The sequence below is a fragment of the Leptospira weilii serovar Ranarum str. ICFT genome (genome assembly GCF_000332415.1).
GTDB lineage: Bacteria > Spirochaetota > Leptospiria > Leptospirales > Leptospiraceae > Leptospira > Leptospira weilii_A.
Map to the genome: position 1 here is coordinate 1 of NZ_AOHC02000042.1, position 57,283 is coordinate 57,283.

The 57,283-nt window shown below is 43.5% G+C and carries 52 protein-coding genes, 1 tRNA gene and 2 pseudogenes; 36 read left to right on the forward strand and 19 right to left on the reverse strand.

The features are described 5' to 3' along the window. Window positions 1-244: 244 nt before the first annotated feature. Complete coding sequence (locus tag LEP1GSC060_RS15040; protein WP_080634590.1) at window positions 245-2,359, reverse strand: sodium-translocating pyrophosphatase; 2,115 nt, start codon at window positions 2,357-2,359, stop codon at window positions 245-247. A 13-nt stretch (window positions 2,360-2,372) separates the two neighbouring features. Here LEP1GSC060_RS15040 and LEP1GSC060_RS15045 point away from each other — a divergent pair, with 13 nt between their 5' ends. From LEP1GSC060_RS15045 to LEP1GSC060_RS15055, 3 genes are all read left to right on the forward strand, one after another. Then, on the forward strand, window positions 2,373-3,590 hold the full coding sequence (locus LEP1GSC060_RS15045) for a tetratricopeptide repeat protein (protein ID WP_080634591.1): 1,218 nt from the start codon (window positions 2,373-2,375) through the stop codon (window positions 3,588-3,590). A 258-nt stretch (window positions 3,591-3,848) separates the two neighbouring features. Then, window positions 3,849-4,514, forward strand: a complete 666-nt coding sequence (locus LEP1GSC060_RS15050; RefSeq protein WP_003007036.1) for a leucine-rich repeat domain-containing protein — start codon at window positions 3,849-3,851, stop codon at window positions 4,512-4,514. Window positions 4,515-4,535: 21 nt separating this feature from the next. Further along, complete coding sequence (locus LEP1GSC060_RS15055; protein ID WP_003007081.1) at window positions 4,536-4,826, forward strand: YciI family protein; 291 nt, start codon at window positions 4,536-4,538, stop codon at window positions 4,824-4,826. On the opposite strand, the gene LEP1GSC060_RS15060 is transcribed toward LEP1GSC060_RS15055, so the two are convergent. The 3 genes from LEP1GSC060_RS15060 to LEP1GSC060_RS15070 all read right to left on the reverse strand — a co-directional run bounded on the left by LEP1GSC060_RS15060 (window position 4,823) and on the right by LEP1GSC060_RS15070 (window position 9,586). Beyond that, window positions 4,823-6,148 (reverse strand): adenylate/guanylate cyclase domain-containing protein, encoded by a 1,326-nt coding sequence (locus LEP1GSC060_RS15060; RefSeq protein WP_003006947.1) that lies wholly within the window; start codon window positions 6,146-6,148, stop codon window positions 4,823-4,825. The two genes, LEP1GSC060_RS15055 and LEP1GSC060_RS15060, sit on opposite strands and share 4 nt — an antisense overlap. Window positions 6,149-6,533: 385 nt before the next feature. Beyond that, on the reverse strand, window positions 6,534-7,436 hold the full coding sequence (locus LEP1GSC060_RS15065; RefSeq protein ID WP_003006981.1) for a glycosyltransferase family 2 protein: 903 nt from the start codon (window positions 7,434-7,436) through the stop codon (window positions 6,534-6,536). Further along, window positions 7,433-9,586, reverse strand: a complete 2,154-nt coding sequence (locus LEP1GSC060_RS15070; protein ID WP_003007088.1) for an O-antigen ligase family protein — start codon at window positions 9,584-9,586, stop codon at window positions 7,433-7,435. The genes LEP1GSC060_RS15065 and LEP1GSC060_RS15070 overlap by 4 nt, the downstream gene beginning before the upstream one ends. Window positions 9,587-9,729: 143 nt before the next feature. On the opposite strand from LEP1GSC060_RS15070, the gene LEP1GSC060_RS15075 reads away from it, so the two are divergent. From LEP1GSC060_RS15075 to rlmD, 7 genes are all read left to right on the forward strand, one after another. Further along, window positions 9,730-10,032: an STAS domain-containing protein gene (locus tag LEP1GSC060_RS15075; RefSeq protein ID WP_003007069.1), complete on the forward strand. Its 303-nt coding sequence runs from the start codon at window positions 9,730-9,732 to the stop codon at window positions 10,030-10,032. After that, complete coding sequence (locus LEP1GSC060_RS15080; RefSeq protein ID WP_003007045.1) at window positions 10,029-10,466, forward strand: LIC_11090 family protein; 438 nt, start codon at window positions 10,029-10,031, stop codon at window positions 10,464-10,466. The genes LEP1GSC060_RS15075 and LEP1GSC060_RS15080 overlap by 4 nt, the downstream gene beginning before the upstream one ends. 270 nt (window positions 10,467-10,736) lie before the next feature. Next, a complete protein-coding gene (locus tag LEP1GSC060_RS15085) occupies window positions 10,737-11,687 on the forward strand; it encodes an MbnP family copper-binding protein (RefSeq protein WP_003006987.1) in 951 nt (316 codons plus the stop codon). A 53-nt stretch (window positions 11,688-11,740) separates the two neighbouring features. Continuing rightward, complete coding sequence (locus tag LEP1GSC060_RS15090; RefSeq protein WP_003007086.1) at window positions 11,741-12,940, forward strand: MbnH family di-heme enzyme; 1,200 nt, start codon at window positions 11,741-11,743, stop codon at window positions 12,938-12,940. Then, the gene (gene lsa30, locus LEP1GSC060_RS15095) at window positions 12,912-13,790 is read left to right on the forward strand and encodes a laminin/fibronectin-binding adhesin Lsa30 (protein ID WP_003007031.1); all 879 of its coding nucleotides are present in this window, start codon (window positions 12,912-12,914) and stop codon (window positions 13,788-13,790) included. The genes LEP1GSC060_RS15090 and lsa30 overlap by 29 nt, the downstream gene beginning before the upstream one ends. Further along, on the forward strand, window positions 13,790-14,803 hold the full coding sequence (locus LEP1GSC060_RS15100) for an LIC11086 family outer membrane transporter (protein ID WP_003006961.1): 1,014 nt from the start codon (window positions 13,790-13,792) through the stop codon (window positions 14,801-14,803). The genes lsa30 and LEP1GSC060_RS15100 overlap by 1 nt, the downstream gene beginning before the upstream one ends. 118 nt (window positions 14,804-14,921) lie before the next feature. Beyond that, window positions 14,922-16,280: a 23S rRNA (uracil(1939)-C(5))-methyltransferase RlmD gene (gene rlmD / locus LEP1GSC060_RS15105; RefSeq protein ID WP_003007072.1), complete on the forward strand. Its 1,359-nt coding sequence runs from the start codon at window positions 14,922-14,924 to the stop codon at window positions 16,278-16,280. Window positions 16,281-16,365: 85 nt separating this feature from the next. On the opposite strand, the gene LEP1GSC060_RS15110 is transcribed toward rlmD, so the two are convergent. Then, entirely contained in the window at window positions 16,366-17,544 is a 1,179-nt protein-coding gene (locus LEP1GSC060_RS15110) for a hypothetical protein (protein ID WP_036096724.1), read from the reverse strand. A gap of 269 nt (window positions 17,545-17,813) precedes the next feature. Between LEP1GSC060_RS15110 and LEP1GSC060_RS15115 the strand changes: the two genes are divergently transcribed. Further along, window positions 17,814-18,938, forward strand: a complete 1,125-nt coding sequence (locus tag LEP1GSC060_RS15115; RefSeq protein WP_003006990.1) for a SpoIID/LytB domain-containing protein — start codon at window positions 17,814-17,816, stop codon at window positions 18,936-18,938. Window positions 18,939-19,080: 142 nt separating this feature from the next. Here LEP1GSC060_RS15115 and LEP1GSC060_RS15120 read toward each other — a convergent pair whose 3' ends face one another. Further along, window positions 19,081-19,479: a hypothetical protein gene (locus LEP1GSC060_RS15120; RefSeq protein ID WP_036096706.1), complete on the reverse strand. Its 399-nt coding sequence runs from the start codon at window positions 19,477-19,479 to the stop codon at window positions 19,081-19,083. Between the two features lie 465 nt (window positions 19,480-19,944). On the opposite strand from LEP1GSC060_RS15120, the gene LEP1GSC060_RS15130 reads away from it, so the two are divergent. The 3 genes from LEP1GSC060_RS15130 (at window position 19,945) to LEP1GSC060_RS15140 (ending at window position 24,143) form a co-directional block, all read left to right on the forward strand. Beyond that, window positions 19,945-20,646, forward strand: a complete 702-nt coding sequence (locus LEP1GSC060_RS15130) for an ABC transporter ATP-binding protein (RefSeq protein ID WP_003007042.1) — start codon at window positions 19,945-19,947, stop codon at window positions 20,644-20,646. Window positions 20,647-20,653: 7 nt separating this feature from the next. After that, on the forward strand, window positions 20,654-23,134 hold the full coding sequence (locus LEP1GSC060_RS15135) for an ABC transporter permease (RefSeq protein ID WP_003007048.1): 2,481 nt from the start codon (window positions 20,654-20,656) through the stop codon (window positions 23,132-23,134). Window positions 23,135-23,210: 76 nt separating this feature from the next. Continuing rightward, window positions 23,211-24,143, forward strand: coding sequence for a hypothetical protein (locus LEP1GSC060_RS15140; RefSeq protein ID WP_003007091.1), 933 nt, complete (start codon window positions 23,211-23,213; stop codon window positions 24,141-24,143). Between the two features lie 216 nt (window positions 24,144-24,359). Here LEP1GSC060_RS15140 and LEP1GSC060_RS15145 read toward each other — a convergent pair whose 3' ends face one another. Both LEP1GSC060_RS15145 and pyrE read right to left on the reverse strand, forming a co-directional pair. Next, window positions 24,360-25,067 carry a hypothetical protein gene (locus LEP1GSC060_RS15145; protein ID WP_003006975.1) on the reverse strand — a complete coding sequence of 236 codons (708 nt, stop codon included), beginning with the start codon at window positions 25,065-25,067 and terminating at the stop codon, window positions 24,360-24,362. Further along, window positions 25,060-25,623, reverse strand: coding sequence for an orotate phosphoribosyltransferase (gene pyrE, locus LEP1GSC060_RS15150; protein ID WP_003006944.1), 564 nt, complete (start codon window positions 25,621-25,623; stop codon window positions 25,060-25,062). The genes LEP1GSC060_RS15145 and pyrE overlap by 8 nt, the downstream gene beginning before the upstream one ends. 185 nt (window positions 25,624-25,808) lie before the next feature. On the opposite strand from pyrE, the gene nadE reads away from it, so the two are divergent. Beyond that, window positions 25,809-27,737 carry an NAD(+) synthase gene (gene nadE / locus LEP1GSC060_RS15155; protein WP_003007075.1) on the forward strand — a complete coding sequence of 643 codons (1,929 nt, stop codon included), beginning with the start codon at window positions 25,809-25,811 and terminating at the stop codon, window positions 27,735-27,737. A gap of 18 nt (window positions 27,738-27,755) precedes the next feature. On the opposite strand, the gene LEP1GSC060_RS15160 is transcribed toward nadE, so the two are convergent. Beyond that, on the reverse strand, window positions 27,756-28,457 hold the full coding sequence (locus LEP1GSC060_RS15160) for an LIC_20245 family lipoprotein (protein WP_003007039.1): 702 nt from the start codon (window positions 28,455-28,457) through the stop codon (window positions 27,756-27,758). A gap of 122 nt (window positions 28,458-28,579) precedes the next feature. On the opposite strand from LEP1GSC060_RS15160, the gene LEP1GSC060_RS15165 reads away from it, so the two are divergent. From LEP1GSC060_RS15165 to recJ, 7 genes are all read left to right on the forward strand, one after another. Further along, a complete protein-coding gene (locus LEP1GSC060_RS15165) occupies window positions 28,580-29,320 on the forward strand; it encodes an LIC11073 family putative lipoprotein (protein ID WP_003007017.1) in 741 nt (246 codons plus the stop codon). Beyond that, window positions 29,317-30,078 carry a 16S rRNA (cytidine(1402)-2'-O)-methyltransferase gene (gene rsmI / locus LEP1GSC060_RS15170; protein ID WP_003006993.1) on the forward strand — a complete coding sequence of 254 codons (762 nt, stop codon included), beginning with the start codon at window positions 29,317-29,319 and terminating at the stop codon, window positions 30,076-30,078. Before LEP1GSC060_RS15165 ends, rsmI begins: the two co-directional genes overlap by 4 nt. A 12-nt stretch (window positions 30,079-30,090) precedes the next feature. Beyond that, on the forward strand, window positions 30,091-30,414 hold the full coding sequence (locus tag LEP1GSC060_RS15175) for a flagellar biosynthesis anti-sigma factor FlgM (protein ID WP_003006968.1): 324 nt from the start codon (window positions 30,091-30,093) through the stop codon (window positions 30,412-30,414). Window positions 30,415-30,490: 76 nt separating this feature from the next. Beyond that, window positions 30,491-31,657: an iron-containing alcohol dehydrogenase gene (locus tag LEP1GSC060_RS15180; RefSeq protein ID WP_003007061.1), complete on the forward strand. Its 1,167-nt coding sequence runs from the start codon at window positions 30,491-30,493 to the stop codon at window positions 31,655-31,657. A 242-nt stretch (window positions 31,658-31,899) separates the two neighbouring features. Continuing rightward, window positions 31,900-32,619: a glycoside hydrolase family 25 protein gene (locus LEP1GSC060_RS15190; RefSeq protein ID WP_003006954.1), complete on the forward strand. Its 720-nt coding sequence runs from the start codon at window positions 31,900-31,902 to the stop codon at window positions 32,617-32,619. Window positions 32,620-32,762: 143 nt separating this feature from the next. After that, window positions 32,763-33,083 (forward strand): bactofilin family protein, encoded by a 321-nt coding sequence (locus LEP1GSC060_RS15195; RefSeq protein WP_003007053.1) that lies wholly within the window; start codon window positions 32,763-32,765, stop codon window positions 33,081-33,083. Next, window positions 33,084-35,006 carry a single-stranded-DNA-specific exonuclease RecJ gene (recJ, locus tag LEP1GSC060_RS15200; RefSeq protein ID WP_003007063.1) on the forward strand — a complete coding sequence of 641 codons (1,923 nt, stop codon included), beginning with the start codon at window positions 33,084-33,086 and terminating at the stop codon, window positions 35,004-35,006. Between the two features lie 155 nt (window positions 35,007-35,161). Here the strand turns inward: recJ and pcnB are convergent, their stop codons facing one another. Beyond that, the gene (pcnB, locus tag LEP1GSC060_RS15205) at window positions 35,162-36,658 is read right to left on the reverse strand and encodes a polynucleotide adenylyltransferase PcnB (RefSeq protein ID WP_003007026.1); all 1,497 of its coding nucleotides are present in this window, start codon (window positions 36,656-36,658) and stop codon (window positions 35,162-35,164) included. Between the two features lie 53 nt (window positions 36,659-36,711). Between pcnB and LEP1GSC060_RS15210 the strand changes: the two genes are divergently transcribed. Continuing rightward, window positions 36,712-37,728 (forward strand): M23 family metallopeptidase, encoded by a 1,017-nt coding sequence (locus LEP1GSC060_RS15210; RefSeq protein WP_003007007.1) that lies wholly within the window; start codon window positions 36,712-36,714, stop codon window positions 37,726-37,728. Window positions 37,729-37,799: 71 nt separating this feature from the next. Beyond that, entirely contained in the window at window positions 37,800-38,729 is a 930-nt protein-coding gene (locus LEP1GSC060_RS15215; protein WP_003007064.1) for a prolipoprotein diacylglyceryl transferase, read from the forward strand. 119 nt (window positions 38,730-38,848) lie between these two features. On the opposite strand, the gene LEP1GSC060_RS15220 is transcribed toward LEP1GSC060_RS15215, so the two are convergent. Then, entirely contained in the window at window positions 38,849-40,225 is a 1,377-nt protein-coding gene (locus LEP1GSC060_RS15220) for a protein-disulfide reductase DsbD family protein (protein ID WP_003006984.1), read from the reverse strand. A 490-nt stretch (window positions 40,226-40,715) separates the two neighbouring features. On the opposite strand from LEP1GSC060_RS15220, the gene LEP1GSC060_RS15230 reads away from it, so the two are divergent. Next, window positions 40,716-41,435 (forward strand): hypothetical protein, encoded by a 720-nt coding sequence (locus tag LEP1GSC060_RS15230; RefSeq protein WP_003007067.1) that lies wholly within the window; start codon window positions 40,716-40,718, stop codon window positions 41,433-41,435. A 196-nt stretch (window positions 41,436-41,631) separates the two neighbouring features. Here LEP1GSC060_RS15230 and glnA read toward each other — a convergent pair whose 3' ends face one another. After that, window positions 41,632-43,053 (reverse strand): type I glutamate--ammonia ligase, encoded by a 1,422-nt coding sequence (glnA, locus tag LEP1GSC060_RS15235; protein WP_003007014.1) that lies wholly within the window; start codon window positions 43,051-43,053, stop codon window positions 41,632-41,634. Window positions 43,054-43,079: 26 nt separating this feature from the next. Continuing rightward, on the reverse strand, window positions 43,080-43,352 hold the full coding sequence (locus LEP1GSC060_RS20370; protein WP_036096710.1) for a hypothetical protein: 273 nt from the start codon (window positions 43,350-43,352) through the stop codon (window positions 43,080-43,082). Between the two features lie 27 nt (window positions 43,353-43,379). Between LEP1GSC060_RS20370 and LEP1GSC060_RS15245 the strand changes: the two genes are divergently transcribed. From LEP1GSC060_RS15245 to LEP1GSC060_RS15255, 3 genes are all read left to right on the forward strand, one after another. Continuing rightward, window positions 43,380-44,660, forward strand: a complete 1,281-nt coding sequence (locus tag LEP1GSC060_RS15245; protein WP_003007002.1) for a hypothetical protein — start codon at window positions 43,380-43,382, stop codon at window positions 44,658-44,660. 60 nt (window positions 44,661-44,720) lie between these two features. Next, window positions 44,721-44,794, forward strand: a tRNA-Met gene (locus LEP1GSC060_RS15250). A gap of 21 nt (window positions 44,795-44,815) precedes the next feature. Then, entirely contained in the window at window positions 44,816-45,100 is a 285-nt protein-coding gene (locus LEP1GSC060_RS15255; RefSeq protein WP_003006941.1) for a Cys-rich protein, read from the forward strand. 15 nt (window positions 45,101-45,115) lie between these two features. Here the strand turns inward: LEP1GSC060_RS15255 and LEP1GSC060_RS15260 are convergent, their stop codons facing one another. After that, a complete protein-coding gene (locus tag LEP1GSC060_RS15260) occupies window positions 45,116-47,890 on the reverse strand; it encodes a chromosome segregation SMC family protein (RefSeq protein WP_036096726.1) in 2,775 nt (924 codons plus the stop codon). Window positions 47,891-47,981: 91 nt separating this feature from the next. On the opposite strand from LEP1GSC060_RS15260, the gene LEP1GSC060_RS15265 reads away from it, so the two are divergent. Then, window positions 47,982-49,811, forward strand: a complete 1,830-nt coding sequence (locus LEP1GSC060_RS15265) for a motility associated factor glycosyltransferase family protein (RefSeq protein WP_036096712.1) — start codon at window positions 47,982-47,984, stop codon at window positions 49,809-49,811. Between the two features lie 232 nt (window positions 49,812-50,043). On the opposite strand, the gene LEP1GSC060_RS15270 is transcribed toward LEP1GSC060_RS15265, so the two are convergent. From LEP1GSC060_RS15270 to smpB, 5 genes are all read right to left on the reverse strand, one after another. Then, a complete protein-coding gene (locus LEP1GSC060_RS15270) occupies window positions 50,044-50,256 on the reverse strand; it encodes a hypothetical protein (protein ID WP_003007078.1) in 213 nt (70 codons plus the stop codon). A gap of 152 nt (window positions 50,257-50,408) precedes the next feature. Continuing rightward, window positions 50,409-51,209 carry a hypothetical protein gene (locus tag LEP1GSC060_RS15275; protein WP_003006963.1) on the reverse strand — a complete coding sequence of 267 codons (801 nt, stop codon included), beginning with the start codon at window positions 51,207-51,209 and terminating at the stop codon, window positions 50,409-50,411. Further along, on the reverse strand, window positions 51,184-51,834 hold the full coding sequence (gene plsY, locus LEP1GSC060_RS15280; RefSeq protein WP_003007028.1) for a glycerol-3-phosphate 1-O-acyltransferase PlsY: 651 nt from the start codon (window positions 51,832-51,834) through the stop codon (window positions 51,184-51,186). Before plsY ends, LEP1GSC060_RS15275 begins: the two co-directional genes overlap by 26 nt. Continuing rightward, window positions 51,831-53,294 (reverse strand): ribosome biogenesis GTPase Der, encoded by a 1,464-nt coding sequence (gene der / locus LEP1GSC060_RS15285; RefSeq protein ID WP_003006996.1) that lies wholly within the window; start codon window positions 53,292-53,294, stop codon window positions 51,831-51,833. The genes plsY and der overlap by 4 nt, the downstream gene beginning before the upstream one ends. Before the next feature lie 24 nt (window positions 53,295-53,318). Beyond that, the gene (gene smpB, locus LEP1GSC060_RS15290) at window positions 53,319-53,801 is read right to left on the reverse strand and encodes an SsrA-binding protein (protein WP_003006971.1); all 483 of its coding nucleotides are present in this window, start codon (window positions 53,799-53,801) and stop codon (window positions 53,319-53,321) included. 1,033 nt (window positions 53,802-54,834) lie between these two features. Between smpB and LEP1GSC060_RS20375 the strand changes: the two genes are divergently transcribed. The 7 genes and pseudogenes from LEP1GSC060_RS20375 to LEP1GSC060_RS19635 all read left to right on the forward strand — a co-directional run. Beyond that, the gene (locus LEP1GSC060_RS20375; protein ID WP_036096715.1) at window positions 54,835-55,104 is read left to right on the forward strand and encodes a DUF6364 family protein; all 270 of its coding nucleotides are present in this window, start codon (window positions 54,835-54,837) and stop codon (window positions 55,102-55,104) included. Further along, window positions 55,094-55,516, forward strand: coding sequence for a type II toxin-antitoxin system VapC family toxin (locus LEP1GSC060_RS15305; RefSeq protein WP_036096718.1), 423 nt, complete (start codon window positions 55,094-55,096; stop codon window positions 55,514-55,516). The genes LEP1GSC060_RS20375 and LEP1GSC060_RS15305 overlap by 11 nt, the downstream gene beginning before the upstream one ends. Before the next feature lie 191 nt (window positions 55,517-55,707). Further along, entirely contained in the window at window positions 55,708-55,923 is a 216-nt protein-coding gene (locus LEP1GSC060_RS15310; protein ID WP_230458344.1) for a BrnT family toxin, read from the forward strand. A 4-nt stretch (window positions 55,924-55,927) separates the two neighbouring features. Next, complete coding sequence (locus tag LEP1GSC060_RS15315) at window positions 55,928-56,128, forward strand: hypothetical protein (protein WP_003007010.1); 201 nt, start codon at window positions 55,928-55,930, stop codon at window positions 56,126-56,128. 313 nt (window positions 56,129-56,441) lie between these two features. Further along, window positions 56,442-56,657 carry a hypothetical protein gene (locus LEP1GSC060_RS15320; RefSeq protein WP_036096728.1) on the forward strand — a complete coding sequence of 72 codons (216 nt, stop codon included), beginning with the start codon at window positions 56,442-56,444 and terminating at the stop codon, window positions 56,655-56,657. Beyond that, window positions 56,657-57,039: pseudogene (locus tag LEP1GSC060_RS15325) on the forward strand (PIN domain-containing protein). Before LEP1GSC060_RS15320 ends, LEP1GSC060_RS15325 begins: the two are co-directional and overlap by 1 nt. Before the next feature lie 107 nt (window positions 57,040-57,146). Beyond that, window positions 57,147-57,283 (forward strand): annotated as a pseudogene (locus LEP1GSC060_RS19635) (antitoxin); the annotation flags it as partial.

Here is a 57,283-nt window from a genome sequence, read left to right on the forward strand (position 1 = left end):
GAACCCGATCACGAGCGAACATTTATACATCTTACCAAAACCAGACCTCTAAAAAAACCGTCTCACACGCGTTAGACGACAAAATCCGCGTCCTCGAAACGTGTGAGCAATCGATGCGAACCTTAACCGCTAACATCTCGAAGTAGATATTAGGAGATTTAATGAACACAATCAAAACGAAAAAGGCCCTACTCGTTTTATGCGAGAAGGGCCTTAATTTAAGAGAATTCTAATTTAGAATTTTCTAATGAAAAAATCTGAAAATCAGCCCGCCTTGTTGAACGAAAAATTCAGCAAACACAAGACTCGTGATCGCCATCAACTTGATCAAAATGTTGATCGAAGGTCCGGACGTATCCTTAAACGGATCCCCTACCGTATCTCCAACGACGGCCGCCTTGTGTTGGTCGGAACCTTTCCCACCCGCTTTTTTCTCGATGTATTTCTTCGCGTTGTCCCAGCCGCCACCGGAGTTGGCGGAGGAAATCGCAAGAACCACTCCCGCGACCAAAGCCCCCGCCAGAACACCGGCGAGAGTTTTGATTCCGAATAGATATCCTACAAGGATCGGCGTCATAAGAACGAGTAATCCCGGAAGAATCATCTCTCTCAGAGCCGCCGTTGTGGAAATGTCCACACAACGTTTGTAGTCCGGTTTATTCTTTCCTTCCATAATTCCGGGAATTTCGCGGAACTGTTTCCGAACCTCTTCCACCATGTCCACCGCCGCCTTACCGACGGATTTCATCGTCATCGCGGTAAACAAGAAAGGAAGCATCGCCCCGAACATCAAACCGCCGAACACTTCCGCGTTCAGAACTTCCAAACTCGTAGTATGAGTTCTCGTGATAAACGCGGCAAATAGAGCGAGAGAAGTCAGCGCGGCGGAACCGATCGCAAAACCCTTTCCGATCGCCGCGGTCGTATTTCCCGCCGCATCGAGCGTGTCGGTTCTATCACGAACTTCTTTTCCGAGTCCCGCCATCTCCGCGATCCCGCCCGCGTTATCCGACACCGGACCGTAAGCGTCGATCGTCAAACCGATCGCAATCGTGGAAATCATCCCGAGAGCCGCGATCGCAATTCCATACATTCCCGCGAGAAGGTTTGCGGTTACGATGGTAATTACGAGTAAAATGACCGGGATCACTGAAGAATGATATCCGAGAGACAATCCGTAGATGATGTTTGTCGCGGCGCCCGTGTTAGACGCTTCCGCGACCTCTCTTACTGGTTTGTAAGAATGAGAAGTATAGTATTCGGTTACGATCCCGATGAACATTCCGGAAAAAAGCCCGACGAGCATGGAAATATAAACATCCCACTTCGTGATCGTCTTTCCTGCGATTTCAAAAGAATTCACCATAAACGTATTCGTAACGAAATACATGATTCCCGCGACAAGAAGTGTGGAAACCCAGAGTTGAACTTTCAGAGCGGATTCTACGTTTCCACCTTCCTTGACTCTCGCAAGAAAGCTGGTCAAAAGGGAAGCTGGAATTCCAAAAGCAGAAATGAGAAGAGGATACAAAAGTGCGTCTACGGATCCGGAGAGAGCCGACGCGGTCGCACCGATCACAAGAGCCGCGCAAGTCGCTTCCGCACAAGAACCGAACAAGTCGGCCCCCATTCCGGCTACGTCCCCCACGTTATCCCCCACGTTATCCGCAATCGTAGCGGGATTTCTCGGATCGTCTTCCGGAATTCCTTTTTCCACCTTACCGACCAAGTCCGCTCCAACGTCCGCGGCCTTTGTATAAATTCCGCCGCCCACTCGCGCAAATAATGCCACCGCGGAACCTCCCAAACCGAAACCGGCCAAGGATTCCATGAGGAAGTGTTTTTCGATCGCAGGATACATTCCCGTAAAAACGAGAAAAAGGACGATCATCCCAAGAATCGCAAGTCCCACGAGTCCGAATCCCATCACCGCTCCGGAGTCAAAAGCGACTCGAAACGCTTTGGAGAGGGAAGTTTTGGCCGCTTCTGCGGTTCTTACGTTTCCTGCGGTTGCGATTTTCATTCCGATAAAACCCGAAAGACAGGAAATTACGGCTCCGCTCACGAACGCGATCGCCGTGTAAACTCCGTCGTTGAACCCTTCCGTGATAGGATTGTCCAAAAGAAGAACGATTAAGACGGCCATAAAGGCGATGAATACGGAAATGACTTTGTATTCCCGGACGAGGAAGGCCATAGCTCCTTCGGAGATGGCGGAAGATATTTCTAAAAGTTTTTTCGTTTCTTTTTCGTTACCGCCCGCGGCGCCCACCTTAATGGTGATAACCTTCAGGGTATAAACAACCGCAGTGACGATCGCCAAAATAGACATGGCGATAATAATCGTAACTGAATTCATTCAGTGAAACCTCTTGTTTTTTTTCAATGTTCCGATGTTTAAAAAGATGGGAAGAATTCTACCGAACAAACTGGCTGGGAGACTGCTATCCACTTGGATCTTTTTTGTACTTTGCACAGGTTATTCAACGCTCTATGGGAATTCAACCTTTTCTTATTCGGAGCTGCTGCGTCAGGCCCGAGCAGAGTTGAATCGGCTTCGTTACGACGAGGCCCTTCAGAAACTGGAAATTGCAGACTCACTCGGAACTCCCAAAACGAGCGTTTATTTTGAGATCGAAGGAAGGGCCTGGATCGGGAAGGGAGACCTTATAACCGGGCTGGAAAGTTTCGAGAAAAGCATCACACTCGATCCGGATCATCCTTCCTTGATGAACGAAATTTTTGAGGGTTACGAAGAACTGAGGAAACCGACAAAAGCCTATCAGTTTGCAAGGCTCAGTCTTTCTAAAAATCCGGAGAACCCGTCGCTTCGATACAAGGTCCTTGTACTCAGTTCCAGGCTCGGAAATTTAGAATATTACAAGGAAACCCTGAACTGGATTCGAAAAAACAATCCTTACCGCGAGGACTTATCCGCAATCGAGTCGGAAGTAAACGCCTCTCACGAATCGGGTAAAATCGACGAGACGATTTCCAAATGCAGAAAGTTCCTCCCTTACTTTCCGGACAACATATTCCTACATAGAATTCTTCTTTTATCCTTGAAGAAAAAAAAAGTTTCGAACTTGGAACGGTCGCTTTTGGATCGGGCCGCGATCTTTCGTAACGAACCGATCTTTGCCTACGAGTCGGCGCTTGAGTTCCTACAAAACCGAAGATTCAACGACTCCCTCGCGATGTCTCGAAGAGCCTTTTATCTCGGACTCAAGAAAAACGGAAGCACCGAAAAGGAAATTCTGTATCCCCTTCATAGGATTTACCGTCAGCAAGGATCGGTCACGGATATCCAGGCGATCGAAATTCTTCAGGAAATCGTGGAGAGCGGACGGAATATCGACGTGGAATTTTTGGACGCAAAACTCAAACAAACCGGTTTCAACCGGGAACTTTTGCTTTTTGCTCTTTTTTATCTTCAAAAACATCCGGAGCAGAAATCCGATCTCAAAGCCGAAGAATGGAAATCCACCTTTGCCAAAATCCGAAAACGACAAGAGGAAGAAGACCTCGCCGGAATCGTTTCCCCCTTCTCTTACGATCCGGAAGAATCCTCTTTTTTGTCGGAAAAATAATATTTTAACGCGAATTCGATCTAAGAAAGTTTGGGTGAATCCAGTCCTGGCGTTACGATCCTTGGAGAGCAGTGCCATTTTAGTTTTTTGGGATGGACCTATTTCGCGTAGCGAGATTGAGTTTCTTAATTTCGCTCCAATCCACAAATTGATGGGTCGATCGAAAAACGGTTTTCTTTCGTGATTCCAATTTGTCGATCTCGCTTCAATCGCTTTCGCATTGGTTATACCGAACTCAGGATAAATAAGAGAATTTTAATGAAACTGAATTTAATACGATCTTGTTTTCAAAAAGTGGGAATTCTTTTTTTGATATTTGTATGGTCCCTAACGCAATTCCATGCAGAAGAACGTTACATAGGGAAGGAAGGCCTTTATGTAGATTTAACCGAAGCTCTCAAAAATCCGAGGGATGTTCAAATTCTGGATTTGAACCATAACCAACTCGCCACTCTTCCAAAAGAAATCGAGCAACTACAAAATTTACGGTGGTTGGAATTAAAAGGCAATCAACTCACAACCCTTCCTAAAGAAATCGGACAACTACAGAATCTACAACTGTTGTATTTGGCTGAGAACCAACTCACCACTCTTCCGAAAGAGATCGGAAAACTACAGAATTTACAAGAATTGAATTTGGATCATAATCAATTCGCGACTCTTCCGAAAGAGATTGAACAACTTAAGAATTTACGAATATTGAATTTAGAAGGCAATCGGCTCGCGACTTTTCCAAAAGAAATTGAACAACTTAAAAATTTACAGATATTGAATTTGGCTGAGAACCAACTCACCACTCTTCCAAAAGAAATCGAGCAGTTAAAGAAACTGCAACATTTACATTTGAATGAGAATCCAATTGTATCCAAAGAAAGAAACAGAATCCGAAAATTACTTCCCAAATGTGATATTAATTTTAAATAAAAACCAGATAAGGAATTCAAAATGAAACAGTTTATCGTAGTACTTCGTTATCTCGTCCCGATCGAAACGGTGGACCAGTACGTAATGGCACATCGAGAATATTTATCCAAAGGATACGAGCAGAAAATACTACTCGCATCCGGACCTCAGGAACCGAGAACCGGGGGAATTTTTATTGCGAGAGCGAAGTCCCGCAAGGAACTCGAATCCTTTTGCCATCAAGATCCTTTTTACAACAACGGAGTCGCCGAATATCAGATCTTGGAATGGAACCCGGTTAAGTATCAAAAAGAATTCGAATTCTGGATTTAGATCTTACCCAATTCGTAGACGTCGACGGGTTGTTCCCTTCCCTTAACTTGGATGGAGGAAAGATGTCTTCCGGGAATCTTATCCTTGATCTCGTCGTAAACGGCCTGAGTGACTAAAAGCCTGGTTCCGAATTCCTTGTTTAAGGATTCCACTCGAGATGCGAGATTGACCACGTCTCCGATGATCGTATATTCTTTTCTCGCTTCCGAACCTACGTTACCCGTCATCGCATCGCCCGCGTGTAAACCGATTCCGATTTGAGTCTCGGGAATTTTACCTTCCTGATTCAAGAATTCGATTTTCTTAAGAAGTTCCAAGGAAGCTTCCACCGCATTTTTCACGTCGTTGGCACCGTCCGAGATCGGAGCCCCGAAAACCGCCATAAAACCGTCTCCGAGGAATTTATTGATCATACCGTTGTGCATATTCACGATGTCGATCAAGTGACTGAAGATATAGTTTAGATAATCGATCACTTCTCCCGGAGGTCTTTTTTCGGAGAATCTCGTAAAGTTACGGATATCCAAAAACATAACGCAGACCCGTTTGAACTCGGAAAAACTTTCGTTTTTTTGTTCGAGAAGACGATCTACCACGTCCGGTGAAACGTATTGTCCGAACATACCGACCACTTTATTTTTCTCTTGAACCGCAGACATCGCGGAAACCAAAGAACGTTTCAGTTGAATGCCCACGAGACCCGCCGCAACCCCGCTGAATAAAAACAGGAACGCTTTGGAAAAGAAAGGAGCGAGAGAATTGAAAAAGTTAATCGGCATCGGAATCGGAATGAGAGGAATATAATAAACCGCTAATGCTAAAAACTCGGCGCCGGCCACCAATCCGGTGAACGCACTCAGCCAAAACTCAAGTCGGAGAACCGAAAGAATGATGAATATGAAGAACGTCAGAACCGCCGGAGAATACAAAGGAATCAAAGGCGACTCGAAAGTTCCTATGTTGAACCAAAGTAGCAAAGCCACCGAGGAAATTTCGATAAACACGTTTAAATATCTCGCGATCGGATAGACGTTTCTTCTTTTCTCTAGAAAACGGGTAAACACGCGGTTTACAAGCAGCTCGTAGATCGCGGTTCCCACGTTCACACCCAGAACGGCGTAAAAAGGAAAATGACCGCCCGTTTCCTGGCCGATCCATTCGTGAAAGATCGCAAAAATCACCGCCATCAGCGTAGAGACGGAAGCGAAAAATATAAAAAGAATTTTCGTTCGAATGATCTCGCTTTTAAGGATTTCATAAGAAAGAGGGTCCATCGTCGGTTTTTTGAATTTCTTGGTCAATTCTTGAATTGGATTCACCATTTTTTAGCTCCGATTATTCTTTAGCCGGTTGAGTATAAACGATCCGATCAAAGTTGGAAATCACTTTTGAAACGATTGTAAAAAAGAAAACTATAATCCTAAAAAACGGTTAAAAAAGATTTTTCAAGAACCGATCCGACGTAATGAAAAACCCTAACGTAAATCCAAAAAATCGAATTCATCCGAACTTTCCGAAGGACTTAAAGTGAATTTTAAGGATTTTTTAAGTTAGCGCGGCTTGCTGCAATGCGTAATGCAGTATTACAAATACAAAGTCGATTCCGGAATGTCCCAAAACTTGCACGTTAACGTGATTGCACTCGAGTTTCTTTCCGAAAGAATCTTATGTTCCGATCCGAAATGAGATCTTAAATTCAAGTTACGCTCAAACCCAATTCTGATTTCCAAGTAAGAATTCCTTCATACGAATTCCAAAAGAAGAATTCAGTCCTTCTTTCAGTACGCCGTCCAAAAGAAGATCCAATTCTTCGTTCCAAGAGTTCCTTTTGACTCTTCCCTGCCTCAAAACCCCCCATTTTATAAAAAGAATCCGCTCCGTAAGGCTTCTTTGCGTTTCATTCGGTAAATTAGAAGTTAATAATTTTAAAATAGAGTAAATTCTAAAACGATCCATGGCGGGATATCGAAACGAAAGTTGGTCCTCGTGTCCTCCGTATCGAACGAGTAAAGGTTCATCCAAAAGAACAACCGGAGTTTGAGACGTAATTCTCAACCAAAGGTCGTAATCTTCGCAGGCGGGAAGTTCCTCGTCCATTCCACCTTGGCTTTCGTAGAGTTCCTTTTTCAAAAGGACCGAAGATGGGGTAACTCCGCAAAATTCCAGACTTGGTTCGAAAATCCATCCGCTTTTTTTGGCGAGACGAAGGGGCGGATGGACCCGCTTCCCATTTCGAATCCAAATTTCCTGAGATTGAAGAATTTTCGTTTCCGGATTTTTTTCACAAACCTTCCATTGACGTTCCAATTTTTCGGGCAACCATTCGTCGTCCGAATCCAAAAATGCGATCCAATCTCCGGCGGCCCTTTCCACTCCCCGGTTTCTCGCGTGACTGACTCCCTTGTGTTCCAAAGTAAGAATTTGAATGTCGTCGAAAGAGTCGAAAAACGTTTCTCGAATTTTGGAAATCGTCGCATCGGTCGACCCGTCGTCGACTACGATGATTTCCTGCGGCGGGAGAGTTTGTTTCAAAACGGAAGATATCGCCTTGAGGACCTTGTTTTCCCGATTGAAAGTCGGAATGACCACCGAAATCGGAACCGAATTCATGCGTTTTTTTGAATACGTTTCTTTACGGCTTTTGTTACGGGTGGACGTTCTTTTTTACGAATTCGTATCTGAGAGCAGATTTTTCGAGGTTCGGGATCGAGCGGCTTCCGACTCCAAAAGTTCAAGGTCGCAAACGGATCCTCCTTTCGATCCAAAAAACATTCTGTTTTTAGAATATTATATCCTTTTAACGTTCGAAAGGTCCAAAATTTGCCCTTCGAATTTTCGATTTCTATAGGACGAATTTCCTTTTCGGACGATTTTTTTTCTCGGTTTCGGTTAAAAACGGCGATCGACACTTCCTGCGTTCCCCGATTCCGCCTAACGAAATAAAGTTCCGGCGTAGGCGCCAAGGTCAGAGTTCCGCTTCCTTCCAAAACCCGAGCCGTGTATCGGCTCTCTCCCGGAGGAAAATAAACACCGGATCGAAATTTTCTAGTCGGGAAAAAAAACCAAGAACCAAACAACAAAATCAAAATGAAACATAAAGAAATCATAATGTTTTTGCCGTTAAAACTCGAAATCGTTTTCGAAACGAACCCGCGTAAAACTTTCGATTCCGTAAAAAAAGGAAACAAGGCGATCCACTGAAAATAAACCGCTCTGAGATAAAACCATTCCTGAAAAAAAGAATACACGAATACCGCGGCTACGGAGGAAAAAAAAACGCAAGAAGCCAAAACGGACCGTTTTTCTTTTTGGGACTTCAGAAGTTCGTAAAAAAGAAAACCCCAAAGAAAGGAATAAAGAACGACCCCCACGATTCCAAGACCGGAAAATATCTGCAAAAACTGATTGTGAGTCGTATGATACAAGGACGGTTTTCCGTCCGGATTCAAACAACATTCGTTGTACCATCCGTAACTTTCAAAACCTCCGCCTAACAATAACTTTTCGATCCCGAGCGCAAGCCCCGCCGAAAAATGAGAAAATCTTTCCGGATCCACGGGTCCGACCCGCGTCCAAATCACGGAAAGCGGAAATAAAATTCCTCCGACGACAAAATGAGATACAAAAACGGCTACAAATAAACGGGACGTATTCCTATTCTTAATAAAAAAAAACGGTATGGCAAAAATCGAAAACGTACAGAAGGTCAAAAACGATAACATCCCTCCCCTGGCTCCGATCCCGAAAAAGGTGATTATGAGAACGAAAAAAATCGCCGCCAACAAAATCCATTCCCTCGATCGAGTCGATGATTTTTCATCGGACGAAGTTTCGTCCATAACTTGCCGACTTTTGAATATTCCAGTTTTATCATCCTTTGGTCTCGTAAAAATCAGATAAAACAAAAAAGGAAGACTTGAAATCAGATGGATGGAAAACCAACTTCGGTTCCAATACAAGGATTGTATTCCGTATTTCGGCAAAAATCGTTTTAAGGAAGAAATCCTGAAATGAGTCGCGGCGATGTGTTTGTATCCGTCCAACCATCGATGATAAGAATTTAACGTCGATTTTACGGCGGGTAAAAAATATTCCAACCAACCGACTCCGATCGATACGATCATACCGAAGACGACTCCGGCCGCAAAAAACCGATAAACCTTCGGAAATCCTGCGTTATCTCCCAACCAATTCTTACGCGCGATCAACCCGAATAAAAATAAAATTCCCAAAACCGATAGTTTAATGGGATAAGCGGGCTCCAACTCGGTGGAATGTAAAAACCAAAACCAACCCTTTTTGTAAAAACGAAAATCCAAAAACAAATCGGGATTGGCGACGAGACTTAAAACGCAGGCGCCGAAAAATAACAGCAATAGAATTCCAACCGGACGTTTCCAAAACGGATCTTGGAAAATTCGATTTCCTTGAAGTCGGTTTTCTACGATTCCCCGGACGCACCAGAAAATCCAGAGACAATCTTGTATTTCCAGAAACCTTCCTCCGGGATGATTTCCAAAAACGATTCCCGAAGACGCCAGAAAAAAAGTGGCGATCAACGGAAACAAAAGATCCAAGATCGTAAAACTTACAAAAAGAAAAATAAAAACGATTCTGAATTTCCAAGGATAAAAAGCGAATAAGGGAAGGATTAAAAGAATTCCGAAGACGATCCAAGAAATCCAAGAAATCCAAGAAACGGATTTCAAGCCAAACAACGGCGAAGCCGGTTGTAATAAACTTCGAATCCGATTTTTCATAGGGATACAAAAGTCCGAAAGGTATTTTTACGAAACGATAAATTGTTTCGGATCCGTCCCGGTTCCCCCGAAAAACGCGGAGATTTTTTTTGTTTCCAGAAAAAACTCTTTCCTGAAATAGTAGTAACTACGTTTTCTTTTTTATGCAACAACTGCAAGAATCCACAATCTATCCGGATAAAAATTCCTTTCGAGTCGAGTTTCGTAAGAATATTTGCTCCGTGGAAGCCGAAGAAATCCAGGAGATTCTTTCTCAGATCCGGGAAATCCGTCCGCATAACGTGGTTTTGGATCTGACTCCCGTCGTAGCGATTCCGTCGATGGTTCTCAATCGTCTTCTCAAGTTCATTTCCGAATTGAAAAAAGATCAAATTCAAATTTCGGAAGTGAAACTCAGCGAAGGTTTGCAACTCGTATTTGCAAAACTCAAAATCGATCTGAGATGAAATTTTCTCTCTCCATCCTTTTATCCGCATCGATCTTATTTCAGGCTTTGGTTTTTTCCAGCGGGCTTTTCGGCTGTATTCTCGCCGAAAAAGCCAAAATCTGCGAGTGTAACCACGGCGGCAAAATTCAGAAACACTCAAACGAAGAGGACAAACGTTTCTCTAAAAAAGTCCGTTCGGATCGTCGTTCCTTAGTCTCCGATAAACTTCCGAACTGTCATTCCGCAAAATCGGGGGAAATCCATTCCTGTTCCTGTAAAAAGGCGGAAAACAAACTCTCTCAATTGAGCGCGTTTTACTCGGCACTTTTTTCTCCCAAACAAAATTTCGATATCGACCACAACCTCGATTTCATTCAAATGATCACTTTAGAATATTCTAATTCTGGAATCTTATCCTTTTCTGTCCCTCTAAAACCCCCTCGTTTCTCCTAATATCCGTTTGTAAAAAACATTTTGCCGATCCGTTTAGAACCGGCTTACAATATCCGTCCCGCCGGATCGTATTTTTCGGCGTCGCTTTTCGGTCGGAAATTTATAGAGGTTTACCCTAAGATTTACCGAACGATTCAGGAAGAAGGATCGTTTTCTACGGATCTTCTTAGAGCTCAAACGATCGATTCTTTATGAAACGTCGTAGAAACTCAAACAACCGACTCTCTATGAATCGTTGTATCCGATTTTTATTATATTAGGAGTTTTATTATGACTAAAAAAAAGCCAGTTTTTGTATGTATCGTTTTACTTTGTTTTTCTTTCGTTCATTGTCCTTGGGATAAAAAAAAGGACGATTCCGATTTGATGTCCGTCGCTGCCCTACTCGCTCTCGGTAACAATCAGGGGATTCAATTTTCCGCCTACGCGGGAACTCAAAAGTTGGAATGCGGTCAAACTCTCAGAGGTCACGCAAGGACTTCGGAAACGTTTTCTTGGATTCCCAGCGCACACATCGCAGAAAGTACTACGTTTCAGTTGCACGACTTTCGTATTTTCGTTCACGGAGTTTCTTTGATTCAAAACTCGGGAGAAGAAATCCCTCTCGTTCTGAATCAGGACGGAAAATTCCAATCCGGCGATATTACACTTTTGGATTTTGAAAATAAAACGGGCAAGTGCGACGGAACTCCGGAAACCAACAACCTCGTTTCCGCTTTGATTCCTGCGGGCGTTTACAAAGGGATCAAGTTCACCCTCGGCGTTCCCGAAAACAAAAATCACTTGGACGCGGACAATCAATCCGCTCCTCTCAACAACTCGGGGATGTACTGGAGTTGGACGAGCGGTTATAAATTCTTAAAACTGGATTTTGAAACCGCCGAAACGGGAAGCTCCGGTACTTCGGTTCATATCGGTTCGGCCGGTTGTGTAGGAACGGGAAGTTCCAGCACTTGTTCGAGAGCCAATCGGATTCCGGTTACGTTAACTCCCGACGGCGGTTTTAATCCTTCCACTCAAGAAATCAAAATCAACGTTCAAGCCCTTTTACAAGGAATCGATCTACAGGCGAATGTGAACGCTGCGATGTGTATGTCCGGAATCGCCGGCGCTACGAGCGTGGGTTGTCCTACCGTTTTTGCGAACATCGGTTTGGATTTAAACGCGGGGACTCCGATCACTCCGGTTCGAACCGTTTTTTCGATTCAGACTAAAAATTAATTCAAAAACGTCCGGGATAAGGTCGGTTTCGGGCGTCTTGAGGATACAATTATATGAAATTTTTATTATATTCTATTTCTTTGTTATTTTTGATTCGGTGCGGTTCGGGTATTCTTCCTTTCGCGCCTTTTGACAAGAAAGAATCCGATTTAAACGAACTTTTGTTGTTTCTTTTAATTTCGCAAAACTCGTACGCGTGGAACTTACCTCCCGGTTTTCCAACTCCGGTCGTTCCGGCTTCCAATCCGATGACTCGGGAGAAAGTGGATCTCGGCAGATTTTTATTTTACGATAAGAAACTTTCGGGAAACCAAACCCAGTCCTGCGCGTCTTGTCACAAACAATCGCTCGCGTTTACGGACGGTTTAACGACCGGGATCGGTTCGACCGGAAACGTTCATCCTAGAAACGCGCAGGGAATCATCAACGTTGCGTATAACGTGCGTCAGACGTGGATCAATCCGACTCTAAAAAATTTGGAAGACCAGATGCTCGTTCCCATGTTCGGCGAACATCCGGTGGAACTAGGCCTTGCCAATCGGGAAAACGAAATGCTCGATCGTCTAAAATCCGATAATCGATATCAAACCTTGTTTCCAAGAGCCTTTCCGTTCGGAGATCCTTTCTCCGTTTCCAACGTGGTCAAGGCGATCTCTTGTTTTGAAAGAACGCTCATCTCGGGACGTTCTCCTTATGATAAATATTTGTACGACGGAAACGTCGCGGCCCTCGGTAACTCGGCCCAACGGGCGTCCATACTTCGAGGCGCTCAAATTTTCTTTTCGGAAAAGGGGGAATGTTTTCACTGTCACGGAGGTTTTAACTTTACCACTACGAGCGTCCACGTCGGAGCCGTAACCGAAGAAATCACTTTTCATAACAACGGCCTCTACAACATCGGCGGAACCGGCGATTATCCTTCCGACAACCAAGGTTTGTACGAATTTACGGGAGCGACTTCCGACAAAGGTAAATTTCGAGCGCCGTCCATTAGAAATATTGAATTAACCGCCCCTTACATGCACGACGGTTCGATAGACACTCTGGAAAACGTGGTGGAACACTACAACGCCGGAGGAAGAAACGTCACCGTCGGACCTCGCGCAGGCGACGGCAGGACAAACCCCAATAAGAACGGTTTCGTGTTTACCATCGGGCTCACCGCCGGGGAAAAAACGGACCTCGTAAATTTTTTGAAAAGTTTAACGGACACGGAATTTATAAATGATCCGAAACACAACGATCCTTTTTAGTTTTTTTCTCTTCGGCTTTCTTTTAGGAAACTGCACCTTCGGTTCCGTGGGAGATTCGAGAAAGGAAGAAGCGAAGATGTTACAAAGACTTTTGGTTCTTTTTAACGAAAGACCGTCTTCGTTCGGAACCTTTCTGTATTATACGGACGATCAACAAAATTCTAATATAGGAAACTTTAATGTAGTTTCCACGGCGACCGTTTATAACCTTCAACTGCAACCAGGATCCAAAATCGTCTGGGACGGAATTTCAATCCGAGTCAATCCGAATCCCGTTCCTACGGTTCCCGAAAAAATAAGAAGTTTCGACGCGGGAGATCATTCCTCCGCGTCCCATACTCCGTATACGGTTCCTTTGGATCTGCCGATCACGTCTCCTTACGGACAAGAATACGGGACCTCTTCGTTTGAAGATTCGAACTTGGAGACGATCACGGAAACGATTCTTACGGGAGACGTTCACACTTCTTCGGCCCCTCTTATATCGGGAATTCCCTCGGGTTATCTCGCTTCCGTGAAGTATAAGATCCGCTCCCTCGATCTTACGTTTCAAATCGCGGCCCCTGCGGCAAAAACGGTAAGACTACAAATGTCCCCCTTTGTTTTGGAACTTTTTCCGAGATGTAGATTCGATATCACACCCGAAAAATCGGGCAGTTTTCCGGTTCTTTGGAAATCCGACGGAATCTTTCAGGACCGGACTTCCGTTTCGATTTTAAATTCGATATCGGCTCTTCCGAATCCGGTGGATATCAATCCATATCAAAACGCGAACTTATACGATCTGATTTTGGCGAATTTACGACAACAGGATCGGGTACTTTATCAAACGGGTTGCAATCTATTTTAATGAAACAGAATATTCTAATTTTCTACTTTTTGCTTTTTTTTACGCTTTTGTTTTCTCTCGAAGCGCATCATACCGGTATGGGAGGAAGCGAACAATCCTCCACGCGTTTTGTGGATCCGTTTACGGGTAAAAGGGAAAAACCCGCAAACTACATCGTTTTCACCCAGGATTTCTTTAAACAAACCAACGAAAACAGCAATATCCACACGACCACTTTCTTCGGGGAAATGAATCTTAAAAACGGAATGTTCGCGCTCAACCTGAGTACTCCTTACACGTATTACGAACAGAAAGATCGTTCCGACGCCGCAAGAATCGGCAAAACATACGTCGGCGTCAAGTACCTGCCTTTGATCGATTTTCAAAAAAATTATTTCGTCGTCTTGAGCGCGAACGTAGGTTTTCCGTCGGGTCCCGATACGGACAAGTTTACCGGTGGAAATTATTATTCCGGAATTCCGGGACTGACCTTCGGTTATCTTTGGGGTAAATTCAGTTTTGTGGGAAAAATCAGCGGGATCTTTCCTCTTTCCGGATCACAACCCGTCAATCTTCAGGACAACGACGGTATCGTTTATTGGCTCAGAAACCCTTCCTTCTCGGCACCCGAAGAAACTTATCTTTTAAAAAAGACGAGTATTTTTTCCGGCTACGTTACGTATCTTTGGAAGCCCGGCCTTTCGTTCTTTACGGGTTTCTTATATAGAACTCCGTATGAAGGCGTCGATCTGAAAAGAACGAGTCAAGGAAAAGTTCCGGCGATTTTTAGAGAAGTGAGTTTCGGATTTTCCGCGAACATTTCCGAAAAACTCAACTTCAATCTTTCGTATCGTTATCCGCTTTATCGCGGAGAGGACTACCGGTTGTACGACTACGCGATTACGGCCGCGGTCTCGATCGAAATTTCGGAATTGGAAAACTCCAAACCGGAAGTTAAGGAAGAAATTAAAAAAGAACCGGAAACCAAAACGGAAGTTAAAAAAGAACCCGAAACTTTGTCGGAGACAAAATGAAATTTCCTGTAAGTCGATCCCGATCCGAATCAAGATGCGCGATATGACAAAGAAGGAAATGGATGCTTCCATACAAACTAAAGTTTACTCGACATACGCGAACGTATAAACTGGTTTCATGTCCGATAAGAATACAAATTTAAGTACGATTGAATTTGTGAACTCCAAACTCCGCGGGGTCGGTTCCGTAAACAATACTACGATCGAGGTCCCTTATTCCCTACCCGGAGATATTTATAACGTCGCTTTTTTTAAAAAGAAACGACGCAAACCCGCCGTAAAACTGGATTTAATTTCTCAAACTCCAAGAACCTTAATTCCGCCTTGTCCCGCGTTCACGAAATGCGGAGGTTGTTCCGCACAACATATTCCTTATGAAGAACAATTGAATTATAAAACTTCCGCGCTTTTGGAAAGTTATAAAAAGGACTTCGGAATAGAACCTCTTTTACATCCGGCTCAAAAAACACTTCATTACAGAAATCGAATGGACTTTGCCGTATTTCCCGGACCGGTTATCGGGCAAAGAGAAGCCGGTTCCTTCCGGTATATCGTGGATTTGGAATCCTGTTTCATTCAAAGCGAAGAATCCAATGCGGAGTTGAAACGATTTCGAACTTTGATGTCCGAATTTCCGAATCTTCCTTACGATCGGAAATCGGATTCAGGATTTCTAAAGTATATTACTCTGCGAAAGGCGAAAAACTCGCCCGAACTGATGACGATTTTGACCTTTGTGGAAGAGTTTAAAAACTCGGAAGAGGAAAAGGAATTCACAAAAGCCTGTTTAAAATATCTACAAGCGGATCATCTTCTATTTTGTTTCAATCGAAGAAAAGGGGAAATCTCCGCGATCGGAGAAGTAAAAATTCTCAGAGGAAAAGAATCGTATCTGGAATTCGTTTCCGGTAAAGAATTTCGAGTTCCTTTCGATTCTTTTTTTCAACCCAATCCGGAAGGTTTTCAACCGATTTTGGATTTTATCGAAAAAGAAATTCCGAAATCATCCGATCATCTCATCGATCTATTTTGCGGTTCGGGTTTTTTCAGTAGAATTTTCGCGCATCGATTTCAGAAAATCACCGGGATCGATTCGATCGAAAGTTCCTTGGAAATCGCCCGCAAACAGATGCGTTTCGATTTTCCGGAAATCGAATTTTCCTATCGGAAAGAGGATCTTTTTTCAAAGAAGTCCTCTTCCGGACTTGAAGTATTGTTTCCGTCTCAAGAAAAAACGGTTCTGATCGCGGATCCTCCCCGTGCCGGTCTCGGAGAGTTCGTTATCAAAGCGTTGCAGAATTCCAACATTTCTTTTTTCTTCTACGTCTCCTGCAATCCTTCCACGCAAAAAGAGGATCTCTGGAAACTCAAAGATTTTTTTCAGATCCGAAAAATTCTCATCACGGATCCGTATCCTCAAACTCCGCACCTGGAGTCCGTCGCGTTTTTAAGTCGCAAGAATTTTACGATCGAATAGAATCGAGAATCCACTTTATAAGTCCGCTTCGAGCGATCGCAACATACAATCGTTTTCGCATCGGTTATACCGAACTCACGTTAAATTAATTTTTTATAATATGAATCGAACTCGGTTTCACTTCTTTTTGTGAAAAGTCGAAACCGAAATCGGCTTTTTTTTCTCTCATCTTTTGATAGAGATGATTTCCGTTATACAAAGCCTCGATTTCAAGAACGATCCACGACGGTTTCGTATTGCCGTTATTAACCTCGGAAACGGCGTTAACTCCTTGAATACTTCGAATCAAACCTTTTACGTCCCTATCGACGTAGTCGTCGTACGTAAGTCCTTCTATTTTTAAACGGATTAAATTTCCGGGTTTCCATTTTATCGAAATTTGATCCCGAATTTTCGGATACGCGCTCTCCACTGCTTTTCGAATCGCTTCTTGAGATCCGATTTCGGAATTCACGTGCAGGGAAGTTCCGTTCGTATTGTCGGCCGCGATAATTCTTGCCGTATTAACGTCTAAAATTTTAAACCGAAAAACCGCCTGGTATGATTTTAAATCGGTGTTTTCGATATTTCCTACGTTAGTCACTTCGACTTGACCTATAAATAATATCCGGGCTTCCATTTCGGCCGCGGTCGCTACCGCCTTTGTTTCGAGGGATTGATTTCCATAAACCCCGATAGACTTCGTATTTTCCTTCTCTAAGATTCGAATCCATTGGTTTCGATCCAGAAAGTCGAATTCTACGAATTTGTTTACGATCACGTTTGCGGAAATCGAAGAACCGGAATTCGATTTTCCCAAAATCGTTTCATCGATGACGATCAAAAATTTAGGTTTTCCCAATTCCTTATATCTTTCTTTGAGTGCGTCTTGGACGGCCTTTCGGCTCACCTTACCCTTGGCGTCGCCTTCCGACAAGTTTCCTTTTTTTCGCAAAGATCCGATTCTGGAAAACTCCGTTACAAATCCTTCGGTCGAGGAATTTGTGATCATCTCTTTGAGTCGACCGTCGATCGTTTGAGAACCGCCTTCGATAAGTTCGCCGAGACCTTTCTCTAAAATTTTACGTTTTGCGTTGAGTTCGAAATCGTCTTCGTTGATCCCTTGGACATGATCGACATAAACGAATGGATCTTCCTTTTTTCCGGCGTTGTTCCGAATCGACGAGCACGCGTTGATCCAGAAAAAAAACGAAACCCAAAAAATCAGAGGCGGCCCTACCCCGAAAATTTTTCTTCCCCAAAAAACGTTCTCTATCCATTTCATTTTGAAGTCCTCTACGATCCGGCTCATGGATATAACGATCCATCCTGAAACCGATCGATATGATTCCGTAAAAAGAAAACAAAGACGCATAAAGGACCTTGAATCAACTTCAATTTGTTCCTGACTGAAGGAATTTATAACCTACGCTTCGAGTGGCGCGGGTTTAGGATTGAGGGTTTGGTCCTTCCTTTAAAATCCAAAAATTTCTATAGGAATTTGGATTTCCCATCGATATTCAGGAAAGAGATAGACGTATCTCCGGGATTCTTATGACTAAAAAACTAGTTTTATTTTTCATTCTCACGATCGTACTTTTGGAAACGGGTTGTAACACCGTCATCATTCGTCCGTGGACCCCTCCTTATAAAAGCCGATCGGTTCACGAAATCAAAGTGCTTCTTGGAAAAACCGAAGGTGATCTTCAGATTCGAGGAGAAGGAGTCATCTCCGTCTACGACGCAAACGATCTTTTGATTAAAAAAGGAATCGACATCATTTCCTTGGACGTTTCCCGTTTAAAGGCGCCCATACATTTCGTAGGCCAGAACTCGGGACTTGAATACAAATCCCGCAAAGTACGAGGAACGATTCATCTAATTCCCCAAGACCAAGGCTCGGCCCTTGTGGTCAACGTCCTACCCCTGGAGGAATATCTTTTGGCGGTCGTACCTTCCGAAGTTCCTTATAGCTGGCCGATGGAAGCTTTAAAAGCGCAAGCGATCTGTGCGCGAACGTATGCCGTTCGTGAAATATTAAATAAAAAGAATGCACTTTACGACGTGGAAGCGACTACAAATTCCCAAGTGTACGGGGGCCTTGAAAAAGAACATCCATTCACAACAAAAGCCGTTCAGGACACGACCGGTGTGATGGCGGTCTTCGAGGAAAATCCGATCCAAGCGTTCTTTCATTCGAACAGCGGCGGAAAAACGGAAACTCCCGAAAACGTTTGGGGAGGAAAAAAAATTCCCTATCTTCCCGCCGTTGCCTCCGAATTCGATCGTGCGGGAGATAACTTTTATTGGAGAGAAACGATCTCTCAGGAACTCGTCAATTCTAAATTCTCAAACTTAAAACTCGGCGAGATTCAATCGATTCAAGTTTTATCCAGGACGGCTTCCGGAAGAGTCGATCTGATGGAACTGAACGGAACGGAAGGTTCCTCCAGAATTCGAGGCAAAGAGTTCAGACAAACTCTCGGCGCCCCGGTCCGTTCTTTACGTTTCGGAATTCAAAAAGAAGGAAACGGCTTTCTCGTCAAAGGAATGGGTTCGGGTCACGGAGTGGGTTTGAGTCAATGGGGAAGTTTCGGGATGGCGAAAGAAAATTACAACTATTTCGAAATTCTGAGACACTACTATCCCGGAACCGATCTCGCAAGAATCACTCGTTAAAAATGGAATATTCAGAGTTTAGAGTTTAGAGTTTAGAGTTCAGAGTTCAGAGGGATTTTCCTCATAGATGGATCAGACTTTAACAAAGTACAATCTCCCTCTTCTGTAAAATTTCTGAACTCTGAAATCTGATTTCTAAACTCTATTCACTAGTATAGAGACCGGCCCAACCTTCTAAGAACAAAAATAGAATATGAAACGAGACGCCCATACTTCGAGTCGCCACCCCGTTCGGAAGTGTAGCAAAAAAATTCCAATGAAATACGTACACGACTAATATGAACACATGGAATAACGCGCCGATTCGGTTCCATTTCTTTTTATTTCCCACTTGATAGGACCCCGTCCACAATACGATCCCGGTTAAACCGGCCAATAAATAAGCCTGAATCAAACCGACATGACCCAAATTATGATCACTTAAAAAACTATAAGGTCCGGTTCCATACAAACCCAAAGTGGAGATTATGCTCATCATAAACCCCATTGCAATCAACAATGTTCCGTGAATCCTCAAAATCGTTATGCGTGCCGTTTCCATGGTTTGTATCCTCTTTTTGATTTTTATTTTACTACGTATCCCAAACTTGCCAAGCGATCCGTAGAAAGCGTCGCACTCGAGTTTCTTGCGAGATCAATTTTTTTTTATGTTCAATACTTTGCCCAACAATTCGAAGAACGACAAAGCACACTCTTTAGTTTGGGTGGAAAAATCAATATTTAGAGCTTGTCCCAAAACCTACAAGGAAATTTGCATGAGCTCCCACAGAAACCGTCTCTTTTACGGTTTTTAGGCTTTTAGATGATTTTCTCGTCTTTTAAAAACGTAGTTACCACATTTCAGGTTTTGGGACAAGCTCTGATTTGGAGTTCGTCTGAAAATCCATTCAACGGAAAGCTAAAGTATTCTTTTGTATAAATCGTCCGTGAAATTCTAAAGTTCGGTTTTAAGCGTTTTTTCACTTTCCACGGATTTCATTCCGAATTCTATTGTTTCCTCAAAGAGATGACAAACCCGAACACAAACGCGACGGATTCCAAAAGAATCCGCGTTTCAAATCTACGCAAATCCTATCAAAGCGGAAAACTTAAAACGGAAGTTCTCAAAGGATTGGATTTGGATATTCCGAGTGCTTCCATCGTCACGCTTATGGGACCGTCCGGCTCCGGTAAATCAACTTTTTTGAATATACTTGCGGGTATAGACGTCCCGGATTCCGGAGAGGTTTTCGTAAACGGAAAACCTCTGCATTCGATGAACGAAAAAGAACTTACCGAATACAGAAGGAACGAGACCGGAATCATATTCCAATTCTTTCATCTACTTCCGTATTTAAACGCTCTGGAAAACGTGGCCGTTCCGCTTTACATTTCCGGAATCGGCAAAACGCGGGCTCGAAATGCGGCGGAAGAAGCGCTTGAAAAAGTGGGGCTTTCTTCCAGAAAATTCCACAAACCGGACGAACTTTCCGGAGGGGAACAACAAAGGGTCGCGATTGCAAGAGCCCTCTGCAAACGTCCCTCTCTGATACTTGCGGACGAACCCACCGGAAACTTGGACACGAAGAATGCAGAAAACGTAATACGTCTTCTCTCGGATTTGCAAAAACAATACGGGTTCACGCTTTTTATCGTAACTCACGATCAAAAACTCGGTTCCTTGGGAGAATTCCGTTTGAAGATGGCGGACGGAATTTTGACGGACTGAAAGTATCGTGTCTTTTCGAATTTATACATTATTCCTGTTCGAATACTTTCGAAATCATAAGTTGGGCGCATTTTTCGCGTTAGCCGGAATATCCTTGGGAGTCGGACTTTTTATCTCAACCGCCGCAAACGGAATGAAGGCGGAAAAAAGTCTGACCGACTTCGCCATGGGATACTTTCAGGGAGAATATAAGATCAAAATCTCCTCTTCCCTCGGAGATCAAAACCTTCCTGTCTCTCTCATCCGAGACTTATCGAAGGAAACCTGGATCGTAAAAATCGCACCTCGATTTCAAAAAGAAGTCATCGTAAACGATTCCATCCGAGCCGTATACGTCGGTCTGGATTTTTTAAAGGAATCGGATGAATTTCGTTACGAAGCGAAATCCGACACGGGAACCGCAAAGGACAAATTCTCTTCCGTTTTTATCAGCCGTTCTCTTTCCGAAAGAATCGGAACTTCGAACGTCGACGTTCGCACGGGTTCCCATAACTTCTCCGTTGCGGAGTTGTTCGTTTTCGACTTGGAAGGCGGAAGTATTCTCATGGAAGACATAGAATCGGCGATGGAACGATTTGAAACGGGGGGACACGTTAGTTTCCTTTTGATCCAACCGAACGAGTTTCGACCCGAACAAAAACATATCCTCGAACAAAAGTTAGGTTCCGACTACAGAGTCGAAACGGTGGAAGACATCCGGGAAAAATCGGGAAACGCGTTACGCTCCTTTCAACTCAATCTTTCGGTGATATCTTTGATTTCTATCATCATCGCGCTTTTTATGGTTTCGAACACGATGTCCGGATTGTACGTCAGCCGCGAAAAAGAATTGGGAATCTTAAAAACGATGGGACTGAGCGCGGGTCACACCTTTTCCCTCTTCGTATCCCAGGCTTTGTTTTTGGGAATCGTGGGAAGTTTTTTAGGACTGGGATTGGGGTTTTTGTTTTCGAGACTCGATTTTTTCAGCCCCGAAACGACTTCCGCCGACCTTTCCTATCTCAAAACCTACAAATCCGTCCCCGTCTCCACTTGGCTCGCAGGGCTGGGAATCGGAATCGTCGGTTCTTTTTTATCCGCTGCGTTTCCGTCCTTTAGAGCGGGAAAAATTTCTCCGGTTTCGATTTTGAGAGAATCCTCTTCGGGAACGTATCGAGTAAATGAATTTCGTTTGTTATCGATCGGACTTTTGCTTCTTTGTATCTTCGTTTTCATCGCGTTCCTTCCGATTCGTTGGAGATTTCCGATCGCGGGACTTTTGGGAATCGGAGGAATCGTGGTCGGTTTTACTTTCTGTTTTCCCTGGGTGTTTAAAATTCTCGCGATTTTCTTTTTTAAACTCACGGAAAGATCCGATCGTTCTTTCGTATTTATGAAAATCGGTTTGGAAGAAATGAGAAACCAACCTCTTCGAAACACTCTTACGTCCGCGACTCTGATGCTTGCGACCTCGCTTGTGGTTTGTCTTTCGATTTTAACGGACAGCTATCGAAGATCCCTGAACGACTGGGTCCAATCGGAATTTCCCGCCGAATATACGATCGTCAATTCCGCAAATTTAGCGGCGGGAATTCAGGGAGGGGTTCCGGTCCGTTTGTTAAACGAACTCTCTCAAATTCCGGAAGTAAAATCCCTCGACGGTTTTTGCGTGAATACAAGAGTGGAAACGGATCGGGGAAACTTTACGATTCATGCATATACCTTTGCGACACACGACCGAGAGGATTCTCCGGAACGTTTCATAAAAACGGAAAACGAAATTCTAATCTCCTCCAATATGGCTTATCTGCAAAACTTCGAAATCGGAGACACGATTCGAATCGAAACGAAATTCGGAAAAAAAGAATTTAAGGTTCGAGGAATCAAAGAACATTTTTTTTCGGAACGCGGAACGATCATGATGGATATAGGAAACTACGAAAAGTTTTTCGGACTTCAAGGATACAATTCGATTAAGATCTTTTTAAAGAAGGACTCAAACAACAAAGAGGGGGAAAAATCGATCTCTAAAATTTTAGAACAAAATCCTTCCCTAAAACTATTCAACGAAGAGGAACTTAGAAAACTTTATACGGAAGGAGTGGATAAGGTTTTCGGAGTTTTGGAAACACTCAAAACGACTGCGTTTATCATTGCCATGCTTTCTTTGGTTTCGTCCTTGTTTCACAATCTCATTTCCAAAAAAAACACGTTGGGAATTCTCAAATATTTGGGAGCCGATGCCGGACAACTCGGAAGGATTTTACTGACCGAAAGCGTGTTCATTACGATCGTCTCCGTTTGTTTCGGAATTCTTCTGGCGTTTTTTCTTTCCCCGATCGTTTTGTACGTCGTCAACAAAAACGCATTCGGGTGGACTTTAAAATTCACCGTTTCTCCGGAAGCGCCGATCTTTTTTCTCGTCCTATCCCCGATCCTAGGAATTCTTTCCTGTTTGGTTCCGTTATATATTTTACAAAAATTGAGTTTTCGGATCAGTCAAGAATGAAGGTACTCACGTTGTTTAATGTGAAAACCAACTTGATTCGAAACGTTCCTTCCTATAGGATGCTTTCATTCTTATTATGAGCGCCTTAAGCGAAATAGCATTACAAATCGCTTCCGAAATTCGGAAAGTGAATCTTCGAGAAGATCAAAAAATTCCGACCTCGGATACTTTCTTAAAGGAATTGATGGGACTTTTTTCCAGGGAGCCGGACGAACTTCGAAATATTCTCGAAGCCCTCCGAGCGGCAAAAATCATATTCGTCATCAAGATCGTAATGCCGGAGGAAAAGTCGAGCAGGATGAGCGATCCGGGTGTGGACGCGTACGCCTATGCGGATCTCAAAATTCTGAACGACTTAAAATACTACTCCGAAAAAAAATTAGAACGCCTCTACGAAGCGACTTATTATAAAAAGAAATCCCCTTCCACGATCACAAGAGAACTGTTTCCGAAAATTCGGGAACTAAACAACACTCCGATCGGACGTATGGTAAACATCGCCGTGATGCTCGAAGAGTATATACGGATGATGAACAACAATCCCGACGACTTTCAAGATGATTTTCGAACTCATAACATGGAAGACATCCTCGTCGCCAAAGGCGACAGTCCGAAGGAAGGAAAAGACATCCCCGACGGTTCTTTCGGTTCCCCACCTTTGTCAAATTCTTTCGGACCGACTCTTTCTCACAGAGCGACGGATCGGATGGAGTTACCGGCCAATCTCAATCCGAACAGTCCTTGGGGGAGAATGGTTTCTAAATTTTCGATCGAATTTTTACTCAGAGTACATCTCAGAAAATGCGAGTTTGAAACGGTCCGCAAATTGATCACTTCCGGAAAGATCGTCGATGAGGAAAATCTTCGTTTGATCCGAGACAGTCTATTGAAGATGGAAAAAAATATCAACGTAGACAAGGTTCTCGCTTCTTATCTGGATGAAATGGTCGAACTCAGAAGACTCACTCAAAGAAAACTCAATCTAATCGCCAAACCGAAGACGTTCTAGGAATTAGGTTCTAGGGGTTAGGTTTTAGAACAATTTACAGAAGAGAAAGATTATACTTTGTTAAAGTCAGATCGCCCTTTTAGGAAAATCCCTCTGAATTCTAAACCCTGACCCCTAGTACATTACAGAAGAGGGAGATTCTGCCTTTATTAAAGCGCAATCAATCGATTAGGAAAATGTAACTGAATCCCGATAGTCTAAGCTCTAATTTGAATATTACAAAACCTTTAAGTAAATCAGACACTGGGCGATCAAAAGCGCACCCAAAAGGAAAATCCATCTGCGTTTGGCGGAATACACGAGTTTCACCTTGTCTTCCGGAAAATAAATCGCCACGAGAAGTGCGTTTACGTTTGCAATCAGATAAAAGGATTCCATTTTCAAACGAAAAGGCGCGTAAAAAACGGCGCCGAACATCGCAAAAGAAGGGATAAAATACAAAAGGGTTTTCGGATGTAAGAACCCGGGCCTGCTCTCTTGAACGACTGTCTTTTTTCCGGAATTTTTTTCCAACTCGGTTTGAAATCGATCGGGTTCTAAAAGATTCAAAATCGGAATCGGATCTTCTTTTGTAATAATCAGAAAACGAACGTAAGAACGAAACACGTCCCTTTCGATCGATACGACGGACTTCAGTTTCGTATCAAACGACTGACCTTTGAAATTGAAGAGTTTTATGGAATTGGAATTCAGTTCCACCTTGGCTCCTTTTAAAACCTTCAACTGTCTGGAAAAATTCCTATAAAGTAAAAACCCGAGAACCACCGAAAGAAGACCGAAAATTTTTACGAAGTCGATTCGATTTTCTTCCGGAACCTTAAGAAAATTCCAGACGATAAACGCAAGATAAAGAAGGATCACCCCGATCGAACGAAAAATCAGATTCTTTCGAAATTTATCGAGATCGTACGGAAATTCACTCATGATCCAAATTACCAAAATCAGATTTTTTGAATATAGAAAACATCTCCACTCCTTCCGCAAGGATGGCTTCTTTCCCGCCTTCTTGACGATCCAAGATACAAATTCCCCGAACGACTTCGATTCCGCAGTCTCTCAAACTACGAATCGCCTGAATCGTGGAACCGCCCGTCGTAATCACGTCGTCCACGATCACGCAGTTTTTCACCGCGTGTAAAGCGCCTTCCACCAACTTCTTCGTACCGTGATCCTTGGAAAGTTTGCGAACGATCAGAGGATACACGTTCTTATTTTGTTTTCTAAATTCCAAACCGATCCCGTAACAGATCGGATCGGCGCCCATCGTAAGACCTCCGAAAGCCTGCGGATTTAAAATCCCCGATTCGCCTAAATGCTGTTTTACGATAAGCCTACAGAGAAGTTCCAAACGATCCGGAACGAGTGTAATTTCCTTACAGTTAAAATAATGTCTGGACTTCTTCCCAGAAGCGAGGGTAAAGGGTTCTTCCGAATAACGGTAGGCGTGAGTTCGAATGAGTTCCAGAAGTTCTTGTTTCACTGAAATTCTTTCTCCAGAAAACGATTTTGTTCATTCGCTAACATAATTGAGCGTGGAAATCGAACAAGCAAAAAGAAAAGCCGATTACCAAAACCCGGAACGGATCGTCAAATCTTCATCTTCATTCTTCCCATTCGATTTAAAAAACACTTTCAAAACGGACTCCGGCCTGAATCCTGTAAAACATGCAATCCGTGAGACTTACATCCGTTTCTCTCAAAACGAAAGTATTCGATTTTCAAGGAAACTCGGATAAGATCAAAAGAGTTCTGGAACGGGAAAAAAAATCGGATCTGATCTTATTTCCGGAACTTTGTATCTCCGGTTACGGATGTGAGGATGCTTTTTTCTTTCCTAGGATCTGGAAAGAATCCTGGAATTCCCTCTTACAACTTCTTCCTTATACCGAGAACAAAATCGTAGTCGTCGGTTTACCTATATTCCAAAATCCTTATCTATTCAATTGTGCGGCGGTTCTTTGTAACGGAGCGGCGGCGGGAATCGTTCCCAAATCCAATCTGGCGACAACGGGGGTCCACTACGAAAACAGATGGTTTGTACGAGGGGAAGAAGCTCAGGAAAATCTTACGGCCCCGGACGGTTCCACGATTCCTTTCGGCTCGCTCGTTTTTGAAACCGATCATTTTTCATTCGGAGTGGAAATCTGCGAGGATTCCTGGGTATTACAAAAACCTTCTATTCCACTCGCGGAAGTCGGGACCGATCTGATTCTTTCTCCGGGAGCGTCTCACTTCGCCTTCGGAAAACAAAAAGTCCGCAGACAAATTTTTAAGGAAAGTTCCAGAAGAGAGTCTAACGTGTATTTATTTTCAAATCTCTGCGGAAACGAATCCGGAAGACTGATCTTCGAAGGCGGTTCGATGGTCGTTCAAAACGGAAAATTAATCGCGGAATCGGAGAGGTTGTTCTTCGGCGATTTCGATCTTTGTTCCGTTGAAATCGACTTCGACGCTTCCAGGGTCGATCGTGCGAAAAAATTCCGTCCTTCCGGAAATCGTTTCGAAGGAAGAAAATCATTCGAAGAAAATCGAATTTATCTCGGAATCGAATTTCCAAAAAGAACCCCGAAGATCAATCTTCCCGTTACGGAACCTTCCGTATCGGAAGAAGACGAATCTTATCCGGATTTTACGAAAGCCATTGCATTAGGACTTTTTGATTATCTAATATACTCCAAAACCAAGGGTTACACGATTTCTCTTTCGGGCGGGGCGGACAGTTCCGCTTGTGCGCTTCTTGTGACCGCGATGAAAAAGATCGCCAAACGGGAACTCGGAGAAAACTTTTTCAAATCCAAGGGAATCGAGGAAGATTCTCTTCTTTACACACTCTATCAAGCGACCACAAACAATTCGGATCGAACGAGGACTCTCGCAAAAGCTTTGGCGGAGGACGTCGGATCGATTCACGGGGATTTGACGATCGACTCCGAGGTGCAAAGTATCTCCGAAAAAATTTCAAAAATCACGGGAGTTTCTTTTAACTGGGACAAACACAACTTAATCCTACAAAACATACAGGCCAGAGTTCGTTCTCCGATTATTTGGATGCTCGCCAATTTAAACGGACATCTTCTACTTTCCACGGGAAACAGAAGCGAGGCGAGCGTGGGTTATACGACGATGGACGGAGATTCTTCCGGATCGGTCGCCCCTCTTACGGGAGTCAGTAAGGAATTCATTTTGAGATGGATGCGTTTTGTCGCGGAAGGAAAGGATCCGATTCTTCCCGCGTATCCTTCCCTGAAAGAAATCGTCCTTTCTCCGCCGAGCGCCGAATTAAAACCGCTCGAAGACAAACAAGAGGACGAAAAAGATCTGATGCCTTATCCTCTTTTACAAAAAATCGAAGAATTGTTCGTGGTGCGGGGCGCGGGATTATCCGAAATCGTTCAACTTCTTTCGGGAGATCCGGAAGTTCAAAAGTTACCCGCGGGTTTTTTAGAGGAATCGGTTCGGAAATACGTCTCTCTCTTTCACAGAAACCAATGGAAACGGGAAAGACTTCCGCCTTCGTTTCATTTGGACGATTACGGACTCGATCCCAAATCCAGTTTTCGGTTCCCTATCCTTTCCGAAGAAAGCGAATTATAAATTTAGAATATTCTAAATTTATAATCCAGCTTGTTTGAATGCGTTTTCCCTTTCCCTTTGAACCTGCTGGAGTTGATTTTTGATGGAATCCTGAATATTCTGGAGTTTCTTTTCGGTCTCTTCCTCACCGGAACCTTTTTGCAAGTCCACGAGATAATTGATGATATCCATTCTATCCTGGGTTTGTTTTTGCATGTAATCGTAATGAGTTCGGATCTGATCGGGAGTGGCGGTCCTTGCGTAGACGTTTCTTGCGGCTTCTGCAACCCGACTTTCTTCCTGTTTTTTCGCATCCTTTTCCGCAGGACTTAACTTTTTAGGAATGAGTGAATTGTTGGGGAAACGTTCCCGAAGTTGGCTGAAACGTTCCATCTCCTCGTTGGTATAGGCTTTGTTCGTCTGGGGATTTAAAGGATTGTCCGCGTCCGCGGCGTTCGGATCGTCTTCTTTGGCTCCTCCGTTTTCAGCTTCGATGTATTCTCCCTTGCCCGACTTGTAAAAGGAAGAATCAAAAATGGACTCGTTCGTTCTACCCCCGGAAGATCCGGAAGCGGAAGACGACGAACTTCCTTTTCCGCCTAAAAGAAGCGCGACGCTATCGGCCTCCTTGCTTTTTCTTTCTTTCTCTCCGGAATCTTCCGAAGAAAAAAGGATCCAAACCAGCGCCACCAGTGCGATGGAAATCCCAGAATAAACGACTAATTTACGAATGCTCACCACGAAAACGCTCCGGAATAAATTGGGGAAATTTTGATTGTAAGACCGCCGATCTAGGAAATTCTATCCTGAATCACGGAGTTCGTCTCTAATATTTGAGAAATCGGATCCTACGCAAGATAAAAATGCCTTTCCAAATTCTTCGTTCCACCTTCCTTCCGATTCTTTCCATCCTTTGGATCCTATTCGGTTGTGGTACAAACACGGACGTGGCACAATCTCCTTTTATATTCATTTCTCCGGTAGGTGTTCCTCAGTTTTTGAGCATACTGGCCATCAATGAGGGAATCACGGATACAACTTCAAAAGACACGGATTTTCAATCCGAACCGAACAGTTATAAACCGGAATTTTTAATTCGTTATTATGTGACTAACGCGGAACCGCAGTTCGTCGGTTACAACCTTTACATAACCTCGACCGCTCCTTCGGTTGCGGAAACTCTCACCGCCGGAGGAGTTTATTTGGAAAACGGAGTTCAACCTTCGTTTCCTCATCTTTCGTCCGAAGCATCCACGAGTTCTTCCAAATTACAAATTCACAGGGTCCTCAATCAAAATCCTCCTCCGGGAGTATTTCCGTTTATCAAGTGTGAAATTTATACGTTCACGATGAGAGCCCTATTGAATAGCGGAATCTTTTCCAACCCTTCCACTCCCGTAAAAATGTGTTCTTCCTCCCGGCCTTATCTTTGTTCCGTCGGTTCCAGTTGTAATCCCGCGGAATGTAACAACACCGCTTGTACAACCGCAGTAAAACAAAACTGTCCCGTCGGAACAATTTGTAATCCTTGTACGATTGCGGGTGCGGAAGAGACCGGATGTGTTTGTCCTTCCGGAGTTTCTCCTCCGGGCTGCAACTTATGAGTTCGGAGGAAGAGCCGGAACCGTTAACGGAAATTCCCCTCGAACCCGGAACTCTCTACGTGGTTTCCACTCCGATCGGAAACTTGGAGGATCTCACGTTTCGAGCTCTTCGGATCCTAAAAAATACGAATCGAATTCTCTGCGAAAACGCGGGACATTCCAAAACGTTGTTCCGGTCTTATTCCATCTCCACCCCCGCTTCCACTCTCTACAGAGATCAGTCGGAAACTCCCTACTCGGGTATATTAGAAGATTTGAAAGTGGGAAAAACATTCGCACTCGTTTCGGACGCGGGAACTCCGGGAGTTTCGGACCCGGGTTCCCATTTGATTCGAACGGTTCGGGAAGCGGGTTTTAAAATCGCTCCCGTTCCCGGCGCGAGCGCCCTCACCGCGTTACTCGGAATTTCCGGATGGCAGGCCAATCCGTTTTTGTTTCTCGGATTTTTATCCGAAAAAAAAGGTAAAAAAAGGAACCAACTCGGAGAATGGAAGGGGTTCGAGGGGCTCATTATGTTTTTCGAATCCGTTCACAGAATCGGGGATACACTGGACGCGGTCGGAGAAATTTTTCCGGACTCGGAATTTCTTGTAGGCCGAGAAATGACCAAAATTCACGAAGAAATCCTGTATTTTTCTCCCATTCTCCCCGAAAAATCCAAGGAATTTGTCCATAAGGGCGAATTTGTGGTTTTAATCAATACGAATCGGAAAAAAATGCTTAAAGGCTCTCGTGGATCGGCCGATAGAATTCAGTAGAGGTAACAAATCATGACTATCGATAAAATCGGTGGGATCGGTGGAAGCGGATACGAATCGAAAAGAACGGTTCCGGTTAAAAAAGCGGAATCCAAAGAAACTTTTGATAACGTTTCTATCTCCGATACCGCAAAACAAAAAGCATCCGAAGCAAAACTGCAAGCGGAAGTTCAAACTATAACTCGCAAAATTCTATCCACTCCGGACGATGGAGATCGTTCCGTGAAACTCAAAGAAATTAAGGAAAAGTTGAAAAACGGAGATTACGACAATCTGAGCGCCGACGTTTTGAATACGATCGCGGACAGAATCTCGGAAACCATGTTGGGCCAATAAGAACGTTACGGATAAACTGATTTTTTACCTCTATTTCAATTAGAAAGTCGCTAGGGTTATCCGGGAGACGACAACGATGCCGATACTCCCCGATTGGGTTCACTACACATTTCCTCCTAAAATCCACTTTGAAGCAGATTGCGGATACAAAGTGGGTAACTTCGTCAAAAACATCGGTTCCAGAACCGTCATCTTTTCCACACAACAAGAACTGGAAAACATGGACGAACTTTCCGTCATCAAAACGAGTTTGGAAAAACATATCGACGGGGTCATCCTCTACGACGACATCGTTAAGGAACCCACTCCGGAAGAATTGGATACCGCCGCTTACTTCGCAAAAATCGCAAACGCGGATTGTATCATCGGTTACGGCTCTTACGAATCGATCAGCATGGCCAAACTCATCGCCTTACTCGTCACAAACGACGTCTTTGCGGTGGACATGATCACCGATAAGAAAATAAAACTTAAAAAACCGATTCCTCTCATTTTGATTCCGACCCACCCCGTTTTCGGTTTGGAATGTTCTCCGATCTCTACGATCCTTCTCGGAGACGAAAAAATTACGAAATATTTTTCTCATGAACTTTTATTCCCCGAACTCATCATCGCCGATCCTAAGATTTCCTCGTTTATGAGTTCCATGGATATTTCCAAGGTCGGTGTGGGAATTTTGGCCGCGGCGGTGGATACGATCCTTTCCAAGTTTTCCACGGAACTTACGATCTCTTCCGCGCTCCGAGCGATCGAACTTTTGCAAAAGAACCTGATCCCTTCGATCCGAGATCCGAAAAACTTAAATTACAAAAACGGTCTTTACGCGGCCAGTCTTTTGACCGGAATCGCTCAGTCTTCCAGTTCTCTCGGACTTTGTTTCGCGCTTTCATTAGCAAGTGCGAATATTACAAATTTGGATATTTTTCAGTCCATGTCCATTCTTCTCCCGCACGTTATGGAATACAACCTGACCTCTTCCGCCGGTAAATATGTGATGATTGCGAGAGCCCTGGACGAAGACATCACCAATATTTCGGTGATCGAAGCCGCGATTAAGGCGGTGGAAGGAATTCGTAAAATTTTTATCGAACTGAAAATTCCCCAAAGACTTTCCGAATACGAGGTGCGAAAGATGGACCTCCCTTCGATCGCGAATCTGGCGGCTTCGTTTCCGTTTTTGGATTCTCTCCCCAGGGAACTTCCCAAGAACGAAATCGAGACGATTTTAATCGCGGCGTTTTAAGTTTTATCCTTCTTTTGAATTGTATACAAAACGATTTTGTCCACATCGAAAGAAGGCGCATCACAGCCTGATACAGAATAATAACAAAACAGAGAACCGCTTAAACCTCGCAACCAAGAACGATTGTAGGTTTGCAGTCTAAGGATCCGATACAAAACAAATTGTACGAAGAGGTTTTTTCGATGAATCTTCATTCTTTCGCTATCCTTAGTTAAAAAGCTACGATATACATATCAACGAACATGAAACGAAAAATCCTTTTCATCCTTACGTCGATTGTATTCTTACTTTTAGGATTCGGTTTGTATCGAGCCTTGGATTCCGGTAAGATTTGGTTTGTAACTCCTTCTCGGGAAACATATCCCGTGCGAGGAATCGATGTTTCCAATCATCAGGGCAAAATCAATTGGGCCTTAGTTCCAAAGTCGGAAGTATTCTTTGTTTATATTAAGGCGACAGAAGGCGGAGAGTTTCAGGATAAATCCTTCGCGTTCAATTGGAAGGAAGCAAAACGTCGGGGTTTTTTAGTCGGCGCTTATCATTTCTTTACGTTATGTAAATCCGGAAAGGAACAAGCGGAGAATTTTATACGAACCGTTCCCGCGAACTCCAACTCCCTCCCGCCGGTGATCGATTTGGAATTTGTAGGAAACTGTAAGGAAAGACCTCCGATCGAAAACGTTTCCGGCGAAATTCGGGATTTTTTAAACCGTGTCGATTTGGTTTACGGTAAAAAGACGATCCTCTATCTTACATACGAATTCATCGATCGATACGTCGGAACTGACTTTCAAGATCATCCGATTTGGATCCGGGATATATTCAAACATCCGAATACGTTTTCGGATCAGAGATGGATTCTTTGGCAGTATCACAATCGAGGGCATATTCCCGGAATTAGCGGTCCCGTGGATCTGAATGTCTTGAATGGAAGTCCGGAAATTCTCACATTAGAGAAATAGTATTTTTAATTTAAAATCCGTTGGAAATGAAACTTCACAAGAAGGAATTTATTTTTATCGGAAATGTAAAAGATGCCTAATAAATATAAAATCGTAAAAAAACATTTGAAACTGCCTCTTTGACCCTAAAACTTGGAGCCAGAATGAACGACGAACAGATCGATACAATTATCGGAGACGATATTCATTTCCGAGGAAAACTGAAATTCAGTCATTCCCTGAAAATCAAGGGCAACTTCAAAGGAACCATCGAAACCGCCGGAAAACTCGTGGTAGGTGACACGGGAGAAGTGGAAGCCGATATACAAACCGGAACTCTGGAAGTGGAAGGAAATTTGAAAGGAAACGTTTCCGCCAACGAAAAAGTCGCCATTCGAAAAACCGGTAAGGTAATCGGCGATATCCGCACCCCCGATTTGGAAATCGAATCCGGGGCCAAATTCAGCGGAAACAGCGCTATGTAAATGCCCAGCCCTTTTTCACACGGCCCCGGTTTAAAGGAATTACTTCCCTCGTCGGGGTTCCGCCAACATCTCAGTCCTCTTCAACATCGATTCTACGAAACCCATCTGCGGGAAAAATCCCGTCCGGAACATCTCCTCTATCACGGGTTGAGGGAACTTCCCTCTCCGTTTTTACTTCCGGATTTGGAACCGGCCTTGGAACTTCTGAAAGAATTCGTTCAAGCCGAAAAAAAGATTCTTCTATTCGGAGATAGGGACTGCGACGGGGTTTCCTCCACGAGCCTCCTCGGAGGTTTTTTAAAAAAAATCCATCGGGGAGAATTGATTTTAAAAGCCTCGAACGAAGAAGACTACGGGCTTTGCCCGGCCGCTCTCGACTTCGTGAAAAAACACAAACCCGATCTTTTGATCACACTCGATTTCGGAACGACCAATCACGTTCAAATCGACGAACTCGCTTCCCTCGGAATTAAGGTCATCGTACTTGATCACCACGAAATTCCGGAAAGAATCCCCGACTGTTATCTAATTTCTCCCAAACGCCAGGACTCCAATTATCCCAACGAAAAGATTTGCACCGCCGCTTTGGCCCTTAAATTCATACAAGCGTATCTCTATTCTTCTTTGGAAGAATACAACCGCGCGACCTGGATCGGAGACGGAAACTCCCTATTTTCAGGATATCTAATATTCCGAGGCAAACTTCTTTTTCAAGGAGACAGACAGGAAGCGGAATCCAAATTTTCCCTTTCCATAACGGAGGAAAGTTACACCTTTCAATCCTCTTTTCCGGAAAGAGAATGGTTCTATCATGAATTTCTAAAATACCCCGCGATCTTGGAACAGTACCTTCAGAACTTCGATCTGGCCTCGGTCGGAACCGTCTCCGACATGATGCCCCTCTACGGAGAGAACAGAATCATCGTTAAAGAAGGTTGTAAGATCCTGTTCAAACTCAATCGTCAACAAACCAAACACAGAGAAGGACTTTTCCAACTCCTACAACTTTTGGAACTTTCAAACAAACACGTGACTTCTAAGGACTTGGGCTGGGGACTCGGACCGATGATCAATTCCGCGGGAAGAATGAATCGTACGGAAGTCGCTCTCGATCTTTTATTGGAAGAAAGTCCGGAACGTGCGAGTGCGAGCGCCAAAGAACTTCAAAAACTTAACGAAGAAAGAAAAGAAAGAACCAAAAGAAATCTTTTCAAGGTGGACGGTTTTTTAAAACGAAAGAAAGAACGGACTGAAAAATCGGTTCTTTTTTGTTACGAGCCCGACTTCGAACCCGGTGTTTCCGGAATCGTCGCCACAAGACTCGTGGAAGAATATAAGAAACCGGTAATATTCGTCACACCCGATCACGGACACGCAAAAGGAAGCGTTCGCGCTTACGGAAAGGAAAACGTTTTGAACCTTCTCAAAAAAGCGGAGTCGGTCTTCCTACAATTCGGAGGACACAAGGAAGCGGGAGGATTTTCACTTGAAATCGAAAAAATTCCGGAACTTGCAAAGTTGATTTTTGAACACGCGGACAATTGGCTCGAAGAGGAACAAAAACAAACGATTCTCGAACAAACGCCAAGTCTCATTTCTTTGCAACCGGAAGAGTTGAATCCTAAAATCTTTCAGGAACTTTCCGTCTTTGAACCGTTCGGTCACGAAAATCCGGTTCCTTTGTATTCGATCAAAAACGCGAAAGTGTATCATACAAAACCGATGACGGACGGAAAACACGTTCGTTTTAAAATCTTAGGCGCGCCCGAATCGATTCCGTGTTTGGTTTGGAACCGAGGAAAGGATTTTTTAGAGCTACTCAGTAAGGCCGAAAGTTTGGATCTCTGGGGTTCTTTGGAAGAATCCACATTTCGATCCAAAACTTCCCTTCAATTCGTAGTAAACTACTTTCAAGAATCGTAAAGTTACTAAACGCCGCTGCGATTGATACGCCGCGAATTTTAGAGTTGGTCCCAAAACCGATCGAACGACTCGCAGGGAGTGAGGTTGAGTTTCAAACCGTAAGAACTCCTGCAAAACTTCGCGTTTAAAAAACGGAAACGAGTTTTTTTCGGTTCTTAAAACTCGTTTCCCGGATTTTCCCCTGGAAAATCCCGTCCAACATCTTCGTTTTGATTTCTACGATTCGGTTTTTCGGATTCGGAAGAATTTTGATTTTCTTCTCTCCGATTCGGACGATCTCGTGGACCGCCTTCTTCCCGGTTCTTTTGAAAATTCTTATTTCGATTTTTATTGGGTCGAGGACCGCTGCCTGCCCCGCCGCCGCCGCTAAATCTTTTTACGGGAATGGGCCTTTTCCTTACGGAAATTTCCCAGAAAAACGCGCTCTGAATCGCCTTTTCGTCGTTTTCCGCGATCGCTCCGATCTTAAAAACCATAAACGCGTCGTAAAAATAATCCTTCATACGAAAGAAATTATTCTGAGAGGACTTTTCGTCTTCGGTGCTTAAAAATCTCTGCTGACTTGCGAAAATTTTGATCAAACGATCCTTGTCTTTTTTGGGAGTTTCCAGTCGATTGAAAATCGGCTCCAAACTGTTTTTAATCGCGGGAACCAAATTCATATTCTCTTTTTGTAATGCTTCTCCCGCAAGATCCGAAAAAATCAGGGAGTAAAAAATATGAGGAGTCATCTCTTCCCTTTCGGTCAGAAGTTTGTCCGCAATCGCAAGACGTTTTCCGATATTGGTTTCCAAAAACTTTTCGCCGAAATTGGAGTTCCTCTTTCTTTCCTTTTCAAAGGCTTCCTTAAAGAGAACTTCCAGAAGTCCGTGTTCCGCCATTCCCTGAAAGATCAGGGAAGTTTTCCAAGTGCGAAAGATCTTATTGTATTCTTCCAACATTCTCGAACTGGAAGCCTTTTCCAACTCGATCTTGTGTTTTCGAATCGCCTTAGAGGTGCTCTTTTCGATGGACAAACTCAGAATTTCCGCGAACTTCACGGCCCGCAACATTCTCACCGGATCTTCGCGAAAAGAAATATCCGGATCTCCGATTACGCGCAGTACTTTATTACGAATGTCCTCAAAACCGCCGACGTAATCGATGATGGAATCGTTTCTTACGTCGTAATATAAGGAATTGATTGTAAAGTCTCTGCGAGCGGCGTCTTCTTGCGGTGTGCCGAACTTGTTGTCTCTCTTGATGAGGTAATCTTGATCTTCCACGGCTTTCCCAAGCCGATAATCGGGTAGGGAACGAAAGGTACTGACTTCGATCACTTTTCCGCGGAAAAGTATATGCACGATTTTGAATCTTCTTCCGATAATACGACAATTATTGAAGATTTTTTTGATCTGGTTCGGAGTCGCGTTAGTGACTACGTCGAAGTCTTTCGGCTTTCTTCCCAGAAGAAGGTCGCGAACTCCCCCTCCTACGATATACGCCTTAAAACCGAATTTATTCAGCCTGTGGATGATTTTGACCGCGTCCTCATCTATCATATTTTTGCGGATCAGATGGGCATCCCGGTAGTAACGTTTGCCGTCCGGGTGAGAGAGAATATCCTCAACTGATCCTATTTTTTTCTTGAACAGATTGGACAGGAATTTCATATAAAGAATGGGTCTATAATCCCGTCGATCCCCTTACCTGCAAGTAAAAATCTATGACAAGCCCGGCAAAGTACAATCTTCCATTGACCCATTCCGAGCGTCTACAGGTCAAAATTCTCAAATTCAAAAATCGATTTCGGAAATTCAAAGAGTCGGGTTCCAAAAAAATCTCTTTTTTACTCGTTCCACACAGTCACGAAAATGTGATTACCATCGAACTCAACGTCTTTATGGCTTGGTTCCTCGGAATTCTTTCCGGACTCATTTTGGTCCTTGCGTTTGTCTTTCTTTCTTACCTGAATTTTTTTTACCGCCCCGACCAAGACCTATTTCAGAAAAGCGACGAAAATGTAAGTCAATATCTTTACTACGATATGCTTCTCCAGGACGCAAAAAAGGAAATCCACGGTTTGGAAAGAAAAACCGAACAGCTCAATCTGGTAGCTTGGGACGAGGTTCCTTGGAAACGGATTCTGACTTACGAGGTGATTCCCGAGTTTCGCCTCAAAAAGGAAATTCCCGATTCCGAAACGAACCTGGAACTTTATAAAAATACGGTCGAAGGGTTCGCGGTTCAGAACATTGAACTCTTTCGGATTCGTCAGGCCTTTGAAAACGCGTTCGACTATCTCGAAGAAAGAGAATCGATTCTTTACGCGCTTCCGAGAGGACGTCCTCTCAAACCCGGAATCGGTTTTGTTTCCTCCACGTTCGGAGGCCGAATCGATCCGTTCGGTCTCGTGATCTTAGGGGAACATCATTCGGGTGTGGACTTTGCCTCTGCGGAAGGAACTCCGATTTACGCGACCGCCCCCGGCATCGTGGTGGAATCCGGTCAATCTTCCGGCGGTTTAGGGATGAATATTCGGATCAATCATTTGAACGGAATATTCACCGTATATGGTCACTGTTCTCAAATCCTCGTGGAAAAAAATCAGATCGTAAAACGAGGAGATCTCATCGGGCTCGTAGGTTCCACCGGTAAAGCCACGGGGCCTCACGTTCACTACGAGGTTCATATCGGACAAGATCCTCCCTTGGATCCCGCCGAGTTCATCAATATCGAATAAACCAAAGCTCCGAATTTCCCCTTTCGATTATGGGTTGATCGATTGTTGCAATCGAGAGTATTGGTTAGACTATGATCGATAGAATTCCAGTGCCGTTTCTCAAACAATTCTTCAACTGGGACGGACCGTCCACGTTCAGTATTTTGATGATGTTGGGTTTTTTAGCTGCGTCTTACCTTCTTCCGAAAGAGTTAAAACGCAGAGGTCTCGAACCGGAACATTCCGATTGGCTTTTGCTTTTAGGAATTTTAGGAACCTTGGTCGGAGCGAAGATTTTTTTCGTCTTTGAAATCTGGGATCAGATCTTTATGGAAACCCCCGGCTTTGACGGAAAGTATTTTTATCCTCTCACACACTGGTACGGTTTTCCGGGAAGAATGGCTCTTTGGGACAATTTGTTTTCCGGAAGCGGACTCGTGTTTTACGGAGGATTTCTGTTCGGAATTCTTTTTATCAGTCTCTACATGAAATACTTCCGACTCGATGTTCAGTCCTATCTCGACGCGGCGGTTCCGAGTATGGCGATCGGTTATGCGATCGGAAGATTGGGTTGTTGGGTTTCCGGCGACGGCTGTTACGGTTTTGCGACCGAGATGAGAATTCCGCTTTTGGTTTTTGACTATCACGGCGCCCATCCTTCCGGGGTTCCCGTTTGGAACACTCCCCTAATCGAATCCATCGTATCCTTTATCTTTTTTGCATACTTCCAGTTTTGGGCAAAAGACCAGAACTTTAAAAAATTTTCCATCGGGGCCCAGTATCTGATTCTGCACGGTTTTGCCAGATTGATGGTGGAATTTTTAAGGGTCAACAAAGCGGTGTTTCCCTTCATCGATCCTCCTTCATTCGTCAACATTCCCAACGCGGAGCAAAATCCAGCTTTTTTAAGTCAGTATTACTGGCACGGTTTTTCCCAGTCGCAATGGGTTTCGGTGGCGATCATTTTAGTCGGAGCCTTTTTCATCATTCGCGGTAAACTCTGGAAAAAAGAAACGGCGTAATCATAACGTGAGTTCGATGGTTGAAAATCATACTTTTTGCAAGTAAAAAGTATGATTCCTTTCGGGAACACTTGCGCTTTATTGTACGTAAAGTTCTAATCACTCGTCACTTGCCGCTTTTAAGGTTGTTTGAGCGTCCGGATCATCGTAGCCGTATCCTGATAATCCGTATTCTTATACAAAAGATTCCCTTCCTCGTCCAAGATCACAAAAAACGGAAGCCCGATTTTTAATTCTTCGAAACGGGGATCTTTTGCATACGTTTCAAAAATAGGATCCTGGTCTTTGATTTTTAAAAGGACCGCTCCCTGTAAGGCTTCGTTCAGGGCGGAATCGTTTTGTGTGAGTTCCTCGAAAGTTTTGCAGTTCGTACACCAATCCGCATAAAAATCGATGAACACTTTTTTTCCGGTGTCCGTACCCTCCGCATACGCTTTAGAAGGAGATCGAAACCAGGAAAGATTTCCCTTCGTTTCTATTTCCGTTGAGGAATTGTTTCCCCCGAAATTCGGAACCAAAAGAATTACGAGCCCGGTCGCGGATAAAACGACTCCTCCGAGAAGGAGAGCCTTCTTCATTCTTACGTAACGATTCCATTCTTCCGGAAGAAAAAAATAGAGACAAAGAAGTATGAATAAGATTCCGAACGCAACCAAAGGAATCGATGAATCGGAAACTCCCCAACTTGAAAGCGATTTTTGAAAATACGTATAAGAAAAGTATAATACGAAAATTCCTAAAACCCATTGGATCCAACGCATCCACTTTCCCGACTTAGGAAGACTCAAACCGAAAACTCCGATCGTCAAAAACGGCAACCCAAGACCGAGTCCGAATAAGAACATCTTAAAAGACGCAAGAAACACGGAATCGATCGAGATCGCACCGGAACCTGCCGTGATCTGTAAAAGAATCGCGACTACAACCGGACCGACGCAGGGAGAAGAAAGAAGCCCGGCCCCCATCCCCAACAAAAACGTTCCGCTACGGCCTTGTCCGGCTTTTACTTCCTTGGGCTGAAAAAAAGGAAGATGGATCCAGTCCAGGGATCCAAGAGCCAATAAAAAAATCAAAATGGAAAGCGCGAGGTTGACGATCGGATAACGCAAGATCACGTTAAACGCCCCTCCGCTAAAACCGGCGATCAAACCGAAGGAAGTATAAACCGTAACCAAACCGAAATAGTAAATCGCCGGGTGAAGAATTTTGGGAGAACCTTCTCCCCTCGCTCTTACGATTCCGACCGTGATCGGATACAACGGATAAACGCAGGGTAAGAGGCTCGCCAGGAACCCGCCCGCAATCAAAATAAAGCCGGTTGTCCAGTCAAAAGTTCCGCCGGAAACTCTTTCTCCAACGGATCTATGCAACTCGGAAAACCAAGAACCGGGTAAACTTTCCGCGGAAAGAGGCAGGTTGGATCCCCAAAAAAATAGGATACTCAAAACCGCAAAACGAATTAGAAAATTCTTATATTGAAATATTTTAGATAACACGAATCAAAAGACCCAAAAGATAAAAATTCGTTCCGAGAACTATGCTTCCGTTAAAAAATCAGAGGTCAACCTCATTCCCGGTCAAACAAATCCCGAACTCGTAGTTTAGACTCGGAACCGATTTCAAAGGATTTTTTTTTGCCGAGTAGATCGCTTTTTTTAAAGCGGAATCTTTCGAACCGGACGCGCTCTTGAAACCTGTCCAAAACCTACAGTTGTAGGATTTATTCTCCGATTTCCTTTGAGGTTTTGAGGCGCGTGTAAGAAAGAAACAAAGAATCGCAGTTAAGCGTTGCACCGATTTTTTGACATCCCAATCGAACACGATTCGGACATTCCACAAACGTTCGTTTCCCGTAAAAGAGAGCGAATCGTCGATCGATCCGGAAATTAAGTTGTAGGTCGCCGATTCGAAATTGGAAAGAAGAGCTGATTTTTTGCGAACTTCCTCTCTCGCCTAAAAATTAAAATCTGCCGAAAATCATCTTGAATGCGCGTTGGAATCATCAGACTGCTCTGTATCCTTTTAGGAATCCTGTTGAACACAACTTCGATTTCCGCGGAAATCGATCTGGATTATAACTACGAGTACGAGAAAAACGGGCCTTATACAAAATTCTCGGATTGGGTGCCCTACAAACTCCATAAATGGGAACCCAAATTTTTGGAAGATTATTACCAGCTCTACGGACTCAAACTTCACTACAAGGAAAACGAGCTTAAGAGGGACATTTACTTTTTAAAGATCGGACTTAGGAAACGGTTCAGGCATCCCAAAAACGCGCTTTGTCCCGTAAAAGACGAGGAAGAATATTACAAATATCGCAATCTTCTTTTTATGCATATCAATCTGCAGATCATGCGTTCCTATATGAGAATCGCGTCCCAATTTGATAAACGACATCTCTACTTTTACAATCTGGATTTTGCGTACGACCTAAATCGTTCCTTCGAGGTCGCGGACGGATTTTACAAGGAAGCGATCCCCTATTGGAAAGAGGCGCAGAGATACGCGGATCGATCTTCCGAAATCGATTCCGATCTGGATCTAGGAACGATGGAAACCGAAAGATACGAGATCATCACGGGAAAACTGGATTTCGGGAAGATCATCGAAGATCACCTGGCGCGTCTGGATAAAAAAAGAAACACGGTCAAAGAATATCTCGTCAAACATCCCGACGCAAACAAACCGTTTCTTGAACAGTAATTTCCGCAAAGAATCGCAGGAGTTCCCACGTTTCAAGGGGTTAGGGGTTAGGAACTAGGGGTTAGGGGTTAGGAACTAGGGTGACCTTGCCAAAAATATCTTTCCTCAAAAGGCGCAAAAAAAAGCCCGAGAAACCTCGGGCTTTTTCATTTCTGAAATTGAAACGGCGCCTCTCGAAAGTCGGCGCACATTTCGACTAACAGGAATAAGTCGTAAGAAATTCGAACGGGTGAGGTCTTCCTTCCCAAGGCCAAATTTCGGTTTCAAACTTATACGCTTTGTAAGTCTGAATGAATTCTTCGGTAAACACATCCCCTTTTTTCAGGAACTCTTTGTCGAGAAGCATGTGTTCCACGGATTCTCTGAGAGTATGAGGCATCTGCTGAATTCCCTTCTCCCTGATTTCGTCCAAAGAAAGTTCGAAAAGATCCTCTTCCCGAGGAGGACCCGGATCGATTTTCTTTTGAACCCCGTCGATCCCGGCCATAAGCATCGCCGCAAAAGCGAGATAAGGATTCGCGGAAGAATCGGGAAAACGAAACTCAACTCTTCTTGCTTTGTCCCCGTTTACGAATGGAATCCGACAAGAAGCGGAACGGTTCTGAGCGGAATAAGCCAAAATCGAAGGAGCTTCGAAACCCGGAAGCAGTCTCTTGTAAGAATTTGTGGAAGCGTTTGTAAACGCGGCACAAGACTTGGCGTGAGAAAGAACCCCGCCGATGTAATTCATCGCCGTATCGCTTAAGTTTTGGTATCCTTTACCGGCAAAAAGATTCACGCCGTTTTTCCAGATGGACTGGTGGCAGTGCATACCGTTTCCGTTATCTCCGTAGAGAGGTTTCGGCATAAAGGTGGCCGTCTTACCGTAGTTATGCGCAACCATCTTAACGACGTATTTCAGTTTTTGAACGTTATCCGCCGCTTCGATCAGAGTTCCGAACTTCACACCGATCTCACCTTGGCCTTGCGCCACCTCGTGGTGAACCACAAAAGTTTCCATACCGATTTGGTGAAGAGTTTTGACGATAGCCGCTCTCAGATCCACTTGAGAATCCACGGGAGCTACCGGGAAGTAACCGCCTTTGGTTCCGGGACGGTGACCCGTGTTGGTGGAACCAGGAAAATCCGTGTGAGAATTCCAGATCCCCTCCGAAGAATCGATTTCATAGTATTGAACGTTGATCGCATCCCTAACCTTGATGTTGTCAAAGATAAAGAATTCGTTTTCAGGCCCGAAGTAGGCGGTGTCTGCAAGACCGGAAGATTCAAGATACTTCAGGGCTTTTTTCGCGATGGAACGAGGACATTTTTCGTAAAGTGTGCCTTTATAGATGTCGAAGACGTCGCAGAAAACAACAAGAGTCGGATCGGCCGTAAAAGGATCCATGAAAATCGCGTCGGTATCCGGAATCAATTGCATATCGGATCTGTCGATCGGCTGCCAAGCGGGAATGGAGCTTCCGTCAAACGGTAGACCCTTGAAGGAATCCTCAGTGATCGCGACCGTGTGATAAGACACGTGGTGCCAAGCTCCTTTGATATCCGTAAAACGGAAATCATAGAAAAGAACGTTATTCGCCTTGGCGTATGCGATAACTTCACTAGGTGTTCTGGACATTCTATTCTCCTATTAGTTTTCGAGTATTAATCGCTAATCTCTAATTCAAGCGTAACTTGTTTCTGCACTTTCCGTGCAAAGATCGTACCATGCGGCTGAAATCCGATGATTTCCAAAAAAAGTTTGCGACCTTTTTTCCGCTCCGTTTTAGGAACGAGTCCGGAATCAAAGTAAAATTCCTTGAAAGGCAGGCAAGCCCTAAAATACACTGCGGTTGCAGATTTTATCTTTTTTCCAATTCCATTGGCAACTAGCTCAAATTTCGTACAGCGTTCGTACCGATAATTTACATTCTGCATAAATATTATTCAGCGTTTGAGAAACCGATGCGACAAATTCATTTTCTTACCGAAGCGGAATGGAAACGAAGGTTCCCTAGAGAAACTTTCGAAATTCTTTTTGAAAATTCTCACCCGAACGAATCGGCTTTGAAAGAATTTTACGATCAATTGAAAATCTGGGCTCAAGAACGGAATGTAAAGTACTGGATCGAATTTCCGGATTCTCTGTTTGAAACATTCGAACCGGCTCCATCCACTTTTCGTTCCATCTCGCGTCTCAGCGAGTTCTCGGGTTCGTCCGCAACTCCGTCCAAAATTTTCCCGGCGTATGTTTGGGGCGAATCCATTCATTTTCCATACGTTTCTAAAAAATCCACTTTGAGTTCCAAGATCGCAAGGATCGAAGAAAAGATAGAACTCGCTTCCGATAAGAAAGCGAAAAAAAAAGGAAACACTTCCGTATTCCGACTCGAATTTCAAATTTCGACTTCTCTCGATCTTGAAAAAATCTTAGAGACGACCCCCGAAGGTTTTGCGGAGAGAATCGTCGAAAGACAAGGCCGACTTTTTCTTGTGACTCCGAAATTAAACGGAGCTCAAAGTCTTTTTGCGATTCATCTCCTCTCCGATATTTCCGAAAAAATCGAATTCAATTTTTGTAAAGTAACGATCGATCTTTCCGAAAACCGGGAAATTCTTCCGGTTTGGTTTTCCCGTTCGGGCGCGATTCTTTCGGGAATCGACTTCGAAAATTCTCCTGTGGATACGAACGGAAATCTTTCCTCTTTGGAGATTGCAGTTTCACCTTGGCTGAGTCCTTCGTTTTTATTTTTGATCTTAGATTCTTCTCTTTTGGATGCCTGGGAAAATTTGGAAGCGTTCTCTCCGAATCCAAAAACTCCGAATGTTTTTCCTCGTTTTGGAAGGAACGAATCCTGGAGAGATTTGACCGAACACAGATTCGCTTCTCGTATCGCAAGACACGCGGGGGAAGAAGAATCCTTTTTTCATTCTCTTCTTCAAAAAGAATACGAAGCCGCTCGGAAAGTTCTCGTTTCTACTTTAGAAAACCGAAGAAAAGAATTGGAAGAATTGGAAATTCCGGAACTCTTGAACCGTTTGCAAACGATTCAAAATTTCTCTCAGACGATTTCTTTCCACAAAACCGGCGCGGACGATTGGAAGTCCATGCGGACGGAGATCACAAATTCCGTTTTGGAAAAATGGAAGGAAAAAAAAGAACTGGAAACGAACCAAATCGAACCGACCTCTTCGGCTTCCGCGTGGAAAATTCTGATCGAAATCTGGACCGGAAGGAAACCTTGACACGTCAATTCCCTTAAAAAAAATAGCACTGGACTCGATCGATTCGGGTCCAATCCAAGCGGCGACGTAGCTCAGCTGGTTAGAGCAACGGAATCATAATCCGCAGGTCCGGGGTTCGAATCCCTGCGTCGCTAATCGTTTTCAAGGAGAAGACATTGAAACATCTCTTTTTATTGATTCTTTCTTTTCTAATTCTGGCCGGCTCCGTGTCGGCTCAATCCTCCGCTTGTAACGAAATCTGCGGTTTTTATTCCGGTTGTGTGGACCAAAACGCGCCTAGAAAACTGAGTGCGGAAGAAAAAACCAAAGTAAAAACGGGTTGTATCAATTCCTGCAAAAAACACAGCGCGGCGGTCGCGGCTTGTTTTGAAAACCACAAGTCTCAGTGTAAACCGTTTAACGAGTGTATCGTAAGCGCATACAACACGAATAAAAAGTAAGTTTAAAACTTACTTTTAAACGGCCGCTTCCGTAACCTTCTCGGCGATCGTAGCCGCCTCGTCCAATTTCAAAGAAAGAATTCTGGAAATCCCGGGTTCTTCGTTCGTAACTCCGAAAAGAGAATTTGCTCGGTTGATCGTAGATTGCGCGTGCGTGATCACGATGAACTGAGACTTATCCTTGAACTTATCCAGGATTTGACAGAAACGAAGTTTGTTCGCTTCGTCCAGCGCCGCGTCGATCTCATCCAAAAAACAGAAGGGAGAAGGTTTGACCATGTAGATCGCAAACAAAAGTGCGATCGCGGTCATGGATTTTTCGCCACCGGACAACAAACGCAAATTCTGAACGTGTTTACCCGGAGGTTCGGCCATGATTTCGATTCCTGCGTTCAGGCTATCCTCCCCTTCGGTCAATTCAAGGATCGCACGTCCGCCATTGAAAAGAGTGGAAAAGGTTTCTTGAAAATTTTCACGGATCTGATCGAACGTCTCGCGAAACAGTTTTTCGGATTCTTCGTTGATACGACTCAGAACTTCTTCCACGTCCGATTTGGATTTTTCGATGTCCTCTTTTTGAACTCGATGATGCTCGAAAATTTCCTTCACACTTCTGTATTCTTCGATGGAAAGAGGATTGATCGAGCCGAGCATCTGAATGTCGGACTTGAGCCTTTTGAGTTTTACTTCTTCTTTCGTTCTTTCCAGATTTCGACTTTGAAACTCGGAAATTAGCTCCTGCTCGGAAATGGAATAATCGTTATAAAGCTCTTCCGTGAACGAATCGATCTGGACTTTCAAACCGGAAACGGTTCTTTCCTTTTCGGTCAAAACCGGAATCAAATTTTTAAAGTCGTCCTGATTCTTTTGAATATCGTGTTTTAAGGTTTGAATCTCTTTGAGAATATTTCTTAAAGATTCTTTTTCGGATTCGAGAGCGCGGCTCATATCCAAAAATTCGTTGTAACTCGACTCGATCTGTTGTTCCAGTTCGGAAACTTCTCTTTCAAATTCCTGTTTTTTAGAGATCACGTTTTGGATGGAATCTTTTGCGTTCCGAATTCTTTTTTCAATTTCTTCCTTACGAAGTTGGATGGCCTTACCCGCCTCCAATCTTGAATTTTTTTCGGAGCCGAGTTCCAAAACTTTTTTTTCGAGGAATACGGTTTGTTCTTTATTGGCTTCCAGACTTTCGCGAAGCGATTCGATTTTTAAACCGGAGTCCTTGATGTTTCTTGTAAGATTTTCGTTTTCTAAAATCAGATCTTCGATCTGTTGATCCAAGGTTTCTTTTCTGGATAAAAATCCGTCCCGGTCAAAAAGAATATTTCGAATCATATCTTCGAGATGAACAAATTCTTCCAGTTTGGATTGAACTTCACCGAGGTTCAACGTTGCAAGAACGGAAGCGATCTTGGAAGTTTCCGAAAGCTCCAAATTTTCCCTTAGCTCCGCGATCTCGCGAGAATATTCGGACATCTTGGAAAGAAGAAATTCTTTCAGTTCCTTTCTTCTGTTTTCCGTATCGATCGCCTCTTTTTTTCTGGATTCGAGTTGGCTGATGAGTTCGAAAATGACTTCTTTGAGTTTTTCCCGAAGTTCGTTGTGTGCCTTATCGTTTGCGGCGATCTTGGATTCTTTTTCGAGAACGGAAAGACTTTCGTCTTCGATTTGTTTTTCGAGACCCAGTTTGAAATCCTTCAGCTTTTGGATTTCTTCCTGAAGAAGTTCCACCTCTCCTTCCAGTTCGGAACATTCCCTCTGAATTCTTTCCAAGTCGATAATCAGCAAACTCAAGGAAGATTCTTCCCCGTTCAGAGTTTCGGTCATCTCCGAAATTCTTTCTTCGTATTCGAAAATGATCTGTTTGTTTTTCTCGATCTTTTCTTTTTGGATTTTTGTCTGAGACAGATGATCGTATAATTTCTTGTCGATTTCGGAAACTCTCTTTTCGATTTCCGATTTATCTTTTTCTAATACTTCGATCCTTCCGGTTTCTTCCCCGATCGTGTCGAGTAAGGTTTGATTCTTATCTTTGATTCCTTGAAGTTCTTCTTCCGAGGCTTTTAATTTTTTGGTAAGCGTGGAGAATTTCAGATAACGTATGATCTTGTCGGTTTCGTCTAACTCGGCTTTGAGTTTGAAATAGGCTTCCGCTCTTTCGGCTTGTTTTTCCTTAACTTCCATTTCTTTTTTCATGGAATTCATGATGTCTTGGATACGAAGTAGATTTTGTTTCGTGTCGTCCAAACGTTTGAGCGCTTCCTGACGTTCCAATTTAAATCTGGAAATTCCGGCGGCTTCCTCGAAGATCAGTCTTCTTTCTTCCGGTTTGGAATGAAGAATTCGATCCACCTTTCCCTGTTCCATAATCGAATAAGAAGACTTACCGATCCCTGTATCCATCAAAAGTTTTTCGACGTCCTTTCTCTGAACTCTGGAATCGTTGATGCAGTATTCGTTGTTTCCGTCCAGATAAAGACGACGAGTCATCTTTACCGACGGATAGTCCATCTTGATCAATCGGGAGGAATTATCAAAGACGACCGAAACTTCCGCGTAACCTGCGGCTTTACGAGCTTCGGAACCGTGAAAGATCACGTCGTCCATCTTATCTCCGCGCAAACCTTTCGCGGACTTTTCACCAAAGACCCATTTGACCGCGTCTACGATATTCGACTTACCGCTTCCATTGGGTCCGACGACGGCTGTAAATCCCGGATCGAGAAGGATCTCCGTCTCGTCCGCAAACGTTTTGAATCCAACAATATTCAGACTTTTTAAATACATAGTTTTTGTGTTTTTCATTCCCGGAAATTTCGAAGAAGATGATTCCAATTGACCAGATTTGGGCGGGGAATAGAATGCACCCTGGATTATTATGTCTCACAATCTCTCTGAAAAGACAAGAGAAATATTCGGGAAAAAGCCGTACTTGTCCCTCTATTTCCAAAGACCTGCGGATGCGAACCTCAACTTCCTTCTAAGGCCCGCAAAAAATTCAGAGGAATGGTTTTTAGAACTCAACGGCCGCGCGCTTTCCAGCACGGTGGCGCCTCGCGCCCAAGCGCGGAGAATTCTCCAGTCTCAAAAAATTTCTTCGACCGATCTTGTCGCCGTCATCGGTCTCGGAAACCCGCATCTTATTTTTGAAGTTCATAAAAATTTGGAACCCGGACAAATTCTCCTTCTCGTGGACGAACATCCCGAGCTCATCTTTCCGCTTTGGGACGGAGTTTTAGAACCCGTCATGGACGTTCCCGGAAGACATTTGTTTTTGGGACATTCCGCTTTGAATCTTCTCTGGAATTATTTGGAATCTCTTCCCGTGGAACGAGTTTCCGGAATCCGAATTTTTAGAAACGCCGCCAGCACCGCGTTAGGCGAAACATATTACGGAGAATTGGAAATTAAGATCCGCAAGATCCTGTCTTCTAAGATGAGCGATCTTTTGACCAAGTTCGAGTTTGAAAGGATCTGGGTTCGCAACACGTTCGTAAACGCGGCGAACTTTCCGGACTCAAAAAATCCAAGAACGAGAATCGAACTCTTAAAAGAAAAATTTACAAACACTCCGGCGATGCTCGTGTCCGCCGGTCCGTCCCTGAGAAGTCAGTGTGAATGGATCCAAAAAGTCAGAGACAAGGTCTTTTTATTTTCCTGCGACACTTCCTTGAAGGCTCTTTTGAAATTCGGGATCGTTCCGGACGGAGTGATGACTCTGGACGCGCAAACTCATTCCTTCTTTCATTTTATGGGCGCGGAATCGTCTAACGTGCCTTTGTTTGCGGACTTGGTCAGTTCTCCTCCGATTTTGAGATCGCAGAAGTTTACCAAGATCGTTCATTCCTTAACCGCAAAGTATGTCGTAGACGCAAGCGGGGAATTAAAACGAGAAGTGACCGCGGGTTCCAAAACCGCGGAAAAACTTTTGGGTCCGATCGGAGACGTTCAATCGGGAGGAAGTGTGGCGACCACCGCGTTTGATGTTCTTCGCAATTTGGGTTGTAGACCGATCTTTTTAGTCGGTCAGGATCTCGCGTATTCCGGTAGGGAAATCCATTCCACGGGAACCCATCATAACGAAAAATGGCTGACCCAGGTTCGAAGGACACAAAGCCTCGAAAAGATCAACGAGATGATCATCCGCAAACGGGACGTTCGTTTGGTTCCGTCGGCAGGCGGAGGAGAAGTTCTGACCGACTACGTTTTGGATTTATACAGACATTGGTTCGAGGAATCGTTCCAAACACTCGACTTTCCGGTTTACAACGTAAACAGCAGAGGCGCGAGGATTGAAAATTGCGAAAACGTTTCGATAGAACGAGCCGATTCCATTCTTTCTTCGTTCCCTCGTCACGGATATTTTTGGAGGGAATTTCTTCCTTGGAAGTCCGACTCTCATCCGGAAATCTCTCGGGAAGACGCGGACTCTTTTCGATCGGATCTTTTAAAAAAAATTCAAAACGTCCTGGAAAATTTTTCCAACCCTTCCATCCGAGAAAAATCCTACGAATCCGTTCTTTCCGACTTTCGGAAAGGAATTACGGAATGGGAAGATTTGGGTTATTTGGTACGTAAAACCGAAATCTACATTTTAAGACATAGGGATACGTTAGACGAAACCAGAAAGAAAAATCTTTTTTTAGGCGCGGTTTTGAAGGAGTTTTCCGGATTAAAACGGAGACTTTTATCGGGAAAAAGTGCTTAGGAGCGGAGTTCCCGCTTTTCAAGGGGTAAGTGGATAGGACAGTTATGTTATCCTCGCGATTAAACCCTCGCTACTTGAAATGTCGGAACAATTAAAAATAAATTCTTGCCGAAATAAAAACTATATTTCAAAGCCGATTCCCGGGTTTTTCGCAACCCGAACGAATTCAATCGGTTACGGTTTCCGAATATTCAAAATACGAAATATACGAGTCGATCCCGTCAAAAAAAGACTACGCGTTCAAATCGATCAAGTATCCGCGACGAACGGCTTGGTCGTCCGTGTTAACTCCGACTTTCGCTATGTTTCTCGCCCCGGAGTTAACGTTCTCCAGATCCGAAAGTGGATGAAGACGATCGGGCATGTTTCGAAGCGTAAATTCGGATTTGGAAAATTGTCTGCCCCCCGTGGAGCTTTGAAGTGCAAAGTTGATTTCTTTGAGCATGACTGCGAATTTCCTTTTTTGTTCAACGTAACACCCGATTTAGAACTTTGTAAAGCGAAAATCGCCTCGGGTAAAAACAACCTGAAATTCCGTACGAGAGCTATCATGTCGCATTGTCCTGCAAAGAAAAATTTTCAGATCCCGTCAAAGATTTAAAGACCGTCGAAATTGAAATTTTCCGGAATTTCAATCGTCTCCGTTTCTTCTTCCCGTTCTCTTGTCGGATCGTGATGCCTTTCTCGAGCGTGTTTTTTTTGTATGATCGGCTCTTCCGCCTCCGTAATAAACGGGCTTTCCTGTTTCGGTAATTCCAATTCGGGTTCGCCGTCTTCCTTCATTTTCATAAGAAGTGAAAATCCTTTGGGTTCCTTTACGAACTCGGGAAAGTATTCGTAGAATAATTTTGCGGATACAACTCGAAAGCTCGCGGGATACGCACTTTTATAAGTGTTCGAAAGTTCCACGTCCGGCAATTGTTGAAATCCGATTTGGTCCTCGAAATCGTTGAACTCCTGTTTGGTGAACACGGGCATTTTTTCAGTGATGAGATCCTTGAGAATGATCCAATCCAACTTGAATCTCATTCGATATCCCTGAAACGCGGCGGACCTTTGTATGAGATTGACCAATCGTTTGAGAGGATAGTCGCGTTTTGCGTAAGGGGTCAGATAAATAAGAAGATATCTTTGTGAAAACCCGAGTGGTTCCCAAACTCTTTCCGGAGAGGGTTTATCTTCTTCCGACTTGAGATCGTCCAGGATGGATTGTAGTTCGGGAACAACTTCGACTTGATCCGAATAAAATTCCTGTTTTTCCACCTCGCCGAATTCTCCGTAATAAAGCCATTTGTATAAATCCGCGATCTCGAATACGGGATGATCCTGAAGAAATCGTTCTAAAACTTCTAACTTTTCCCCTCGGGTTTTGTTATCGTCGATTTCTCTCTGAATCACTTTTTTGATCCTCGTCTTTGACCGCAAATAATTCGGACCGGTTTAAGATCCTAAGAATATTCTCCCTATGTGCGAGTAAGATCCCGATAGAGATGAACACCATGGTTCCCAAAACCCAATACGAAACTTCTTCGTGTAAAAGTAAAACCGAGGAAAAAGCATAAACGATCGGAAGAGTTAGGGAAGCAAAAATTGATCCTAGAGATACGAATTTAAAAATTTTATATACGACTAAGAACACGAAAGCAGCTCCCAAACAGGCGATCGGAGTCAAAACCAAAAAGACGCCTAACGTAGTCGCGACCCCCTTCCCTCCTCTGAATCCTAAAAACGGAGAAAACATATGACCTAAAACGGAAAGAGCGCCGCAGACCAATTGAAACGGAACCCCGCCTTCGGGAACATGAACTCCGGATAGATAAACGGGCAACATTCCCTTGGTTACGTCCAAGACCAACACGGGAAATCCGAATTTCCAACCGATCAAACGACCCACGTTCGTGGCGCCTATATTCTTACTTCCTAATTTACGAATGTCCATTCCGGCAAGTCGAAGTGCGATCCAATATCCGAACGGAATCGAACCCGCGACAAAACTAAGAAGTGCAAAAACGAAAAAGTTCATTTTCGATCCGATCGAAACTCCAATCGAACCGGAATTCCCCGAAGGTCGTAGGTCTCGGTGAGTTTCTTTTTTAAAAACGAAACCAGATTCGGTTTAAAGTATTCCACATGATTTACGAACAGGATGAGATGAAAGGGAGAAGTGGACACTTGCGTACAATAGAGCATCTTAGGAGGTTGGTGAGCCGAAAAGGATCTTCCGGCAAGTCCCATCCAAGACTTTAGATTTTTATTAAGTTCGGAAGTGGCGACCTTTCTGCGGGATCTCGTTGCAAGATCGAAGGAAAGATCCATTAGTTTTTGAACCCTGAGTTTTTCGGTGGCGCTGATCGTGATAATCGGCACTTCGTTTAACAACGGAAAACGACTATAAAGTTTTTCCTTGTATTCCTTGAACGTTTTATCGGTTTTATCCCGGATGGAATCCCACTTATTGACCGCGATCAAAAACGGTTTCCCTTTTTCCTGGAGAAGAGAAGTGATTTTTTTGTCGAAATCTCCGAATCCTTTTTTTGCGTCCAAAAGATGGATGACGAGTTCGCTCGATTCGATCGCTTTGAGCGTTCTTTGATACGAATAAAACTCCAAGGCCGCTGCGGATTTGCTATGTCTTCTAATCCCCGCGGTGTCGGTCAATAACAAACGTCTATCACCGAATTCTAATAAAGTATCCACGGAGTCGCGGGTGGTTCCCGCCACCTCGCTGACCACGGCTCTTTCGTAACCGCAGATCGCGTTTAATAGACTGGATTTCCCGGAATTCGGTTTTCCTACGATCGCAAGCCTGAACTCGTAATCTTCTTCGGCGAGTGGAAGAGGTTGCGCTTCCTTCTTTTTGGAAGCGGAGATTTTTTCGATCCAGACCTTTCCCGGTTTATCACTTAAGAAAAACTTAATTTTCTCAAGTAACAATCCGAGATTTTTTCTTCCGACCGCGGAAATCGGCAGAACTTCGGCAAGACCCATTCTGTAAAACTCCTCCAGATCGAACTCGTCCAGTTCTTTGTCCGCTTTGTTGACGCAGTAGATGATCGGTTTGTTCGCTACGGCCTCATCCCTTCTCAGATAACCGAGAAGGGTGTGGTCGGCTTTTGTGATCTGATTTTTATCGAGTAAAAAGACGATCACGTCCGATTCCTTCAATTGTCTATAAGCGGCTTCTAATATAGATTGGGCCAATGTATCCGGATTTTCTATATCGAGGCCCGGAGTATCGCAGAGATAAAAATCAAGATCCTTGTCTTCTTGATAGATTCTCGCAGAAAGAACGTCACGCGTCACACCGGGATAATCTTCCGTGATCGCGAGTTTCTTTTTTAGGAGCGCGTTGAACAACGTCGACTTACCGACGTTCTGTCTTCCGACGATCGATACGACCGGAATTTTTTCTCCCGGTTTTTTTCGGGGAGCTTTAACCGGAAGGGCTTCTTCTACGGTCGTTTTTTTTTCGGCTTTTGCCATGATATTCCTGATTTTTTTCGCAACTCATTCGTAACGATTGGAGGATTTTAACGCTCGAGCGATCTCTTGCTGTGCGTCTTTTTTTTGCATGTCGTCCCGTTTATCGTGTAACTTTTTCGGCTTACCGACCGCAATCTCCACCTTCACTCGAAGGTTATTCTTAAAATAAACCTTGGTCGCGATGAGCACCAATCCTTTCTCTTTTACCTGACGATCCAGCTTTTCGATTTCCTTCTTATGAAGAAGCAGCTTTCTCGGACGAATTTCGGGATGATTTGCGTATCCTCCGTTTTTATACGGAGTGATGGAGAAATTTTCTAAAAAGACTTCGCCGTTTTTGATTTTGGCAAATGCGTCTGTGAGATTTCCTTTTTTTTCGCGAAGACTTTTGACTTCGGACCCTGACAATACGATCCCCGCTTCGATGAATGAGATCAGCTCGAAGTTGAACTTGGCCTTTTTGTTGACCAAAGGTGAATGCCCGGATTCTTCTTTTTTGTTTGCCATCTTATTTTTTTAAACCGACTTTGTCCGGTTCGATTTGGAATTCGTTTTAGAAAAAGAAATTCCTCTCGAATGCTCGTTGGTTGGACGAGCCAACTTTGTAAGAATTCCTAAAAACTGAAATCTTCTTTTATTCGTCGTTTTGAATTCAATCCGATTGTCTCTAAACCTGCTCGATTGGATTTAGGTCGACTCCATTTACGTTCGACTTCTTTGTCGCACTATCCACTAAAACGTGAGAGTTCCCGCAGTCGCATCCTTTTTTTGCAGTCATAAGAACCGATGGATCGATTTTTGCAAAATTCGCGAGGAACTCATGCTTCGAGTGACTAGGGGTTAGGAATTAGGGGGTTAGGGTGACCTTGCCTAGGAGACGTTGATCTAAACTAAAACGGTGAAGAATTTCTTAGTCGATTCAGGATCTTCCATCCATTCCGCAACCCCCTGCGATCCGGGATAAAAACCTAAAGGGTCTTTTACTGAATCGACTCCCGGAACCTCCGGCGGGTATTTGGAATTTTTTATCGAGTAAAAAAAGACATTCCCAAAGGTCCGGATTGATCCGAACTTTGGCTCCGTACGATTCAAAAAGGAAATAACACTCGAGATTACGACGGTCCTAGTTTTAGGAAGTTCGACGTTCGAATCGGGATCAAGCATACCTTTCGTCAATGTGAGTCGGACCTAGGTCGAGAAATTATCCTCTTATCCATCCGTTTGGACGCCTTCGGATTCAAAAGATTTTTCGGAATCTTTTTACAAAACCTCTCGTTGTATAAATGATAAAAAAAGAAACGTTCTATCGATTCCTTCAATCGACTCGAATCAATTCTGAAACGAAAAAATTGGATCCGCAAATTCGCCCTTATTGAAGTCGTCTGCCGTTCATAAGACGCTCGCAGATCCGATTTTTATGCGAAGTTCGAAGATAAAAAGTTAGACGCCAGCGTCGAAAATGGATCACGAAATTCGAAATTTCAGAGAAAAAATCTTGAAATACGTATTGTATATAGTATTCTATACGTAGGATTATTTCATGACTACTAAACTAACTTTGTCTATTGAAAAGACCGTTATTGAGAAAGCTAAAAAATATGCGCAGAAACGACATAAAAGTTTATCTAACATCATTGAAGATTACTTGTCTGAACTGACAAAAGAATCTGAACGTGGACAAAAAGTAGTTACGAAATCCCAGGATTTAGCCCCAATAACTAAAAGTTTGGCCGGACTTCTAAAAGGCAAAGAATATATAGATATTAAAGAGGATAAAGTTTCATATTTGAGAAAGAAGCATGGCCTCTAAAAAGAAAGTATTCTTAGATTCAGACGTTATAATTGATTTTTTGTATAGTCGGCCTGAAGGTTTCGAATATTCAACGCAAGTATTTAATTTGATCGAGTTAGGTAAAATACAAGGTTATATTTCATCATTAATTATATGGAATATTTTTTATTTATTGAAAAAATTTCTTGGGCATAAAGAAGCTTTAAATAAAGTAAAATCCCTTCGAATTTTAATAAATATATTGAGTGTTGATGATAAGATTATTGATTTAGCACTCGATTCGGATATTAAAGACTTTGAGGATTCGATACAATATCACGTCGCAAAAAGAGAAGGGATTGGAATCTTTTTAACGAGAAATAAAAAAGATTATCCTAAACATGATCTTTCAATTTTAAATTGTGAGGAATTTATTAAATCTCTTCGGTAGTTTGTATCGACGCCAGCGTCTAACTACGGCTTCTCGCTCCGTTCGCGACTCACGGTTCCCGCTCGCGCTCACTCCGGCCTCCGGCACATTGCTTTGTCACTTCGGTTCGCAAGACGCGACTAAGGTCGCTCGAACCTCGTGCCAACCGCATCGCGCACAAGCGCTTGCGGACGCAACGTCGAGAAGCCTCTTTGGTTTTTGCTGACCCGAGGACGATTTACATTTCTGATCCAGATCATTCTCTTGGTGAAGTCAGAGAAATTGCACTTGGAATGATTGAAAATATTACTATTGCAGTTGTAATTTTTGTTGATCGAACGCAAAATGATGAAGAAATAATAAGGATCATATCAGCGAGACCGGCTTCGAATTCAGAGAAAGCTCAATACTACTCAACTGATATTTAAAGATATGAGAGAAGAATACGATTTTTCAAAAGGGAAGCGCGGTGTTTATTCACGAGACTTAAAAGATCTCCATTTTCCCGTATATCTCGATCCTCAATTGGAAGAATATTATAAGAAAATTGCTCTTAAAAAGAACAAAGATCTTAGTACGATTATAAATACGATTTTACAAAAAGAAATGGAATTGCACGATTCCTTAATCTAAATTTTAGAACAATTTTTTCAAAAGCCACCTTCGGCTTCTCGCGGCGCTTCGGAATTGCTATCGCAACTCTCGCTTGGCCTCCGGCACATTTGTTTTGTCACTCGGTTTGCAAAACGTTCGCTAAGGCTCACTCAAAACCTCGTCCCAATTCCTTCGCACACTCGCCTCCCCCGCTCAACTTCGCGTATCCAAATACGTTAGGCGACATTCCTGCAAAACTTGATTTTAGAATTAAGTATTGAGAAATAAAGAAATCGGAGAAGGTGATAAAAAAAGCTGGCAAAATACGAAACCGCATCGTATCATAGATCGTATGAAAGTTACAGCGAATTTACCCGATGATTTGATAACTGAAATTCAGAAATATTCTGGCGGGAAGAATATAACAGATTCGCTACAAAAGGCACTTTCTGAATGGTTAAAGCAGGCAAAAATTAAAAAGCTAAATCAGAAATTAGATAAATCACCATTAGCTTTCCAAAAAGGATTTAGCAGTGAAAGTATACGAAATCTAAATCGAGAAAGATAATGGTATTAGTTGATACTTCGATCTGGATCGAGTTTTTCAAAAGAAATGAACCCTATTTTAGCGAACTAAGAGATTTAATTGAATTTTCTGAAGTTATTGTCCATGAAGTAATTTTTGGAGAGCTTCTGCAAGGTTGTAAAAGTAAATCAGAGATTTCATTTATATTAGAGTACTGGGAAAATTTAAATACTTTGACCTCAGAAAACACCTAGTATAAGCAGGTAAGCTATCCTACGAACAGAAGTTAAAAGATAAAGGCGTTGGTCTAATTGATTCAGTAATAATCAATGAAGCAACGAAAAGAAATTTGAAACTTTGGACCTTGGATAAGAAAATATTAAAAGTTTTAAATCCTGCAAAGATTTATCAGTCGAAACAATAGCAGGCACTTCGCATAACTTCGACTTCTCGCTCCGTTCGTTAGACGTAATGGGCGAAAATCGATTGAAAACACTTGACAATGCACGAAAATCACACCTAGAATAAACTATGAAGAACATTACTTTTAGAGCAGACGACCGATTGCTTGAAAAAGCGAGACTACGTGCTGCCAGCGAGAGAAAGTCTTTAACAGACGTTTTTAATGAATTTCTTAGGAACTATTCAAACTCTATTAGAGACGTTTC

What these genes read in the sequence shown, in the direction of transcription:
- LEP1GSC060_RS15040 (WP_080634590.1), bottom strand. Translation starts at nt 2,359, where the DNA reads ATGAATTCAGTTACGATTATTATCGCCATGTCTATTTTGGCGATCGTC.
- LEP1GSC060_RS15050 (WP_003007036.1), top strand. Translation starts at nt 3,849, where the DNA reads ATGAAACTGAATTTAATACGATCTTGTTTTCAAAAAGTGGGAATTCTT.
- LEP1GSC060_RS15055 (WP_003007081.1), top strand. Translation starts at nt 4,536, where the DNA reads ATGAAACAGTTTATCGTAGTACTTCGTTATCTCGTCCCGATCGAAACG.
- LEP1GSC060_RS15060 (WP_003006947.1), bottom strand. Translation starts at nt 6,148, where the DNA reads ATGGTGAATCCAATTCAAGAATTGACCAAGAAATTCAAAAAACCGACG.
- LEP1GSC060_RS15065 (WP_003006981.1), bottom strand. Translation starts at nt 7,436, where the DNA reads ATGAATTCGGTTCCGATTTCGGTGGTCATTCCGACTTTCAATCGGGAA.
- LEP1GSC060_RS15070 (WP_003007088.1), bottom strand. Translation starts at nt 9,586, where the DNA reads ATGAAAAATCGGATTCGAAGTTTATTACAACCGGCTTCGCCGTTGTTT.
- LEP1GSC060_RS15075 (WP_003007069.1), top strand. Translation starts at nt 9,730, where the DNA reads ATGCAACAACTGCAAGAATCCACAATCTATCCGGATAAAAATTCCTTT.
- LEP1GSC060_RS15080 (WP_003007045.1), top strand. Translation starts at nt 10,029, where the DNA reads ATGAAATTTTCTCTCTCCATCCTTTTATCCGCATCGATCTTATTTCAG.
- LEP1GSC060_RS15085 (WP_003006987.1), top strand. Translation starts at nt 10,737, where the DNA reads ATGACTAAAAAAAAGCCAGTTTTTGTATGTATCGTTTTACTTTGTTTT.
- LEP1GSC060_RS15090 (WP_003007086.1), top strand. Translation starts at nt 11,741, where the DNA reads ATGAAATTTTTATTATATTCTATTTCTTTGTTATTTTTGATTCGGTGC.
- lsa30 (WP_003007031.1), top strand. Translation starts at nt 12,912, where the DNA reads ATGATCCGAAACACAACGATCCTTTTTAGTTTTTTTCTCTTCGGCTTT.
- LEP1GSC060_RS15100 (WP_003006961.1), top strand. Translation starts at nt 13,790, where the DNA reads ATGAAACAGAATATTCTAATTTTCTACTTTTTGCTTTTTTTTACGCTT.
- rlmD (WP_003007072.1), top strand. Translation starts at nt 14,922, where the DNA reads ATGTCCGATAAGAATACAAATTTAAGTACGATTGAATTTGTGAACTCC.
- LEP1GSC060_RS15110 (WP_036096724.1), bottom strand. Translation starts at nt 17,544, where the DNA reads ATGAAATGGATAGAGAACGTTTTTTGGGGAAGAAAAATTTTCGGGGTA.
- LEP1GSC060_RS15115 (WP_003006990.1), top strand. Translation starts at nt 17,814, where the DNA reads ATGACTAAAAAACTAGTTTTATTTTTCATTCTCACGATCGTACTTTTG.
- LEP1GSC060_RS15120 (WP_036096706.1), bottom strand. Translation starts at nt 19,479, where the DNA reads ATGGAAACGGCACGCATAACGATTTTGAGGATTCACGGAACATTGTTG.
- LEP1GSC060_RS15130 (WP_003007042.1), top strand. Translation starts at nt 19,945, where the DNA reads ATGACAAACCCGAACACAAACGCGACGGATTCCAAAAGAATCCGCGTT.
- LEP1GSC060_RS15140 (WP_003007091.1), top strand. Translation starts at nt 23,211, where the DNA reads ATGAGCGCCTTAAGCGAAATAGCATTACAAATCGCTTCCGAAATTCGG.
- LEP1GSC060_RS15145 (WP_003006975.1), bottom strand. Translation starts at nt 25,067, where the DNA reads ATGAGTGAATTTCCGTACGATCTCGATAAATTTCGAAAGAATCTGATT.
- nadE (WP_003007075.1), top strand. Translation starts at nt 25,809, where the DNA reads ATGCAATCCGTGAGACTTACATCCGTTTCTCTCAAAACGAAAGTATTC.
- LEP1GSC060_RS15165 (WP_003007017.1), top strand. Translation starts at nt 28,580, where the DNA reads ATGCCTTTCCAAATTCTTCGTTCCACCTTCCTTCCGATTCTTTCCATC.
- rsmI (WP_003006993.1), top strand. Translation starts at nt 29,317, where the DNA reads ATGAGTTCGGAGGAAGAGCCGGAACCGTTAACGGAAATTCCCCTCGAA.
- LEP1GSC060_RS15175 (WP_003006968.1), top strand. Translation starts at nt 30,091, where the DNA reads ATGACTATCGATAAAATCGGTGGGATCGGTGGAAGCGGATACGAATCG.
- LEP1GSC060_RS15180 (WP_003007061.1), top strand. Translation starts at nt 30,491, where the DNA reads ATGCCGATACTCCCCGATTGGGTTCACTACACATTTCCTCCTAAAATC.
- LEP1GSC060_RS15190 (WP_003006954.1), top strand. Translation starts at nt 31,900, where the DNA reads ATGAAACGAAAAATCCTTTTCATCCTTACGTCGATTGTATTCTTACTT.
- LEP1GSC060_RS15195 (WP_003007053.1), top strand. Translation starts at nt 32,763, where the DNA reads ATGAACGACGAACAGATCGATACAATTATCGGAGACGATATTCATTTC.
- recJ (WP_003007063.1), top strand. Translation starts at nt 33,084, where the DNA reads ATGCCCAGCCCTTTTTCACACGGCCCCGGTTTAAAGGAATTACTTCCC.
- pcnB (WP_003007026.1), bottom strand. Translation starts at nt 36,658, where the DNA reads ATGAAATTCCTGTCCAATCTGTTCAAGAAAAAAATAGGATCAGTTGAG.
- LEP1GSC060_RS15210 (WP_003007007.1), top strand. Translation starts at nt 36,712, where the DNA reads ATGACAAGCCCGGCAAAGTACAATCTTCCATTGACCCATTCCGAGCGT.
- LEP1GSC060_RS15215 (WP_003007064.1), top strand. Translation starts at nt 37,800, where the DNA reads ATGATCGATAGAATTCCAGTGCCGTTTCTCAAACAATTCTTCAACTGG.
- LEP1GSC060_RS15230 (WP_003007067.1), top strand. Translation starts at nt 40,716, where the DNA reads ATGCGCGTTGGAATCATCAGACTGCTCTGTATCCTTTTAGGAATCCTG.
- glnA (WP_003007014.1), bottom strand. Translation starts at nt 43,053, where the DNA reads ATGTCCAGAACACCTAGTGAAGTTATCGCATACGCCAAGGCGAATAAC.
- LEP1GSC060_RS20370 (WP_036096710.1), bottom strand. Translation starts at nt 43,352, where the DNA reads ATGCAGAATGTAAATTATCGGTACGAACGCTGTACGAAATTTGAGCTA.
- LEP1GSC060_RS15245 (WP_003007002.1), top strand. Translation starts at nt 43,380, where the DNA reads ATGCGACAAATTCATTTTCTTACCGAAGCGGAATGGAAACGAAGGTTC.
- LEP1GSC060_RS15260 (WP_036096726.1), bottom strand. Translation starts at nt 47,890, where the DNA reads ATGTATTTAAAAAGTCTGAATATTGTTGGATTCAAAACGTTTGCGGAC.
- LEP1GSC060_RS15265 (WP_036096712.1), top strand. Translation starts at nt 47,982, where the DNA reads ATGTCTCACAATCTCTCTGAAAAGACAAGAGAAATATTCGGGAAAAAG.
- LEP1GSC060_RS15270 (WP_003007078.1), bottom strand. Translation starts at nt 50,256, where the DNA reads ATGCTCAAAGAAATCAACTTTGCACTTCAAAGCTCCACGGGGGGCAGA.
- plsY (WP_003007028.1), bottom strand. Translation starts at nt 51,834, where the DNA reads ATGAACTTTTTCGTTTTTGCACTTCTTAGTTTTGTCGCGGGTTCGATT.
- der (WP_003006996.1), bottom strand. Translation starts at nt 53,294, where the DNA reads ATGGCAAAAGCCGAAAAAAAAACGACCGTAGAAGAAGCCCTTCCGGTT.
- smpB (WP_003006971.1), bottom strand. Translation starts at nt 53,801, where the DNA reads ATGGCAAACAAAAAAGAAGAATCCGGGCATTCACCTTTGGTCAACAAA.
- LEP1GSC060_RS20375 (WP_036096715.1), top strand. Translation starts at nt 54,835, where the DNA reads ATGACTACTAAACTAACTTTGTCTATTGAAAAGACCGTTATTGAGAAA.
- LEP1GSC060_RS15305 (WP_036096718.1), top strand. Translation starts at nt 55,094, where the DNA reads ATGGCCTCTAAAAAGAAAGTATTCTTAGATTCAGACGTTATAATTGAT.
- LEP1GSC060_RS15315 (WP_003007010.1), top strand. Translation starts at nt 55,928, where the DNA reads ATGAGAGAAGAATACGATTTTTCAAAAGGGAAGCGCGGTGTTTATTCA.
- LEP1GSC060_RS15320 (WP_036096728.1), top strand. Translation starts at nt 56,442, where the DNA reads ATGAAAGTTACAGCGAATTTACCCGATGATTTGATAACTGAAATTCAG.